The organism is Pseudooctadecabacter jejudonensis (assembly GCF_900172275.1).
Taxonomy (GTDB): domain Bacteria; phylum Pseudomonadota; class Alphaproteobacteria; order Rhodobacterales; family Rhodobacteraceae; genus Octadecabacter; species Octadecabacter jejudonensis.
In genome coordinates this window covers 114708-169047 of the sequence record NZ_FWFT01000004.1, presented here as the reverse complement: position 1 = coordinate 169047, position 54340 = coordinate 114708, and the positions used below count along the sequence as shown (strand labels likewise).

The 54340-nt window shown below is 60.4% G+C and carries 59 protein-coding genes (2 of these 59 only partly in view); 33 read left to right on the top strand and 26 right to left on the bottom strand.

Annotated features, from left to right (window positions below):
- Together PSJ8397_RS12960 and PSJ8397_RS12955 are read right to left on the bottom strand one after the other, a co-directional pair.
- Positions 1–344, bottom strand: the 5' portion of a protein-coding gene (locus PSJ8397_RS12960) for a MaoC family dehydratase (RefSeq protein ID WP_085865038.1). The gene continues 100 nt to the left of window position 1, outside the view; the window shows 344 of its 444 coding nt (coding positions 1–344); it begins with the start codon at positions 342–344; its stop codon lies beyond the left edge, outside the window.
- A 104-nt stretch (positions 345–448) separates the two neighbouring features.
- Complete coding sequence (locus PSJ8397_RS12955; RefSeq protein ID WP_085865037.1) at positions 449–1324, bottom strand: TIGR01459 family HAD-type hydrolase; 876 nt, start codon at positions 1322–1324, stop codon at positions 449–451.
- Positions 1325–1564: 240 nt separating this feature from the next.
- Between PSJ8397_RS12955 and PSJ8397_RS12950 the strand changes: the two genes are divergently transcribed.
- The gene (locus PSJ8397_RS12950) at positions 1565–2374 is read left to right on the top strand and encodes an aldo/keto reductase (protein ID WP_085865036.1); all 810 of its coding nucleotides are present in this window, start codon (positions 1565–1567) and stop codon (positions 2372–2374) included.
- 322 nt (positions 2375–2696) lie between these two features.
- On the opposite strand, the gene PSJ8397_RS12945 is transcribed toward PSJ8397_RS12950, so the two are convergent.
- Together PSJ8397_RS12945 and PSJ8397_RS12940 are read right to left on the bottom strand one after the other, a co-directional pair.
- Entirely contained in the window at positions 2697–3554 is an 858-nt protein-coding gene (locus tag PSJ8397_RS12945; protein WP_085865035.1) for a DUF4394 domain-containing protein, read from the bottom strand.
- Positions 3555–3713: 159 nt separating this feature from the next.
- Entirely contained in the window at positions 3714–4631 is a 918-nt protein-coding gene (locus PSJ8397_RS12940) for a manganese-dependent inorganic pyrophosphatase (RefSeq protein ID WP_085865034.1), read from the bottom strand.
- Positions 4632–4910: 279 nt separating this feature from the next.
- Between PSJ8397_RS12940 and PSJ8397_RS12935 the strand changes: the two genes are divergently transcribed.
- The gene (locus tag PSJ8397_RS12935; RefSeq protein WP_085865033.1) at positions 4911–5558 is read left to right on the top strand and encodes a DUF2161 domain-containing phosphodiesterase; all 648 of its coding nucleotides are present in this window, start codon (positions 4911–4913) and stop codon (positions 5556–5558) included.
- On the opposite strand, the gene PSJ8397_RS12930 is transcribed toward PSJ8397_RS12935, so the two are convergent.
- Together PSJ8397_RS12930 and PSJ8397_RS12925 are read right to left on the bottom strand one after the other, a co-directional pair.
- Positions 5555–6550, bottom strand: coding sequence for a TraB/GumN family protein (locus tag PSJ8397_RS12930; RefSeq protein ID WP_085865032.1), 996 nt, complete (start codon positions 6548–6550; stop codon positions 5555–5557). The two genes, PSJ8397_RS12935 and PSJ8397_RS12930, sit on opposite strands and share 4 nt — an antisense overlap.
- Positions 6551–6639: 89 nt before the next feature.
- Complete coding sequence (locus tag PSJ8397_RS12925) at positions 6640–6936, bottom strand: hypothetical protein (protein ID WP_085865031.1); 297 nt, start codon at positions 6934–6936, stop codon at positions 6640–6642.
- Between the two features lie 410 nt (positions 6937–7346).
- Between PSJ8397_RS12925 and PSJ8397_RS12920 the strand changes: the two genes are divergently transcribed.
- The 3 genes from PSJ8397_RS12920 to groL all read left to right on the top strand — a co-directional run bounded on the left by PSJ8397_RS12920 (position 7347) and on the right by groL (position 11537).
- A complete protein-coding gene (locus PSJ8397_RS12920; RefSeq protein WP_085865030.1) occupies positions 7347–9398 on the top strand; it encodes a putative bifunctional diguanylate cyclase/phosphodiesterase in 2052 nt (683 codons plus the stop codon).
- Between the two features lie 157 nt (positions 9399–9555).
- On the top strand, positions 9556–9843 hold the full coding sequence (gene groES / locus PSJ8397_RS12915; RefSeq protein WP_085865029.1) for a co-chaperone GroES: 288 nt from the start codon (positions 9556–9558) through the stop codon (positions 9841–9843).
- Positions 9844–9893: 50 nt separating this feature from the next.
- Entirely contained in the window at positions 9894–11537 is a 1644-nt protein-coding gene (groL, locus tag PSJ8397_RS12910; protein WP_085865028.1) for a chaperonin GroEL, read from the top strand.
- Positions 11538–11991: 454 nt separating this feature from the next.
- Here the strand turns inward: groL and PSJ8397_RS12905 are convergent, their stop codons facing one another.
- Positions 11992–12438 (bottom strand): NUDIX domain-containing protein, encoded by a 447-nt coding sequence (locus PSJ8397_RS12905; RefSeq protein WP_085865147.1) that lies wholly within the window; start codon positions 12436–12438, stop codon positions 11992–11994.
- Positions 12439–12517: 79 nt separating this feature from the next.
- On the opposite strand from PSJ8397_RS12905, the gene PSJ8397_RS12900 reads away from it, so the two are divergent.
- Complete coding sequence (locus PSJ8397_RS12900; protein WP_085865027.1) at positions 12518–13252, top strand: esterase/lipase family protein; 735 nt, start codon at positions 12518–12520, stop codon at positions 13250–13252.
- A gap of 218 nt (positions 13253–13470) precedes the next feature.
- Here the strand turns inward: PSJ8397_RS12900 and PSJ8397_RS12895 are convergent, their stop codons facing one another.
- The 3 genes from PSJ8397_RS12895 to PSJ8397_RS12885 form a co-directional block, all read right to left on the bottom strand.
- A complete protein-coding gene (locus PSJ8397_RS12895) occupies positions 13471–14559 on the bottom strand; it encodes a 5-(carboxyamino)imidazole ribonucleotide synthase (RefSeq protein ID WP_085865026.1) in 1089 nt (362 codons plus the stop codon).
- Positions 14552–15037, bottom strand: coding sequence for a 5-(carboxyamino)imidazole ribonucleotide mutase (purE, locus tag PSJ8397_RS12890; RefSeq protein WP_200811319.1), 486 nt, complete (start codon positions 15035–15037; stop codon positions 14552–14554). The genes PSJ8397_RS12895 and purE overlap by 8 nt, the downstream gene beginning before the upstream one ends.
- Before the next feature lie 117 nt (positions 15038–15154).
- Positions 15155–15355, bottom strand: a complete 201-nt coding sequence (locus tag PSJ8397_RS12885) for a YdcH family protein (protein ID WP_085865145.1) — start codon at positions 15353–15355, stop codon at positions 15155–15157.
- Between the two features lie 194 nt (positions 15356–15549).
- Between PSJ8397_RS12885 and PSJ8397_RS12880 the strand changes: the two genes are divergently transcribed.
- The 3 genes from PSJ8397_RS12880 to PSJ8397_RS12870 all read left to right on the top strand — a co-directional run bounded on the left by PSJ8397_RS12880 (position 15550) and on the right by PSJ8397_RS12870 (position 17311).
- Entirely contained in the window at positions 15550–15963 is a 414-nt protein-coding gene (locus tag PSJ8397_RS12880) for an Hsp20 family protein (protein ID WP_085865025.1), read from the top strand.
- 4 nt (positions 15964–15967) lie between these two features.
- On the top strand, positions 15968–16192 hold the full coding sequence (locus tag PSJ8397_RS12875; RefSeq protein ID WP_085865024.1) for a DUF1150 family protein: 225 nt from the start codon (positions 15968–15970) through the stop codon (positions 16190–16192).
- A 78-nt stretch (positions 16193–16270) separates the two neighbouring features.
- Positions 16271–17311: a succinylglutamate desuccinylase/aspartoacylase family protein gene (locus PSJ8397_RS12870; protein WP_085865023.1), complete on the top strand. Its 1041-nt coding sequence runs from the start codon at positions 16271–16273 to the stop codon at positions 17309–17311.
- A 64-nt stretch (positions 17312–17375) separates the two neighbouring features.
- On the opposite strand, the gene PSJ8397_RS12865 is transcribed toward PSJ8397_RS12870, so the two are convergent.
- Entirely contained in the window at positions 17376–19445 is a 2070-nt protein-coding gene (locus PSJ8397_RS12865; RefSeq protein ID WP_407691746.1) for a bifunctional sulfate adenylyltransferase/adenylylsulfate kinase, read from the bottom strand.
- A 245-nt stretch (positions 19446–19690) separates the two neighbouring features.
- On the opposite strand from PSJ8397_RS12865, the gene PSJ8397_RS12860 reads away from it, so the two are divergent.
- Entirely contained in the window at positions 19691–20212 is a 522-nt protein-coding gene (locus PSJ8397_RS12860; protein ID WP_085865021.1) for a hypothetical protein, read from the top strand.
- Positions 20213–20214: 2 nt separating this feature from the next.
- Here the strand turns inward: PSJ8397_RS12860 and PSJ8397_RS12855 are convergent, their stop codons facing one another.
- The 4 genes from PSJ8397_RS12855 to trxB form a co-directional block, all read right to left on the bottom strand.
- On the bottom strand, positions 20215–20760 hold the full coding sequence (locus PSJ8397_RS12855; protein WP_143515473.1) for a YdeI/OmpD-associated family protein: 546 nt from the start codon (positions 20758–20760) through the stop codon (positions 20215–20217).
- Positions 20761–20791: 31 nt separating this feature from the next.
- A complete protein-coding gene (locus PSJ8397_RS12850) occupies positions 20792–21091 on the bottom strand; it encodes a hypothetical protein (RefSeq protein ID WP_235000743.1) in 300 nt (99 codons plus the stop codon).
- Positions 21088–21366 (bottom strand): hypothetical protein, encoded by a 279-nt coding sequence (locus PSJ8397_RS12845; RefSeq protein WP_159453147.1) that lies wholly within the window; start codon positions 21364–21366, stop codon positions 21088–21090. The genes PSJ8397_RS12850 and PSJ8397_RS12845 overlap by 4 nt, the downstream gene beginning before the upstream one ends.
- 201 nt (positions 21367–21567) lie before the next feature.
- The gene (trxB, locus tag PSJ8397_RS12840) at positions 21568–22578 is read right to left on the bottom strand and encodes a thioredoxin-disulfide reductase (protein ID WP_085865019.1); all 1011 of its coding nucleotides are present in this window, start codon (positions 22576–22578) and stop codon (positions 21568–21570) included.
- A gap of 170 nt (positions 22579–22748) precedes the next feature.
- On the opposite strand from trxB, the gene PSJ8397_RS12835 reads away from it, so the two are divergent.
- The gene (locus PSJ8397_RS12835) at positions 22749–23249 is read left to right on the top strand and encodes an Lrp/AsnC family transcriptional regulator (protein ID WP_085865142.1); all 501 of its coding nucleotides are present in this window, start codon (positions 22749–22751) and stop codon (positions 23247–23249) included.
- Between the two features lie 116 nt (positions 23250–23365).
- On the opposite strand, the gene PSJ8397_RS12830 is transcribed toward PSJ8397_RS12835, so the two are convergent.
- The 5 genes from PSJ8397_RS12830 to lgt form a co-directional block, all read right to left on the bottom strand.
- Entirely contained in the window at positions 23366–24166 is an 801-nt protein-coding gene (locus tag PSJ8397_RS12830; protein ID WP_085865018.1) for a Hint domain-containing protein, read from the bottom strand.
- Between the two features lie 329 nt (positions 24167–24495).
- Positions 24496–24663, bottom strand: a complete 168-nt coding sequence (locus PSJ8397_RS17050) for a hypothetical protein (protein WP_159453146.1) — start codon at positions 24661–24663, stop codon at positions 24496–24498.
- Between the two features lie 258 nt (positions 24664–24921).
- On the bottom strand, positions 24922–25686 hold the full coding sequence (gene pgeF, locus PSJ8397_RS12820) for a peptidoglycan editing factor PgeF (RefSeq protein WP_085865016.1): 765 nt from the start codon (positions 25684–25686) through the stop codon (positions 24922–24924).
- Entirely contained in the window at positions 25683–26753 is a 1071-nt protein-coding gene (locus PSJ8397_RS12815) for a class I SAM-dependent methyltransferase (RefSeq protein WP_085865015.1), read from the bottom strand. The genes pgeF and PSJ8397_RS12815 overlap by 4 nt, the downstream gene beginning before the upstream one ends.
- The gene (gene lgt / locus PSJ8397_RS12810) at positions 26750–27664 is read right to left on the bottom strand and encodes a prolipoprotein diacylglyceryl transferase (protein ID WP_085865014.1); all 915 of its coding nucleotides are present in this window, start codon (positions 27662–27664) and stop codon (positions 26750–26752) included. Before lgt ends, PSJ8397_RS12815 begins: the two co-directional genes overlap by 4 nt.
- A gap of 111 nt (positions 27665–27775) precedes the next feature.
- Here lgt and PSJ8397_RS12805 point away from each other — a divergent pair, with 111 nt between their 5' ends.
- The 3 genes from PSJ8397_RS12805 to PSJ8397_RS12795 all read left to right on the top strand — a co-directional run bounded on the left by PSJ8397_RS12805 (position 27776) and on the right by PSJ8397_RS12795 (position 31851).
- Entirely contained in the window at positions 27776–28015 is a 240-nt protein-coding gene (locus PSJ8397_RS12805) for an accessory factor UbiK family protein (protein WP_085865013.1), read from the top strand.
- A gap of 350 nt (positions 28016–28365) precedes the next feature.
- A complete protein-coding gene (ileS, locus tag PSJ8397_RS12800; protein ID WP_085865012.1) occupies positions 28366–31323 on the top strand; it encodes an isoleucine--tRNA ligase in 2958 nt (985 codons plus the stop codon).
- 75 nt (positions 31324–31398) lie between these two features.
- Positions 31399–31851: a methylated-DNA--[protein]-cysteine S-methyltransferase gene (locus tag PSJ8397_RS12795; protein WP_085865011.1), complete on the top strand. Its 453-nt coding sequence runs from the start codon at positions 31399–31401 to the stop codon at positions 31849–31851.
- A gap of 53 nt (positions 31852–31904) precedes the next feature.
- On the opposite strand, the gene PSJ8397_RS12790 is transcribed toward PSJ8397_RS12795, so the two are convergent.
- The 4 genes from PSJ8397_RS12790 to fsa form a co-directional block, all read right to left on the bottom strand.
- Positions 31905–32600, bottom strand: coding sequence for a CDP-alcohol phosphatidyltransferase family protein (locus PSJ8397_RS12790; RefSeq protein ID WP_085865010.1), 696 nt, complete (start codon positions 32598–32600; stop codon positions 31905–31907).
- A 54-nt stretch (positions 32601–32654) separates the two neighbouring features.
- Positions 32655–33569, bottom strand: coding sequence for a tyrosine recombinase XerC (locus PSJ8397_RS12785; protein WP_085865009.1), 915 nt, complete (start codon positions 33567–33569; stop codon positions 32655–32657).
- A complete protein-coding gene (locus PSJ8397_RS12780; protein WP_085865008.1) occupies positions 33569–34276 on the bottom strand; it encodes a DUF484 family protein in 708 nt (235 codons plus the stop codon). Before PSJ8397_RS12780 ends, PSJ8397_RS12785 begins: the two co-directional genes overlap by 1 nt.
- Positions 34277–34478: 202 nt before the next feature.
- Positions 34479–35132 (bottom strand): fructose-6-phosphate aldolase, encoded by a 654-nt coding sequence (gene fsa, locus PSJ8397_RS12775; protein WP_085865007.1) that lies wholly within the window; start codon positions 35130–35132, stop codon positions 34479–34481.
- A 78-nt stretch (positions 35133–35210) separates the two neighbouring features.
- Between fsa and PSJ8397_RS12770 the strand changes: the two genes are divergently transcribed.
- Positions 35211–37403, top strand: a complete 2193-nt coding sequence (locus PSJ8397_RS12770; protein ID WP_085865006.1) for a primosomal protein N' — start codon at positions 35211–35213, stop codon at positions 37401–37403.
- A gap of 109 nt (positions 37404–37512) precedes the next feature.
- Here the strand turns inward: PSJ8397_RS12770 and PSJ8397_RS12765 are convergent, their stop codons facing one another.
- Positions 37513–37815, bottom strand: a complete 303-nt coding sequence (locus PSJ8397_RS12765; protein ID WP_085865005.1) for a DUF6958 family protein — start codon at positions 37813–37815, stop codon at positions 37513–37515.
- Positions 37816–37891: 76 nt separating this feature from the next.
- Here PSJ8397_RS12765 and PSJ8397_RS12760 point away from each other — a divergent pair, with 76 nt between their 5' ends.
- The 3 genes from PSJ8397_RS12760 to PSJ8397_RS12750 all read left to right on the top strand — a co-directional run bounded on the left by PSJ8397_RS12760 (position 37892) and on the right by PSJ8397_RS12750 (position 40475).
- Positions 37892–39127: an MFS transporter gene (locus tag PSJ8397_RS12760; RefSeq protein ID WP_085865004.1), complete on the top strand. Its 1236-nt coding sequence runs from the start codon at positions 37892–37894 to the stop codon at positions 39125–39127.
- A gap of 5 nt (positions 39128–39132) precedes the next feature.
- A complete protein-coding gene (locus PSJ8397_RS12755; RefSeq protein ID WP_085865003.1) occupies positions 39133–40008 on the top strand; it encodes a 50S ribosomal protein L11 methyltransferase in 876 nt (291 codons plus the stop codon).
- A gap of 116 nt (positions 40009–40124) precedes the next feature.
- Entirely contained in the window at positions 40125–40475 is a 351-nt protein-coding gene (locus tag PSJ8397_RS12750; protein ID WP_085865002.1) for a hypothetical protein, read from the top strand.
- Positions 40476–40569: 94 nt separating this feature from the next.
- Here PSJ8397_RS12750 and PSJ8397_RS12745 read toward each other — a convergent pair whose 3' ends face one another.
- Positions 40570–40767, bottom strand: a complete 198-nt coding sequence (locus PSJ8397_RS12745; protein ID WP_085865001.1) for a DUF1127 domain-containing protein — start codon at positions 40765–40767, stop codon at positions 40570–40572.
- 318 nt (positions 40768–41085) lie between these two features.
- Between PSJ8397_RS12745 and ruvC the strand changes: the two genes are divergently transcribed.
- The 15 genes from ruvC to PSJ8397_RS12670 all read left to right on the top strand — a co-directional run.
- On the top strand, positions 41086–41583 hold the full coding sequence (gene ruvC / locus PSJ8397_RS12740; RefSeq protein ID WP_085865000.1) for a crossover junction endodeoxyribonuclease RuvC: 498 nt from the start codon (positions 41086–41088) through the stop codon (positions 41581–41583).
- Positions 41580–42239, top strand: coding sequence for a Holliday junction branch migration protein RuvA (gene ruvA / locus PSJ8397_RS12735; RefSeq protein WP_085864999.1), 660 nt, complete (start codon positions 41580–41582; stop codon positions 42237–42239). Before ruvC ends, ruvA begins: the two co-directional genes overlap by 4 nt.
- Positions 42240–42243: 4 nt before the next feature.
- Entirely contained in the window at positions 42244–43257 is a 1014-nt protein-coding gene (gene ruvB, locus PSJ8397_RS12730) for a Holliday junction branch migration DNA helicase RuvB (RefSeq protein WP_085864998.1), read from the top strand.
- A gap of 232 nt (positions 43258–43489) precedes the next feature.
- Positions 43490–44128, top strand: coding sequence for a hypothetical protein (locus PSJ8397_RS12725; protein ID WP_085865141.1), 639 nt, complete (start codon positions 43490–43492; stop codon positions 44126–44128).
- A complete protein-coding gene (gene ybgC / locus PSJ8397_RS12720) occupies positions 44125–44514 on the top strand; it encodes a tol-pal system-associated acyl-CoA thioesterase (protein WP_085864997.1) in 390 nt (129 codons plus the stop codon). The genes PSJ8397_RS12725 and ybgC overlap by 4 nt, the downstream gene beginning before the upstream one ends.
- Before the next feature lie 113 nt (positions 44515–44627).
- Positions 44628–45302: a protein TolQ gene (gene tolQ, locus PSJ8397_RS12715; protein ID WP_200811318.1), complete on the top strand. Its 675-nt coding sequence runs from the start codon at positions 44628–44630 to the stop codon at positions 45300–45302.
- Between the two features lies 1 nt (position 45303).
- Positions 45304–45783, top strand: coding sequence for an ExbD/TolR family protein (locus PSJ8397_RS12710; RefSeq protein ID WP_085864995.1), 480 nt, complete (start codon positions 45304–45306; stop codon positions 45781–45783).
- Positions 45784–45787: 4 nt separating this feature from the next.
- Entirely contained in the window at positions 45788–46915 is a 1128-nt protein-coding gene (locus tag PSJ8397_RS12705) for a cell envelope biogenesis protein TolA (protein ID WP_085864994.1), read from the top strand.
- Between the two features lie 78 nt (positions 46916–46993).
- Positions 46994–48322 (top strand): Tol-Pal system beta propeller repeat protein TolB, encoded by a 1329-nt coding sequence (gene tolB / locus PSJ8397_RS12700; protein WP_085864993.1) that lies wholly within the window; start codon positions 46994–46996, stop codon positions 48320–48322.
- Between the two features lie 80 nt (positions 48323–48402).
- A complete protein-coding gene (pal, locus tag PSJ8397_RS12695; protein WP_085864992.1) occupies positions 48403–48933 on the top strand; it encodes a peptidoglycan-associated lipoprotein Pal in 531 nt (176 codons plus the stop codon).
- Between the two features lie 24 nt (positions 48934–48957).
- Positions 48958–49773, top strand: coding sequence for a tol-pal system protein YbgF (gene ybgF / locus PSJ8397_RS12690; protein ID WP_085864991.1), 816 nt, complete (start codon positions 48958–48960; stop codon positions 49771–49773).
- Entirely contained in the window at positions 49764–51047 is a 1284-nt protein-coding gene (gene tilS / locus PSJ8397_RS12685; RefSeq protein ID WP_085864990.1) for a tRNA lysidine(34) synthetase TilS, read from the top strand. The genes ybgF and tilS overlap by 10 nt, the downstream gene beginning before the upstream one ends.
- A gap of 86 nt (positions 51048–51133) precedes the next feature.
- Complete coding sequence (gene ftsH / locus PSJ8397_RS12680; protein ID WP_085864989.1) at positions 51134–53044, top strand: ATP-dependent zinc metalloprotease FtsH; 1911 nt, start codon at positions 51134–51136, stop codon at positions 53042–53044.
- A 122-nt stretch (positions 53045–53166) separates the two neighbouring features.
- Positions 53167–53751 carry an MOSC domain-containing protein gene (locus tag PSJ8397_RS12675; RefSeq protein WP_085864988.1) on the top strand — a complete coding sequence of 195 codons (585 nt, stop codon included), beginning with the start codon at positions 53167–53169 and terminating at the stop codon, positions 53749–53751.
- Between the two features lie 188 nt (positions 53752–53939).
- Positions 53940–54340, top strand: partial view of a formate--tetrahydrofolate ligase gene (locus PSJ8397_RS12670; RefSeq protein WP_085864987.1) — the 5' portion only. 1276 nt of this gene lie beyond the right edge of the window; only the first 401 of its 1677 coding nucleotides appear in the window; the start codon lies at positions 53940–53942; the stop codon falls past the right edge of the window.

Below are 54340 nucleotides of genomic sequence, written 5' to 3'. Positions count from 1 at the left end.
GAGATGTCCATATCGGTCACGGTCACGACAGCCTCAACCATGTCGCCGGGGCGCACAGGGGCCAGAAATTTAAGGCTTTGGCCAAGATACACAGTGCCATGCCCGGGGAGCTGTTCGCCGATCACGGCCGAGATCAGACCCGCCGTGAGCATACCGTGGGCGATGCGGCCTTCGAAGATGGTGTCCTGGGCATAAGCGTCATCTAGATGGACGGGGTTATGATCTGTCGACACCTCAGCGAACAGTTCGATGTCGCGGTCGCTGATGATTTTGCGCAAGGACCGCGACATGCCGATTTCGATGTCTTCGATGCAGATGGTGCCGCGGGGGTCGTTGTCCAACATGTCTGATCCTCTGGGTAACAAAAAATCACCTAAACGCCATAGGTTGAAATTTTATTACTTTGCGGATGCAGAAAGAGTCAACAAGAACTTAGCGCACCGCGCGGTCAGCGCAGAAAGCCGATCGCATAGGTTGGTGTCACTTTTTCCGTTTCGATATAGGCGTTTAGCTTGCCCTCATCCGGTTGAACATCCGTTGCGGTCTCTGTGGCGGCGAGGCCGCCGGTGATGAACAGGGTGTCGATGTCTTCCATCTGGCCGCCCAGAATGTCGGTGCGAATCCCGTCGCCGATGGCAATGATACGCGGATCATGCATGGAATTGTTTAAGGCAGCGTACCGGCGGCGGGCGAGGTCGTAAATGGGGGGATGGGGTTTGCCGAAATAGAGGCTTTCCCCGCCCATTTCCGTATAAAGGGCCGCCAGCGCCCCCGCACACCATTCGCGGGTTTCGCCCCGATCGACGATGATATCGGGGTTGGCGCACAGCAACTTTAGGCCCTTTTGTTTCGCGTACAAAAATTCGGGGCGGTTCACCGATGGATCGGCCTGTGTGTCGAAGGGGCCGCAGCAGACGATGCCTTCGGCGTCTTCCAGGGCGACCTTTTCGATCTGTACAGGATTTTCGATGATTTTCAGAGGTTTAAAGAAGTCGTCATCACGCGGGGTTTCGCCCATGAACCAGATTTTGCCCCCCACGATACCGCGATACATGGCCGCGCGCGCACTGTCGCCGGACGTCGCGATGGCGTCCCAGCTGTCAGGGTCTAGCCCCATATCAGTGATCTGTGTTGCCACGCTGTCCCAGGGGCGGGGGGAGTTGGTCACCAAGATCACGACCCCGCCGCGCCCGCGGTAGTGCTTCATGGCGGCCACGGCATCCGCAAAGGGTGTGATGCCGTTGTGCATACACCCCCACAGATCGACAAAAGCCACGTCATATTGGTCTGAAATCTCGGCAAAAGTAGAGACGATCTGGGACATGGGACAAGGGGCCTTTCGGGCTGGTCAGGGGACGGTTTGAGGACGGTTTGGGGCCGGCTGGGGGGCGTATGGTTTGCGTATGGCTGGCGTATGGCTAGCGTATGGCTATGATCAGGGCAACGTGATGCTGCGGGTGCGAGAGTGTTAAGGTGGCGTAAAATTGGCCAGATCACCAGTTTGTTCATGTCGCAAGCGCGCCGAATGCCGTAAGGCTTCGCATGGTCAAACAGGAGCGATGTGATGAAAAATATTCCGCAAATCGGATACGGGACATGGAACAGGCCCGAAAGTGCCGCCTATGATGGGGTGGTCGCCGCGTTGGAGGCCGGATACCGGCATCTTGATTGTGCGGAAGGCTACGACAATGAGGAATTCGTGGGCAGTGCGATTGCGGACGTCGGCCTGCCGCGGGACCAGCTGTGGGTGACGACCAAGGTGGCCCCTGAAAGTTTCGGGCCCGGCCAGGTGCGGCCCCATGTCGAAGCCTCGTTGGACAAGCTGGGTGTGGGACCGGTGGATTTGCTGTTGCTGCATTATCCGTCCATCGGTGACGAATATGATATCGAGGATTACATGGCCCAGTTCGCCGAGGTCTATGACGCGGGCCTGTGCCATGCCATTGGCGTGTCGAATTTCACCAAGCCCTATATCGCCCGCGCGGTGGAGTTGCTGGGCGATCGCAAGCTGTTGGTCAATCAGGTTGAGCTGCATGTGTATCTGCACAACCGCCCCATCGTCGATGATTGCACGGCCCGCGGCATCCGCATGACGGCGTATTCGCCACTGGCGCGTGGTAAGGTGTTGGAAGATCCGGTGCTGCGCGAGATTGGCGGGCAGGTCGGGGGCACGGCGTCGCAGGTGGCGTTGGCGTGGCTGTTGGCCAAAGGATATGTGGTCATCCCTTCGGCGGGTGCGCCAGCACGGATTGCCGAGAATTTTGCAGCGCAGGATCTTGATTTGTCGCCGGATCAGCTGGCGCGCATTGACAGTTTGAACGCCGAGTTGCGGTTGGTGGATGGGCCGTGGTGCCCTGCGTGGGATGTCGCGTAAGGGATGTTGGACGGGGGCGACGCTGTTTGCGTGCGCAAAGGCGCCCCGCCCCCCGTCCCATAGCGCGTCCCATAGCGCGTCCCACATGCCCTTCGGGCGGAAGGTATTTTTGACCCAATGCGTTCGAAACGGAAAAGAAAACCTCCGGTGGCGGTTTTCAGGTGAGAACGGGCGGAGCCCCCAGCCGCGTGGTCCGAGCGGAGCACAAGGGGGGCGGCGTGCAGTGATGTGTGCGCATAAAAAACCCCGCCCCCACCGCTGCACTGGAACGGTGAAGGCGGGGTCCGCGGCCCGAAGGCCTTTCCCCCGATGGGGCGGGGGATTACATGCCGCCTGCAGAGACAGCGAAGCCTGTGAAGCCGGTGGCACCCAGATCGGCCATCAAGGTTGCCGCACCTGTTTCAAGGTCGATGCCGTAGAGGCCGGAGGTGTCGGACCCGTCCAGTTGCAGGATGGCGAAGGCCAGATCGGTGCCCTCTTCGGGTGAGATGATGTCAAAGCCACCCGCGCTGACCAGATCGGCCGCCGCCCCGTCGATTGTGACGGCACCCACGGTTGTCAATTCACCTGCGTTGTTGGCCAGGCTCACCAATGCGTTGGTGCGGGCGTCGAGGGCATATTGGAATGTGCTGGAGGCCTTCGCACCGGAAATTGCGTTGGTGTAGGCGTTGGCGTAGATCAGCGGCTCGGTTCCGGCATTAGTGTCGCCGTCCACGTAGAATGTATCGGTGAAGCGGCGCACGGAGCCTGCGCGTTCATCGTTGTCGCCGAAGCCTTCGGGGAAGTAGACGAGGTTGGTGCCATCCGCGCCCACGGCGCGCACGGCGTCGATGGCGTTGTTGAAATCAAAGGCCACGGCACCTTCGCCAATCATGGCGTCGTCCATGAAGGTGGCGTTGAGGTCTGTCATCTCACCTGTCATGGGATCGATGGTGTAGACCGCACCGGATTTGGCAAAGCCCAGCAGGTCACCGGTGACAGGACGATAGGCGATGGCGTCGACCGTGTTGGCCAGATCAAAGGTCATCACGTCTTCTGGGGCCGCAAGGCTGGCCATGGTCACAAGTGTTTGTCCGTCGCCCGCAAGAGCGTAGCCCATCAGGGCCGCGTGGCCGTCGGCCATAGCGCTGGAGGAGGCGAGGATCGCGGATGTGGCGAGGGGGAGGGTGAATTTCAACATGAGGTCGTCCTTTCAAACATGTGCTGCAGTTTTAGGCAGCTTGCAGAAAGGAACGAAATGAACGTGTCGTGAGTTTCACGTGCGTTTGATTTTTTAACGGGCATGAAAAAAACCCGCGCCAGGTGGGGGCGCGGGTTTGGTGTTTGGATTTGGGTCGGATCAGACCTTCAGGGCAGGGATGATCTGCTTTTTGCGCGACATGATGCCGGGCAGCACGACCGCGTCGCCTGTGACAGTCGCGCCGAAGGATTTTTCGGCCACGCCTTTGGTCAGGTCGTTGGGGATCAGCATCGTGGCTTCTTCGTTGAGGATGTCGACCACGAACAGCAGCACCTGATCAACGCCGTCTTCTGAGGCCACCGATGTCATGGTTTCCATGATGGAGGCCTTGCGGTCCAGCACGATGGCGGGGGCCGTGGTTTCCAGAACGGAGACGCGGAATTTGGTGCCGTCGACTTCGTATTCCTTGCTGTCCATGCGCAAAAGCTCTGCGTCGGAAAAGGCCGAGACGTCGGATTTGGCGGCAAACATTTCGCCTGCGTAGTCGGGGATCGCGAGGCCCAGCTGACCGGCCAGGGCAACGGCCAGATCACGGTCGCGGTCGGTGGTGGTGGGGCTGCGGAATTCCAACGTGTCAGACAGGATGCAGGACAACATCAGGCCTTTGACGGCGTCAGGCATATGGGCCGCGTGATCGCCCATCAGGTCGTACATGATGGTTGCCGTGCAGGCCAAGGGACGCACGGTGATGTCGATGGGGCCTTTGGTTTCAAGGCCGCCGACCAGCTTGTGGTGGTCGATGATGGCGGTGACGTTGGCGTTGTTGATGTTTGCGGGCAGCTCTGCCGGGTTGTTGGTGTCGACGATGACGCAATCCTGATCGTCTTCGACGTCTGCGATGATCTGCGGTTCATCAAAGCCCCAGCGTTTGGCGACGAAGGCCGCTTCGGTGTTGGGGGTGCCAAGCAGGCGGGCGGCGGCATCTGTGCCGGTGTGGTTCAGGAACCACGCCCAGATGAGGGCGGAGCCGAGGCTGTCGGTGTCGGGGGCCTTGTGGCCGAAAACGAGCGTTGTCATGGGAGGAATGACCTTTTGCAATTGCGAATTTGCGCGCGTTATAGGGCTGGGTGTGCGGGCTGTCACCCCCATCCCTTCGCACAGGGGACCAAGGCTGCCTTGCGGCGGTGATTTGACGGTTCGGAGTTCTTTTGCTTGCATCGGACCATCCCATGTTGAGTGAACTGACAACGGACACGCACGCCTTAACCCCGCCCCTTCGGGTGGGGCCCCGCGCGTGACGGGCGATGTGGTTGGCAGCCCTTGAAGACGCGCTGTCCTTTGCGCAAGGTGCAGCCCATGAAAGAAGCCGATCTTTACGCGCCCGTGAAGGCCCATTTGCAACGTCAGGGCTATGACGTGAAGGGCGAGGTTGGGGCGGCCGATGTGGTCGGTGTGCGCGGCGACGCCGTTGTGATTGTCGAGTTGAAGCTGGGATTTTCGCTGGCGCTGTTCCATCAGGCGATGGACCGGCTGGTGGTGACGGAAGACGTTTATGTTGCGGTGCCTGCGGGCGGCAAGACCAAGGCGTTGCGCAACAACGTCAAACTGGCGCGGCGGTTGGGGCTGGGCGTGCTGACCGTCCGGACGCGCGACGGATTTGTCGAGGTTCTGGCCGATCCCGGCCCCTATGCGGCACGTCAGATCAAGAAGAAGAAAACCCAGCTGCTGCGCGCATTTGACCGGCTGGAGGGCGACCCAAATGCAGGCGGGGCCACGCGGCACGGGATCGTGACGGGATACCGTCAGGATGCGCTGAAATGCGCGCGGTTTTTGGCGGTTCACGGGGCGAGCAAAGGGTCAAAGGTCGCGGAATGGGCGGAGGTGCCGCAGGCCACGCGGATCATGCGCGACGATCATTACGGATGGTTCGAGAAGGTCGAAACGGGCGTTTACCGGCTGAGTGCTGCAGGCCGCAAGGGACTGGGCGATTGGGGTGATGTTTAGGGCGTCTGCCGTGTAATGTGCCAGCCGCGCTGGGCCAGCAGGGCCAACACGCCGCGGTCTGTGATCAGATGGGCTGCGCCAAAGGCTACGACGATCTTGTCGTGTTGTGTAGCCGCCGCCTCGATCACGGGGATCCAGTTGGCGTTGCGCGCGAACAGCAGGTCTTCTTCAAGCTGGGTCATTTGGGCCTCAAACGTCGCCGGATCAAGGCCGTCGATCAGATCCTGGGTAAAGCTGTTGATGTGCCAGCTGAGCGCCGTCTGCTCGCTGAAATAGAACTCTGTCAGGGCAACGATCAGCGCGTTTTGATCGGCGGGGTCGAACAGGGCCAATTGCAGGGCTTCAATCTGGTCCTCAAAGGTGCCGCCGGACAGCAGGGCGAACATGTCCTCCCATGGCTCAAGCGGGGCGGTGGGCAGGCCCAAGGATGCGGCATCCTGCATCAAAAGCGCATCCAAGCCGCCTTCGCCGCGCGCCATTTGCATCACGGCGCAGGGGGGCATGGCCAAGGTCATGGCCAGAAACCACGGCTGCATTTTGGCGGCCATAAAGCCGGGGATGGACCGCGCGGCGGCGGCTTCTACGATGGCGTCCCATGTGTCTGGGGGCAGGGCCTCGGGCAGGGTGGGACCGTCGGTGATGGCCATCAGATCGGGGTTTTCGGCCATATAAAGCTGCATGTTTGTCTGGTCTTGCAGCGTGGCTTCCACCAGCAGCAGGTCAGCCGCCTCAAGCGCGGGGCGCAGACGGTCGCGCAGGGTGGCGTGGCGCGGATCGGGCAGGTGCATGGTGCCTGCGATGATCAGGGTTGTGCCGTCCTTTTCGGCCTGCCAGATGAGGCCGGTGCCATAGGCGGTGTCCGCCGCACGTTGGTCCAAATCGGCCTGTTGGGCGGGCGAAAGGGTGTCGGCAAAGCTGGGGCCCGTGCATTGGGCCTGTGCCGCAGCGGGCAGGCACATCGCAATGAGGGCAAGTTTGAACAGACGGAGCATGGGGCAGACCTTATTCAGTTGCCCCTAATGTAGACGCCTGCGGGCGGGGCGCAATGCAGATGACGCCCCCCTTAGGCCAACCCGTCCGGTCAGACGGGTTGGCCTAAGGGGGGCGCGGTTTCACCCGCGATCTTTTCACCAAACCGCACGATCCAGCGGCCAAGTTTTGTCCGCAGACCCGTGCGGGATGGGACGGTATAGACGGGGGCCAAGACAGGCTCGGGCGCGATATCGCCGTGCGTCACCAACCCCATGTCGAGGGCCGTATGCGGAGCGGCCAGATCGAGCCGCGTCGGGCTGTTGCGTTTGACCACAGACCGCACGCCAAGGGGGCGTGGGTGACTGTCCTGCGGGTGATGGGGCGGGATATAGAACAGATTTTGCATGTGTGTTTTCCTGAAGAAAGAGGTCCAAAAACGGGTGAAGTTTGAGGGAAAGACAAGGCGCAAAGCGCGCCGCGCGACCGACGGGGCTGCATCAGCAGGCTCGGGCAAATACTCCTATCATCATATCGCGTCTCCTTCTTAGGTGGCGGTGGTGTGCGGGCGACTCCACACCCGATCAAGCCTTATTTTATGACACTTTGAAGAAAGGCGGAAAGTTACTGAGTGATATGTTTTTAGGACTGAACAGATCATTTCGGGCGCCTCATGCGCAACACTCTGAGCTGGTGTCGGGCTGTTTGAGGATCCATCCAGAAATGCTTCGAATGCAGCCTATTTGGGCCGCCGCCGCTAAGGCCTCATTAAGGATGAGCGTCTAAAGAGACGTAAGACGGGAACAGAACGGATCAAGCATGTATCGGATCTATGCCTGCATCACGCAGGACCATCATTTCGGCCTTTTGGCATTTGCAGTGGCCAGTTGTTTGACCGGATCCATCATTTTCGTCCTGTTGCTGCGGCGCATGGTACGATCCGAAGGGCGTCATCAGGTCCTGTATCTGGCCTTGGCCAGCATTATTGGTGGGGCAACGATCTGGTCGACACATTTCCTGTCGATGCTGGCCTATGACCCAGGGGTGCAGCATGTCTATGATCCTGTTTTGACCATCAAATCGCTGCTGATTGCGGCCGTGGGACTGCTGATCAGTTGTGTCGCATTGGCGTATTGCCGCGGCTGGATGAGGGTGGTGCTGCCTGGCGCGCTTTTTGGGCTGACAGTTGCCACGATGCACTACACTGGGATGAATGCCGTGATTTTGCCGGGCCACATCTTGTGGGAGGCCGATCGTGTGCTTTGGTCTGTCGTCGCGGGCACGGTGCTGGGTGTTATGGGGTACCACCGCATCCTTTATCCCTACACCCGCTATTGCCGTTCGGGCGCCATCGCGCTGATTATCCTTGCGATTTGTGCGATGCACTTTACGGGGATGACCGCGTTTACCATCGCGCTCGACTCTGGTGTGCCCGTTCCAGAGCAACTGGTGTCAGATCAGGTCTTTGCGATCTTTGTGGTTTCGGTCGCAACGGTTCTTTATCTTGTGGGGTATTTTTCATTTGGCATCGATACGGAAAATATCGGCCGCATGCGGGAGGCCGTTTTGAAGGATCCGCTGACGGGTTTGCCAAACCGGATACAGTTAAAATCGGTGATGGCAAAACTTGGTCGCCAGCTTGCAGAGGACACCACCATGCGTGTGGCAGTTCTGACCTTTGACCTCGACAACTTCAAACACATCAACGACTCGCAAGGTCATGCAGTTGGCGACGAAATTCTGTGCTCCATCGCCGCCCGTCTGGCGGAGACATTGGGCCCTGCGGAATTTGTAGCCCGTTACGGAGGGGATGAATTCGTCATCATCAAATGGAATTTCCAACGTGTCGATCAGGTTGTCGCGATGGCTGATCGATTGAATGGCGTTCTGATGGAACCCATCGAAGTGTCGGCGGGCGTGTTCAGTGTGGGGATATCGATTGGCGCGGCAACCTCTATTGAGGACGGGCGCGACATCGAAGATCTGATGAAAAAGTCCGACATGGCCATGTATCACGCCAAATCCCAGCCGGATATCTACTTGGCGATGTTCGACGAGGCGATGGCGAAGGCGAGCCATGCCCGCATTGCAATGATCGCTGATTTGCGCACTGCGCTTGAAGTTGGGCACTTTGAATTGAATTACCAAATCCAGAACGCCATGTCTACGTTGGAGCCGGAGGGGTTTGAAGCCCTTATTCGATGGCGACATCCCGAAAAGGGTCTGATCGCGCCGGATGACTTCATTCCATTGGCTGAAGAGACCGGTTTGATCCGCGGCATCGGTCTTTGGGTGCTCAATACCGCCTGCGAAGAGGCCGCCAAATGGACGAAACCCTATAGTATCGCTGTGAACGTGGCCCCGCAACAGCTGGTCCAGCCATCTTTTGTTGATCAAGTGGCGATGACTTTGGACAAAACCGGTCTTGATCCAGCGCGGTTGGAACTTGAGATCACCGAGGCGGGAATGATCAATGATCCTGAAAATACCCTGCGCGTGATGACGGAACTGAAGGCGATGGGCATTCGGATCGCTATGGATGACTTCGGCACCGGGTATTCGTCCTTGGCGTCGCTTCAGGCGTTTCCCTTTGACAAAATCAAGATCGACCGCAGTTTCGTGAATGCCGCCCATTCCGACGAACAACGGGCCGCGATTGTGCGCTCGACGCTTTTGTTGGGGCACGCATTGAAAATTCCAGTTCTGGCCGAAGGCGTTGAAGACGAAAGCGATTTGGAGTTCTTGCGGGCTGAGAATTGCGCGTCCGTTCAAGGATTTTATTTCGGCCTTCCGCTGTCACACGAGCAGTTGCAGCAGGTCGTGTCGGGAGAGGTGTTGCACTCCACGGATGTCGCGTCGAAGGCGTCCTGACCGACCTGCGCATCTTATTCAGATTCTTGACGTTAGGTTGTTGACAGGCCCACGTCACTTTCCTAACTATCCGCCGTTAGCACTCGCCATGAGTGAGTGATAACGGCTCGCCGGGAGGGTGGGTCAACCTGAAATTATAAGCTAAGGAGCTACTGACATGGCTTTTACACCGCTTCATGACCGCGTGCTGGTTCGCCGCGTAGAGAGCGAAGAAAAGACCGCTGGCGGCCTGATCATCCCTGACACCGCAAAAGAAAAGCCGTCTGAAGGCGAAGTTGTTGCAGTGGGCGAAGGCGCGCGCAAAGACAACGGCGAATTGATCGCAATGGCTGTGGCCGCTGGCGACCGCATCTTGTTTGGCAAGTGGTCCGGCACCGAAGTGACCGTGGACGGCGAAGAGCTGTTGATCATGAAAGAAAGCGACATTCTGGGCAAGCTGTCCTAAGCGGACGCCCCCGAAACACGCATAACATCTAATTTTACTGGAGAGAGAATATGGCTGCTAAAGACGTCAAATTCGATACCGATGCCCGCAATCGGATGCTGAAGGGTGTCAACACCCTCGCAGATGCGGTGAAAGTTACGCTGGGCCCCAAAGGCCGCAACGTGGTTCTGGAAAAGTCTTTCGGCGCACCGCGCATCACGAAAGATGGTGTGTCTGTCGCCAAAGAGATCGAGCTGGAAGACAAGTTCGAGAACATGGGCGCGCAGATGGTCAAGGAAGTGGCCAGCCGCACAAACGACGAAGCCGGTGACGGCACCACGACCGCAACCGTTCTGGCACAGGCCATCGTCAAAGAAGGCATGAAAGCTGTTGCCGCGGGCATGAACCCGATGGATCTCAAGCGCGGCATCGACCTTGCGACATCCAAAGTGGTTGAGGCCATCGTGGCGGCTGCACGTCCGGTCAAGGACAGCGAAGAAGTCGCCAAAGTCGGCACGATTTCCGCCAACGGCGAAGCCGAAATCGGCGGTCAGATTGCGGATGCCATGCAGCGCGTCGGCAACGACGGTGTGATCACCGTTGAAGAAAACAAAGGTCTGGAAACAGAAACCGACGTCGTCGAAGGCATGCAGTTCGACCGCGGCTACCTGTCCCCTTACTTTGTCACGAACCCCGACAAGATGACGACCGAGCTGGACGATGCCATCATCCTGCTGCACGAGAAGAAACTGTCTTCCCTGCAGCCAATGGTGCCGCTGCTTGAGTCTGTGATCCAGTCCGGCAAACCCCTGCTGATCATCGCGGAAGACGTGGACGGCGAAGCGCTGGCGACCCTCGTGGTCAACAAGCTGCGCGGCGGTTTGAAAATCGCTGCGGTGAAGGCGCCTGGTTTCGGTGACCGTCGTAAGGCCATGCTGCAGGACATCGCGATCCTGACTGGCGGTCAGGTGATTTCCGACGACCTCGGCATGAAGCTGGAAAACGTCACGATGGATATGCTGGGCTCCGCCAAGCGCGTGTCCATCACCAAGGACGAAACCACGATTGTGGACGGGTCCGGTGACAAGGCTGAGATCGATGCACGTGTTGCACAGATCCGTGGCCAGATCGAAGAGACGACCTCCGACTACGACCGTGAGAAGCTGCAAGAACGCGTGGCCAAACTGGCTGGCGGTGTTGCCGTGATCCGCGTGGGCGGCATGTCCGAAATCGAAGTGAAAGAGCGTAAAGACCGCGTTGATGACGCGCTGAACGCGACCCGTGCGGCTGTCCAAGAAGGCATCGTTGTGGGTGGCGGTGTTGCGCTGGTTCAGGCTGGCAAGGCTCTTGATGGTCTTGAAGGCGCGAATGGCGACCAGAACATCGGCATCAACATCGTGCGTAAGGCGCTTGAAGCGCCACTGCGTCAGATCGCTGAAAACTCTGGTGTGGACGGCTCCGTCGTGGCTGGCAAAATCCGCGAGAGCGATAATGCAGCCTTCGGGTTCAACGCGCAGACCGAAGAATATGGCGACATGTTCTCCTTTGGTGTGATTGACCCTGCCAAGGTGACACGCACCGCGCTGCAGGATGCAGCATCGGTTGCTGGTCTGCTGATCACCACGGAAGCCATGGTTGCGGACAAGCCGTCCAAAGACGGTGGCGCAGCTGGTGGCGGCATGCCCGACATGGGCGGCATGGGCGGCATGATGTAAGTCGAAACGCGATCGCGTTTCGACGTCCGCAGCAAGGCGGCAGTCGTTCCGCAGGAACGATGAGAGCCTTGACCGGACTTGCGAAGCAAAACGGGGGCGGTCTTTTAAGGCCGCCCTTTGTTTTTTAGGGCGGCAGTCGTTCCGCAGGAACGATGAGAGCCTTGACCGGACTTGCGAAGCAAAACGGGGGCGGTCTTTTGAGGCCGCCCTTTGTTTTTTAGGGCGGCAGTCGTTCCGCAGGAACGATGAGAGCCTTGACCGGACTTGCGAAGCAAAACGGGGGCGGTCTTTTGAGGCCGCCCTTTGTTTGTTGGGGCGGCAGTCGTTCCGTAGGAACGATGAGAGCCTTGAATTCTATCTGTGACGAGACCCGGCACGGGCGGCCCATCGGGTCGTCCTTTTTGCTGCGTCGCCAAAATTCCGGAATTTTGGCGGGTCCTAAAATTCCGGAATTTTAGGGCAGGATGCGTTCGAGTGGATCATAGGTGGGCGCGTCTGCGTCGCGCCAAGCGACGGCGGCCAGGGATTTGGGGCGCACGGTCATCGTTCCCATTTCGGCCCGCGACACCCAGCGTCTGTGTTTGACAATCTGTTCGGGATCCTGCCATGCCGGATCCAAGGTGCCTGAGATGAGCGTGCATCGAAAGAACACTTCAACCTGATGATAGTCGTGGTCAGGATCGTGAAATTCATTGACCAGACACGGCGCGCCGACGGTAACCGTGAGGCCGGTTTCTTCGTGAATTTCGCGGGCGAGGTTTTCGGGCAAGCTGGCGTGCGCCTCGGCCCCGCCGCCCGGCGCGCACCACAGATCCGTGCGATTGCCGTAAGCGTTTACCAAAAGCAAACGCGTGTCGTGTAGCACGATGCCACGTGCGGCGAGGCGGATGGGACGAGACATGCCCGCAGTTTGCAGCTTTTCCGCCAGGTCAGGCAAGCCTGACCTTACGCTTTGGTCAAGCGGGTACTATCTACGCCATATGAGACGATTTTTTCTGGCCTTTTGGCTGATCTTCACCCCTGTGGCGGCTTTGGCCGAGGACTGTGTTGTGTTGCTGCATGGCTTGGCGCGCACGGAGACTTCGTTTGTGCCCTTGGAGGAGTTGCTGGAGCTGGAGGGGTATCTGGTGGTCAACGAGGGCTATCCGTCGACGTCGGCTGATATTGAGACATTGGTGCAGCAAAATGTGCCCCAGGCCGTCGCAGCCTGTGGGGCACGACGGGTGCATTTCATCACGCATTCCATGGGCGGCATTTTGGTGCGGGTCTATCTGGCGCAAGAGGTGCCCGAAAACTTGGGGCGCGTGGTGATGTTGGGGCCGCCCAACGGGGGGTCTGAGCTGGTCGACATTTTCGGGGATTTGGACCCGTTTGTCTGGGTCAATGGCCCTGCGGGGATGGAGCTTGGAGTTGAGGAGGCGGACGATCGCGGCGCGCCACTGAGCCTGCCTTGGCCCGGGTCCGAATTGGGCATCATTGCGGGCGATCGGACCTTGAACGCCTATTATTCAAGTCTGATCGAGGGGCCGGATGATGGCAAAGTGTCGGTGGAGAGCACACGGTTGGACGGCATGACGGATCATTTGGTTCTGCCGGTGACGCATACATTTATGATGAACAATCCGCTGGTGATGCGTCAGGCCATGACCTTTATCGAGACCGGAGCGTTTGACCCTGATTTGACCTTGGGTGGGGTCATGTTCGGGTTGCAATAGGCTGCGATGTGGGAGGGGGCGCTGCCCCCGGCGCGGAGCGCCTCCCCCGAGGTATTTTCGACCCAAAGAATTCGAGCCGATAGGCGAGACTGGTTGGAGACCCGTGCCGTCTTGGAATTGATCCGGGGGATTGATGACGCGCGTGTGGTTGGAGGCCCGAGCTGCCTAGCTGCGGGCTCAGAACAAACGAATTTGGCCGTGTCGAAGGTGCGCGCGTTTTATGTGGCGGGGCCGGTGACGGTGTTGATGTGGCCCATTTTGCGGCCCTTTTTGGCCTCGGCCTTCCCATACAAATGGATCGCTGTGTTTGTCTTGGCGATGTCGGGGATGCGGTCGACGTCATCGCCGATCAGGTTTTCCATCACCACGTTCGAATGGCGCGATCCGTCGCCCAAGGGCCAGCCTGCGATGGCGCGAATGTGTTGTTCGAACTGGTCGATGGCGCAGCCGCTTTGCGTCCAGTGACCGGAATTGTGGACGCGGGGGGCGATTTCGTTGACGATCAAACCTTGCGGTGTCACGAAAAGCTCAACCCCCATTGTGCCGACATAATTCAGCGCGCCCATGATGTTTGCGGTCAGCAGCACAGCGTCGGTGCGCTGGGAGGGCGTGAGTTTGGCGGGCACGGTCGTTGTGTGCAGGATGCCGTTCCGATGGACGTTTTCGCCGGGGTCAAAACAGCTGACGGCGCCGTCCAGACTGCGGGTGCCGATGACGGAGACCTCATGTGAGAAGTCGATGAAGCCTTCTAGGATCGCAGGTGCGCCGGCCATGTCGGCCAAAGCCTGATCCGCATCGTCGGGCGACATCAGCCGCGCCTGACCTTTGCCGTCATACCCCAGCCGACGGGTTTTCAGGATCGCGGGAGTGCCGATCTGGTCGATGGCCAGTTGCAGGCCCTCGGCATCGTCCACGGCGGCATAGGGTGCGGTTTGCAGGCCGATCCGTGTCAGGAAATTCTTTTCCAGAAAACGGTCCTGGGATGTGGTGAGGGCGTCGCGGTTGGGGTGGATGGGGGCGTGGGCCTCTATCGTGTCCAGAGCCTCTGCGGGGATGTTTTCGAACTCATAGGTGACGACATCACAGCTTTGGGCGAATTGGGTCAGGGCGTCGGTGTCGGCGTAGTCCTTTTGGAAGTGGTAATTGGCCACGTGGGAGGCCGGACAATCGCCGCCGGGTTCATAGATGCAGGTCTTGAACCCGAGCCGTGCGGCGGCCACGGACAACATGCGGCCCAGCTGGCCGCCGCCTAGGATGCCGATGGTGGCACCGGTTTTCAACGGAGCGGTGTTTGAGGCTTCACTCATCTGTCGGGCTTTCTGGGATGGAGGCGGAGAGCGCATCGCGCCAGGCGTCAAGCCGCGCGGCCAGGGCGTCGTCTTGCAGGGCAAGAATGCCTGCCGCCATGAGGGCTGCGTTGGCGGCCCCGGCAGCACCGATGGCCATGGTGGCCACGGGGAAGCCTTTGGGCATCTGCACGATGGAATAAAGGCTGTCGACGCCAGAGAGCGCCTTGGTCTGCACGGGGACGCCAATGACGGGCAGCCTGGTTTTGGAGGCCATCATGCCGGGCAAGTGTGCGGCCCCCCCGGCGCCTGCGATGATGACCTGCAAGCCACGGCCCGCGGCTTCCTTGCCGTAGGACCACAAGCGGTCGGGCGTGCGGTGGGCGGATACGATGCGGGATTCGTAGGCGATGCCAAGCTCATCCAGCAGGGTGGCCGCCTCTCTCATGGTGGACCAATCGGACTGGCTGCCCATGATGATGCCGACGGGTGGTGTCATATCGTTCGCCTTTCAAGCGGTGCCTTTAGGGCGGCTTTATAGCGGGGTGGGGGACGGGTGCAACGCTGGGGCGTTCGGGTGGGGGGCTTTTGGGCGGGGGCCGAACGCGGCTGACGGTCAGGCGATGATATCCGGCGTTGTGCGATCCTCAAGCACGCTGATGCGGTCTTTGAGGGCCAGTTTTTGCTTTTTGAGACGTTTGACCGTCAGCATGTCGGCGGTGCCAGTGTCCTCAAGCGCGCGGATGGCGTCGTCAAGGTCGCGGTGCTCCTGACGCAGAACGCCCAGTTCGATGCGCAAAACCTCAAGCTGTTCCATGCGGGCGGTGCTGTTCACGGCGAATCCCATGCGTTGCTGCGGTGAACCTTGAATGTAGGGGCTTGGTCGCGTTTCACAAAGCAAAACCGGTGAATGGGACTTGCAAGAGACCGAAGTGGACCCCATATTTTTTACGTGATCGCCGCGCATTGGGGTCACGGATTGAGATGTCGCTTACGATAAGGACGTGTCGCATGACGAAATTGACTTTGGGAACGCATCCGTTCCTTCTTGGCTTTGAGGAGCTGGAGCGGCTGGTGGAACGCACCGCCAAATCCGGCAACGAAGGCTATCCCCCTTACAATATCGAACAGACGTCACAGACGTCGTATCGGATCACCTTGGCCGTGGCGGGTTTTTCGGAACAAGATCTGTCCATCACCGTTGAGGATAACCAGTTGGTCATCCGTGGGCGCCAGTCTGACGACAGCGAGGGCCGTGTGTTCTTGCATCGCGGAATAGCCGCGCGGCAGTTCCAACGGTCTTTTGTGTTGGCCGAAGGGGTCGATGTGGGTGACGCGACGATGGAAAATGGTCTGTTGCACGTGGATCTGAGCCGGTCCGTGCCGGAGACCGTGGTGCAAACGATCAATATTCGGAAAGGGTGATATCATGGACACGAAATTTGATTTCTCAGAAATGGGTGACCGCGTGGTTTACGTAAAATCCGTGGCCGTCGCAGATTTGCCCAGCGATGTGCAAGAGGCCGCAGGCGACCGTGAGGAATTGTTTGCCGTGCATGACAGCGCGGGCCAACAGCTGGCGTTGGTGGCCGAACGGGAGATGGCATTTGTTCTGGCGCGACAGAATGACATGATGCCGGTGACGGTGCATTAGGCCGGATCTAAAATTCCGGAATTTTAGAGTTGCGCGGCCTCTCAGATTCGCGAATGTGGCGGGCAGAAGGATACGATCATGCCCCCACGCAGACCATTTGAAATTTCCGGTCAATCCGTCGAGGGTGGCGCGCGCCGCACGGTTGATGTCCCTGTGTCTTTGTTGTCGGATCACACTCCGGTCAGTCTTAGGGTGCATGTCATCCATGGGCGCAAACCGGGGCCGACGGTGTTTGTCAGCGCCGCCGTTCATGGCGATGAGGTGATGGGCGTTGAGGTTGCGCGGCGGCTGTTGCAATCGGGCCTTTTGGAGAACCTGCGGGGCACGTTGATGGTGGTGCCCATTGTGAATGCTTTCGGGTTTCACAACCGCAGCCGATATTTGCCGGACCGGCGGGATTTGAACCGGTCGTTTCCGGGGTCGGCGTCCGGGTCTTTGGCGTCAAGGCTCGCCGGAATTTTTCTGGATCAGGTGGTGCGGCGGTGTGATCTGGGGATTGACCTGCATTCCGCGGCGATCCACCGGACCAACCTGCCGCAGTTGCGGATTTCGCCTGACAATGAGCGGACGCGTGAGTTGGCGGCTGTGTTTGGCGCCCCTGTGATCCTGACGTCCCCGTTGCGCGACGGATCTCTGCGTGCGGAGGCCAAAGAGGCCGGCGTCGATGTGTTGCTGTATGAGGCGGGCGAGGGGTTGCGGTTTGATGAAATGGCGGCACGCGCGGGCGTAGCGGGCATTCTGCGTGTTTTGAGACATCTGGGGATGTTGCCCGCAAAGGGCATCGCCAAGGCGCGGGTTGCGCCGTTGGTGTGCCAATCCAGCCGCTGGTTGCGCGCCCCGGCAGGCGGGCTGTTGCGCACCTATCGCGGCGATGGCGACGTGGTTGAAGCGGGCGAGGTGATCGCCGCCGTCTCAGACCCTTTTGGCGCACAAGATGTTGAAATGGTCGCCCCAGATGGGGGCATTATCATTGGACGGGCTGTTATGCCCGTCGTCAACGAAGGGGATGCCGTGTTCCATCTGGCGCAGGTGCGCCACGATGATCCTGCACGCGCGGTGGAGGGGTTGGCTGCGCAGTTGGAAACCTCCCCCCTGTTTGACGAGGACGAGATCATCTAGCGCGACAAGAAAAACGCCCCACGTTTGACGCGGGGCGTTTTTTGGTCAGCCGAGGGGTGGTGCTTTATTCCGCGGCGATCAGGCCCATGGATTCCAGTTTCAGCAGAACCTGATGGGCGCAGTTGTCGACGTCCACATTTTCGGTTTCGACCCGCAATTCAGGATCGACGGGCACATCGTAGGGGTCTGAAATACCCGTGAACTCCTTGATCTTGCCTTCGCGTGCCAACTTATAGAGGCCTTTGCGGTCGCGGCGTTCGCATTCTTCGATCGATGTTGCGACGTGCACTTCGACAAAGGCACCGAAGCCTTCGATGTCTTCACGCACCGCGCGGCGGGTGGTGGCGTAGGGCGCGATGGGCGCACAAATGGCGATGCCGCCGTTCTTGGTGATCTCGGATGCGACGTAGCCGATGCGGCGGATGTTCAAGTCGCGGTGTTCCTTGCTGAACCCCAATTCCGACGACAGATTTTTGCGCACGATGTCCCCATCGAGCAATGTCACGGGACGGCCGCCCATCTCCATCAGCTTGACCATCAGAGCGTTGGCGATGGTGGATTTGCCGGAGCCGGAGAAACCGGTGAAGAAGACGGTGAAGCCCTGTTTGGACCGTGGCGGTTTGGTGCGGCGCAGTTCCTTGACGACTTCGGGGAAGGAGAACCATTCGGGGATCTCCAGACCTTCCTGCAAACGACGACGCAGTTCGGTGCCGGAGATGTTGAGGATCGTGACCTCGTCCTTGTCCTCAATCTCGTCAATTGCTTCGTATTGCGCGCGTTCGTCGACCCAGACCATGTGTTTGAAATCGACCATTTCGATGCCCATTTCCTCCTGATTTTCGCGGAACAGGTCCTGCGCATCATAGGGGCCATAAAAATCGTCACCGGCAGAGTTTTTGCCGGGGCCCGCGTGGTCGCGGCCCACGATGAAGTGGGTGCAGCCGTGGTTTTTGCGGATCAATCCGTGCCAGACAGCCTCACGCGGGCCAGCCATGCGCATGGCGAGGTTCAGCAGCGACATGGAGGTGGTGGACTGGGGGTATTTGTCCAGCACGGCCTCGTAGCAGCGCACACGGGTGAAATGATCCACGTCGCCTGGTTTCGTGAGGCCCACGACGGGGTGGATCAGCAGGTTGGCCTGCGCTTCACGGGCGGCGCGGAACGTCAGTTCCTGATGCGCGCGGTGCAGGGGGTTGCGTGTTTGAAAAGCGACCACTTTGCGCCAGCCCATTTTGCGGAAATAGCTGCGCAATTCGTTGGGCGTGTCGCGGCGGGCGCGGAAATCGTAGTGGACGGGCTGTTGGATGCCAGTCACGGGACCGCCCAGATAGATTTTGCCAGCCTGATTGTGCAGGTAGTTCACGGCAGGATGTGCGTCGTCGTCGGCACCAAACACCTGTTCGGCCTCGTGCGCTTTGTTGGGCGTCCACCGGTCGGTGACGGTCATGGTGGCAAGGATCACGCCTTCCTGGTCGCGCAGGGCGATATCCTGGCCGATCTCAAGCGAGGCGGCGAAGTCTTCGGACACATCTAGGGTGATGGGCATGGGCCACAACTCACCCGTGGTCAGACGCATGGTATCGACGACGCTGTTGTAGTCAGCCTCGGACAGGAAGCCCTTGAGCGGATTGAAGCCGCCGTTCATCAGCAGTTCCAGATCGCAGATCTGGCGCGGGCTGAGGTCATGGGAGGTGAGATCAGCCGCCTCAACCTTGAGTTTCTGGGCGCTGTCATAAGAGACATAAAGTTCAGGGATCGGTGCGAGGTTGTTTTGCATCAAAGTGGTCCTGTTGTTGGGCGGAACATAGCCGCTTGAGCTGCCGGTGAGTTCCGCATGAAGCGCGTCGTATTCGGCAAATTTACGGGCGAGGAAGCGATCGGTCAGGCGGGCCTGTTCTGTCGCGCCCCGGTGGGTGAGAACGTAGGCGACCCGTTTGCGGCGGTCCGTACTGGCTGGATCGGTGCCGTCGAGGTCGCTGGTTTGAATGAGACCGTCGGTCATGGCGGATTTGAGTTGTGCGTTGAACCGCCCCAAAGACACGCCCACGGCCTTCGCCAAGTCGCGCTGGGAGGCGCGTGGCGTCAGATTGACCTGACGCAGCAGGCGAAAGAGGGCCTGTTCTTCGTCGGTCATTTGAAGGGGCGAGGGGGATGTCATGTCATGCGAGTCGGTTTGTTCATTCGTGAACGTAGTTAGCCAAGAAAGTTTGTTCAGGAAAGAACAAACTTTGCGGGGCTGGTTTGCGTGGGTTTCAAGTCACAGTCGGGCGGGGACATCGGACGTTAAGATTTGGGAAACCATAGGGACAGTTTAGGGGGCGTAATGTCTTCATAACTTCCTAATTTGTATTGCGGGGGTGTTAATGAAAGGACGTTGAAATGTTAGGTTCTCCACTCGGCGGACTGATTACGCCGACAGGCGCTTTGGGCGACGCGCGCCAGTCTAATCCGCCATCTGAACCCTCTGGGGCGGCAGGGTCAGCGCCGGCCCAGCAGGCCGGTGGCCCCAAGGATGCGGATGCCGCACCCCCCACGCAAAGCCCGTCGCAGGCGGCGCCGACAACAGCGGCGCCCAAAGCCGAGCAAACCAAGCCCGCTGAGAACGACCGCGCCGCCGGTGTCGCGGTTGAGGCGGCTTTGGCGGACCAGATTGCCCGTTCTGATGCACCAGCCCCGTCAGCCAAGGATGAGATTGCCTTGGCCCGTGCCGCGGCTGAACGCTATCAGGAAACGGCGCGGACGCAGTCCGTGATTGATGCCTTGTCCGCACCCGTTGAGGTGATGGATCTGGCCGGTCCCGCCCCATCCACAGCGGAGGCCGTCCAGCCGCAGTCGGGCCCTGTCGTGACGGATCCATCGGGGTTGAGTGATGCGCGCGGTGGTCTGGTCACAGACCGTTAGGCCTACATCTGAGGGATGCGACGCCCTTGGGCGGTGGCCTCTGCGGCCTCCGCCACCCGCTTGGCGCGGGTCTTGTCGGTCTTGGCCAGCTTGATCCACCGCAGCACATTGCGTCGGTACGAAGGGGGCAGGATGTCCCATTTGGCCTGATCCAACGTCACCGCCAGATCATCGGGCACGATGAGCGCATCCACATCGGCAAAGAAATCCCACAGTCCTGAGGCTTTGCCTGCGGCGACGACGGCGGCCCCCTGCGGGTGCATGCGGCCTTCGGCCTCCAGCCGCGCGATGCGGTCTTTGTAGGATTGGGACCAAGCCTGTTGTTTGCGCGGGCTGATCAGTTGTGCGGTGCGGTCATCGTCGACCACGAAGCGTCGCCCGTCGATCCAGCCATGGGCCAAAAGCGCATCCAGCACGTCTTCGCGGCCCACGTATTTGTCGGGGTGGTGTTTCTTCCATGTGATCAGTCGGAGGCTGTCGGGCTGGGCCGCGTTTTTGTCAAGCCAGTCCCAAAGCGCGTCGGGGGTTGTGATTTCAAGGTCATCCATGGGGCGCAAGATAGGGCACCAACCCGCGACGTCACTGGCGGAGTTTGCCACGCCATTTCAACGACTGGCGGTTCATGGCGTGCAGATACGCGCGCCCGTGCAAGATATCCTCGGCCAGCTTAATGGCCTGTGCCAGTTGCGCGTCGGTCATGTTTTTATAGGCTGGGCGGTTGATATGGTCATACCAAACGCCGCCTGAAATATGGTCAAGGATGATCCGTTGAAAACAGTGATCATTCACGACAGGCCAGTCCCGGCTGCGCGCACTGTCAGGCAGGGTCTGGCGGGTCAGGGTCAGGTAGCGATCAACACGAGAGGCCTTGTCGGTCATTGCGGCTTGCGGCTTTGCGCGAAGGCCTCTGCGATGCGGTCGTTCGCCGCCTGTGGGCCGATGGCGGCCCATGTGGTGGTGATTTTGGACTCCTCGCCGTCCCCATGAAACAGGCGGGTGACCTCATGCACGGTTTGTCGGGTTGCGCCGCTTTGGGACGGGGCGTTTGTGATCTCCTGTCCGGCCTCAACCGCCGTGACCTGCGTCCATTTGAGGGTGCGCCCATTGGGCCAATCAACGCCATCGGGGGTCAAGGTGACGATTGGTCGGGACACGAAAACGCCGCCCCAAATCAGGGCGGCGAGGGCAAGCAAAAAAGACATCGCCACCATAGGTGCGTCAAAAGCAGCCCGGACAGAGTCTGCGTCCGGCAGGCTGATCGCGACAGAAATGCCCACAATCGCCACAGCGGGCACGGCAAAAAGCAGAAAAGAAAGGCGCGATTTTCGAAGCGGTCCGTGGGTTGCAGCCATCGGTTATTCCGCCGGTTCGTTTTGCGCGCCGTAGCCCAAGGGTTCGGAATGATCCGCCGCAGGGCCCGCGTCTTGCCCGTGTTCGGCCAAAAACCGTTCGGCCTCCAACGCCGCCATGCAGCCCATGCCAGCAGACGTCACGGCCTGACGGTATTTGTGGTCCGTCAAATCGCCTGCGGCAAAGACGCCTGGGATCGAGGTTTCGGTGCTGTCGGGTTTGGTGACCACATAGCCGCCCATATGGGTTTCCAGCACGTCTTTGACCAATTCATTGGCGGGCGCGTGGCCGATGGCGATGAAGACACCTTTGGCGGGGATGTCTGTCATCGCGCCGGTTTTGACGTGCTTGACCTTGATGCCTTCGACGCCCTTGGGGTTGTCGTCGCCATAGACCTCAACCAGTTCGTGATCCCACAATGGTTCGATCTTGGGGTTCTTCATCAGCCGGTCAATCAGGATTTTTTCGGCCCGCAATTCATCGCGGCGATGCACCAGCGTGACTTTGGAGGCGAAATTGGTCAGGAACAGCGCCTCTTCCACGGCCGTGTTGCCGCCCCCCACCACGACAATTTCCTGGCCGCGGTAGAAGAACCCGTCGCAGGTCGCACAGGCGGAGACGCCGAAGCCCTTGAACGCCTCTTCCGAGGGCAGGCCCAACCATTTGGCGCGCGCGCCGGTGGCCAGGATGATCGCGTCGGCCTCATACACCGTGCCTGAATCGGACTGCGCAACGAAGGGGCGTTTGGAAAAATCGACAGACGAGATGATGTCGCCAATGATTTCACAGCCCATGGCGCGGGCGTGGGCCTCCATGCGGACCATTAGGTCGGGGCCTTGGACCTCGGTATCGCCGGGCCAGTTTTCAACCTCGGTGGTGGTGGTCAGCTGGCCGCCTGGCTCAATCCCTTGCACAAGGATCGGATCCAGCATGGCGCGGCTGGCGTAGACACCGGCGGTGTAGCCTGCAGGGCCGGAGCCGATGATCAGAACTTTGGTTTTGCGCGTTTCGGCCATGTCAGAATCCCCTTTGTTGAGGTGAAGATATACGCGTGCCGGGCGGTCTGGAAAAGGGGCATCGCGGGGCTGTGATGGGGCGAAATCATCTTGCGGAGTGTTGAAACAATATTGCGCTGCTTTGCGTTCAGGCGTATGTTTTGCAACAGCCAAAGGGGACGATGCGCAATATGCCAGGACAAAAGCTTGATGAAATTGACCGGATGATCCTGGCCGAATTGCAGGCGGATGGTCGGATGACCAACGTTGAGCTGGCCAAACGCGTGGGCATTTCCGCGCCGCCTTGCCTGCGCCGCGTGCGCACATTGGAAGAACAGGGGTTCATCCGGGGCTACCATGCAGACGTGAATGCGCGAGAGTTGGGGTTTGAGGTTCAGGTGTTCGCGATGGTCGGGCTGGTCAGTCAGGCCGAGGCCGATTTGAGCGCCTTTGAAAACCGCTGCAAACGTTGGCCGCTGGTCCGTGAATGCCACATGCTGAACGGTGAGGTGGATTTCATTCTGAAATGCGTGGCACCGGATTTGCGGACGTTTCAGAATTTTTTGACCGAAGATTTGTTGAAGGCGGACAATGTGGCATCGGTAAAGACGTCGCTGGTGATCCGCGGGGCCAAGGATGACCCGGGCGTGCCGTTCGATGTTTTGGAAGAGCGGTTGAAGCTGGACGACTGAGGGGCACTGCGGCCCCGATCGACGATGCCACGAACCGCGCTTATGCGCGACCCGCGGCAGACATGGCGCGACGCCGGATTTGCGTGCGGGTTGACAGCAAGGTCAGGTCGCAGGCGTCAGGCAACCACGCCGAAATCCAGATCATTGAGGGACAGGCGCGGGTGCATCAGGCGTCCGAAGGCCTCAATCCGGTCCACGTGTGGGAACAGGCTGAGGTAAAGGGCCAAAGCCTCGCCCCGAAGGCCCAGTTCGTGGCGTGCGCCCGGGTTCTGGCTGTCGAGTTCGACACCATTCACCACAATGCGTTCATGTGCGGCAAAGCCAAGCTGGAACACCTGCACCGCGGCGGGGGGCTGTACCTCAACCACGTTGAGGCCATCGATAAAATCAGCCGCAGGAACAAAGGCGGCCTCTTGTCCTGTGACGCGTTGCAAGGTGGGGGATCGTTGATACAGACGCGCTGAGGGGCCGAGCAGCAGATCAGGCATGGGGCGGCCGATCCCCAAAGCGTCCGCAGACATGCGGATCAGCTTGCCCATGCGGGCGGGCTGATCGCCTGCATTCGGGACAACGGACATGGCACCGCGCCACAGCACTTTTTGGAACCCGTTGGTGACGGTTTTCACCTCATCCCCGGGCAGGATGTCTTCGATGGCGACCACGCCACGGTTCGTTTTCAAAAGACCGCCGCGCGCGATGGCGCCAAAGCTGTCTTCAAACGCAGGGGTTGCGGGGGCGATGCGGGTGAAATCGTCGATATCGCCGTTGGGAAGCAGATGGACGACCTCATATCTGCGCATAAGAGGCTGGGTGCGCTGAGGCCGTCCGTCTGGTTGAGAGAACCGGGCTGAGGAGGCCACCGGTTCTTGAGACTGTGTCACCTCTGAGGCGGAGGTGAGGGGGGTCTTCGGTATCATGCGATCATCCCATCAAGGTTGGTCACATCATCTGTCGGCCCCCACCGACAACATCTGAGGAGCGTTGCGATTTCCTGAAATGTGGCTGAAAGGGGCGCGAAGCGTCAACGAAAACCGTTCAAACGCGAAAAACCGCGATCAATCGCGGTCTGGTTCATCGGATTGTTCGAAATTTGAAAACGTGTCTGCCACATTTGGGCAGATTGCGGACTTTGCGAAAAAGAATCGCCGCCCCCGGCAGGTGCGAGGACGGCGATGAAATTCGGGGAGGCGTGCGGCCTGATTTGAGCCGCAGTGTTTTAGGCGGCCGTGTTTTAGGCGGCCGTGTTTTAGGCTGCCGGGCGCGCCGTGCGGTTCGGCATCGCGGCCAATTGCGCCACAGCGCGGCGGCTGGCGATGAACGCTTGGCGGCGCAGGCCACGTTCCCACGGCATTTTTGCGGTGCAGGCCTCGGCCTCTTTCAGAGTGGATTGGATCCAACGGGGTGATTTGGTCATTGGGTTCGTCCCTTTGCTCATTTGCTGCTCGATGACGGTACTGTCGTGGATCAAAGGGGCGTGAGTTGGGCCGGATCGAAGAATTTTACTAAAATTCTGCGGGTCGGACGACCGAATTGTGGCGGCGTCTTTTTTGCGTAGGCGGGACAGAAACGGTTTGTTTCTAAGCTGATCGGCGACAATTGTTCTGCGTGGACGGGATTGTTTCTAAGACAATCGGGCAAAAGCGCGGCGGCCTTTGCCCTGTTGCTGTCCAGATCAGGCCTGCGGCAGGGCGATGGCTGCGATCAGGCGGCCATAGTCGGCCTCTTTTTGATGGGTCGCGCGGCGGTAGCTGAAGAATCTGTCCGGGTCGGAATAGGTGCAGTGGCGGGTCCATTCCGCGTGACCCACGCCCGCCTCGCGCAGCCGGTAGAGGCCCAAGGCGGGCAGATCGAACATCATGCGATCACCGGTCCCTTGGGCAAAGAAACGGGCGAAGGCAGGGTCTTGGGTGATGAAGTCTTCGAAGAACTCCGGCCCGACCTCATAGGCGCGTTGGCTGATGGACGGGCCGATGATGGCGGTGGTGTTGGCGCGATTGGCACCCAAGCTTTCCATTGCGGTCAGGGTGTTTTCCAACACACCAGCCAGCGCGCCTTTCCAGCCTGCATGGGCCGCGCCGATCACGCCTGCATTTGGGTCCGCAAACAGGACGGGTTGGCAATCGGCCGTCAAAATGGACAGCGCCAGCCCGGGTTGGTTTGTGACAAGCGCGTCTGCTTTGGGGCGGTCGGGCGTGGGGCTGGTGATTGTCACGACATCCGGTGAATGAACTTGATGCACCCCCATCAGCGCATGCAGTGGGACGCCCATGGCGTCCGCGACCCGGCTGCGGTTGATCGTCACCGCCTGATGCTGGTCTGTGCTGCCCATGCCGCAATTGAGGCCTTCGAACACGCCCGAGGAGGCACCGCCCTTGCGGGTGAAGAACCCGTGCTGGAACGGGGTCAAAGCGTCGGCGGTGATGATGTCTAGTGTCATGGGTCGAGCCCCGGTGGAGGTGTTTGGCCTGCGGGATAGATCCCCAGCACCTTGAACAGGGAACCCATTTCTGACGGGTGGGTCAAGCGGCGGTGGGCGGCGACATGCGCATCAAGCGCCGGACCGCTGAGGCTTTGTGCCAAGGATTGCGCGCGCTGGGTGATGCCAAGGCGTTCCAGAAACACGCCCTGTGGTGTCAGGCGGCTGTATGCGGCGGGGGCTGTGTTTTGGGCGATCGCCTCAAAATCCACATGGGCTGTGAGGTCGGCTGATCCGGGGTCAGCCAAGAGGTTGACGGGTGTATGGTTCTGCACGGCCTGCAATGTGTCGCCCAGCGACCGCCAGTCGCCGTAGTCGATGATGAGCGCCGCGCCGCCGTGATCCGCGATCCGCGCTGAGATGGTTTGTGTGATGGCGGGCAGGGCGGGGCACTGTTCGACGATATCGCCTGGCTGGGTGTCGTCCAGCCGGTGGTCCAGCAGGGCGAGGGGCGCGGGCGCGGACAGGCCAAGGATGAGGTCAGGACCGGCGCCTGCGGCCCCACCCCCGACCTGAATTTCGCGCCAGCCGCCGTCGTCGCGTTGAAACTGGCGGATGGGCAGCGCGTCAAAGAATTCGTTGGCGACCAGAAACAGCGGGGCTTCTGGCAGGGTGGTGATGTCGTCGTCCCAGGTGGCCTGGGCCAGGCGTTTGGCCTGTTCGGCGCGCAAGGTGGGGGAGGCTTCGACGAGATGGACCTGAGCCGCGGCCACAAAGCCGGGGACCCCAGCCGTTGCCCGCAGGATATCGGCCATCAGGGTGCCACGGCCGGGGCCCAATTCGGCCAGTGTGAAGGGAGCAGGCGCGCCCTGATTCAGCCAGCTTTGCGCCAGCGTGAGGCCGATCAGTTCGCCGAACATCTGGCTGATCTCGGGCGCGGTGGTGAAATCGCCATCACGGCCCAGCGGATCACGGGTGGTGTAGTAGCCGTGGGTGGGATGCAGCAAGGCCTCGGCCATGTAGTCGGCGATGGTCAGCGGGCCCTGGGCTGCGATGCGGGCCGCGATGTGGTCGCGCAGGGCGGTCATGTGCGGCGGCGGGTCAGCACGATCAGCACCAGACCGGCAAGGATCATCGGGATCGACAGCGCCTGACCTTGGGTGAGGCCCCATGTGCCAAAATCATAGGCCCAGCCGATGGGATTGTCGGGCGATTGGAACTGTTGATCCGGCTGGCGGACAAATTCCACGGCAAAACGGGCCGCCCCGTAGCCCACAAGGAAGACAGCCACCAATGACCAGCGACGTTTGAGCCAACCGCGGGTAAAGGCGAGGGTGAGGATAATGGCACCGAGGATCAGGCCCTCCAGCAGGGCCTCATAGAGTTGGCTGGGGTGGCGGGGCACTTCGGCGCCGGTGTAGAACCACTCCCCCGCCGTTTGGCACAGCTGGCGGGCCGGATCGACGCACATTTGCGGGAAGGTGACGGCCCAGGGGACGTCGGTGGCGCGGCCGAAGAGCTCTGCGTTGATGAAATTGGCAATGCGGACCAGAAAAATGGCCGGTGTCGCAGTCAGTGCCAGAATGTTGGCCACATCGCCCAGGGCCGCGCCGTAGCGATAGGAACAGGCGATGACAGCGACGCAAACACCGATGAACCCGCCATGAAACGACATGCCCCCGTCCCAGATGCGAAACACGCCCATGGGATCGTCGGCAAACTGCCCGTCGCCGTAAAACAGCACGTAGCCGAACCGCCCGCCCGCGATGACGCCGACGATGACCCAAGTGAGCAGGTCTTCGATCTGGTCGCGGGTGAGGGGAGGCGTGTCGTTTGCCCAAAGGGTGGGGCGGTTGATGGCACGGGTGGCGATCCACCAGCCGATCAGGATGCCCACGATATAGCCCATGGCGTACCAGCGCAGGGCAAAGGTCATGCCGAACAGGGTGATCTGGAAAATCACCGGCGAGATTTCGGGGAAGGGAACAGCGGCCAACATGCAGCCCTTAGTGCCAATGGGTGCGGCGATGTCAACCGCCCTCAGCCGGGCGCGCGGGGTTGTCCCGACGCGCAACGCGTCCCATATAGGGGGCTAGCGAAGGAGAGTGCCATGCAGACGCGCAACAAGGTTTTTGATGATTTGTCCCAGTTGATGACGAACGCCATGGGCGTCGCACAGGGCGCCAAGGATGAGGCGCAGACAGCGATGTCGTCCATGGTGGATCGCTGGTTGGCCGACCGTGATCTGGTCACGCGGGAAGAATTTGAGGCCGTGCGCACCATGGCGCAAAAGGCCCGCGAAGAGAACGCGGCCCTTTTGGCGCGGATCGAGGCGCTTGAGGGGAAGTAAGCGGAGCGGCTGCGCCGCGCGTTTTTATTGATTTGGGAAGGGCTGCCGGTGGGTGGCCCTTTTTCTTGGGCTTGGGGTTTCGTGGATGCTGTTTGCGTTTAGGTATTTTTGACCCAAAGAAGCAGGGCGTTGTTCGTGATTGGAGGGTGGTCCGCTGGGCGACGCTTTGTGTTTTGGGGACGGGTTGTCGTGGCGGACTTTGTTGGTATAACGCGCCCATGATGATGCGTCTGATCAAGATTATTCGAATTACATCCCCGGCGCTGTAAGAACAGCCGCCGGGCAAAGGTGTATGAGCGATCCGCACTGCCGTTATTTCCTGACATGACCGATGATAAAGGACGCATTCGATGTGTGCTGAGAAGACCGAGACAAACGAATATAAAGACACGCTGAACCTGCCGCGCACAGACTTTCCGATGCGCGCGGGCCTGCCCAAACGAGAGCCCGAATGGCTGGCCCGTTGGGGGGAGATGGATGTGTATGGCAAGCTGCGCGAGAAGGCGAAGGCAGAGACGCGCCCGCCGTTCACGCTGCACGACGGGCCGCCCTATGCCAACGGGCATTTGCACATCGGGCACGCGCTGAACAAGATCCTCAAGGATATGGTGGTGCGGTCTCAGCAGATGATGGGGCGCGATGCGCGGTATATCCCCGGTTGGGATTGTCACGGGCTGCCGATTGAGTGGAAGATCGAGGAAAAGTACCGCGAGAAGGGCCAGGACAAGGACGCCGTGGATGTGGTGGAGTTCCGTCAGGAGTGCCGCGATTTTGCCAGCGGCTGGGTGGACATCCAACGTGAGGAATTCAAGCGGTTGGGGATCACCGGCAACTGGGCGGATCCGTATCTGACGATGAATTTCCATGCCGAGCGGGTGATCGCTGAGGAGTTTCAGAAGTTCCTGATGACGGGGACGCTCTATCAGGGGTCCAAGCCCGTGATGTGGTCGCCGGTGGAGCAGACCGCGCTGGCTGAGGCGGAGGTGGAGTACCACGACAAGGAGAGTTTCACGATCTGGGTGAAGTTCGCCGTCGCGACAGTGGGCGATCTGGAGGGCGCGAAGGTCGTGATCTGGACGACGACGCCTTGGACGATCCCGTCCAACAAGGCGGTCGTGTTCGGGGCCGACTATTCCTATGGCCTGTATGAGATCACGGGCACGCCGGCGGAAAGCTGGGTCACCGTCGGGGAACGGTTCCTTGTGGCGGACAAGCTGGCGTCTGACGTGTTCACCAAGGCGCGTCTGGACGAGGGCATGTGGACGCGGGTGCGTGATGTCACTGCGGATGAATTGTCGGGCCTGTCGTTGAAACACCCGCTGGCCGGTGCCGACGGGGCGGATGGCGAATGGGACGATCTGCGTGATTTCCGTGCGGCGGATTTTGTCACGGATGAGGAGGGCACGGGCTTTGTCCATTGTGCGCCGTCCCACGGGATGGAGGAGTTTGAGCTTTACCGTGATCTGGGCGCGCATCCCGATGGCGGCAGCTGGCTGGAAAAGGTCATCACATATAACGTCATGGACGATGGCACCTTCCGCGAGGACCTGCCGTTCTTTGGCGGCAAACGCATCCTGCGGGAGAAGGCCAAGAAGGGGAATTGGGAGGGCGATGCCAACGCCGCGATCATGTCCAAGCTTGCCGAGGTGGGCGGGCTGTTGGCGCGCGGGAAGATCAAACACTCCTACCCGCACAGCTGGCGGTCCAAGGCACCCGTGATCTATCGCAACACGCCACAGTGGTTTGCCGCTGTCGACAAGGCCGTGGGCGATGGGCAAGACACCTATGGCACGACGATCCGGGAGCGAGCGCTGCGCTCGATTGATGAGTTGGTCGCATGGACCCCGCAGAAGGGACGCAACCGGTTGTATTCCATGATCGAAGCGCGGCCCGACTGGGTGTTGTCACGTCAACGGGCGTGGGGTGTGCCGCTGACCTGTTTTGTGAAGGCGGGGGCGAAGCCTACTGATGAAGATTATCTGTTGCGCGATGAGGCCGTGAACGCGCGCATCTTGCAGGCGTTTGAAGAGGAAGGCGCGGATGCCTGGTATAAGCCAGGGGCAAAGGCGCGGTTCCTTGGGAATGAATACGATCCGGAGGACTGGATCCAGGTCATGGACATTCTGGATGTGTGGTTTGACAGCGGTTCGACCCATGCGTTCACTCTGCGGGACCGTGAGGATGGGTCCGAGGATGGGTTGGCCGATTTGTACCTTGAGGGCACGGACCAGCACCGTGGGTGGTTCCATTCGTCCATGCTGCAGGGCTGCGGCACCATCGGGCGGGCTCCGTATCGTGGGGTGCTGACCCACGGGTTCACGCTGGATGAGAAGGGCATGAAGATGTCCAAATCCATCGGCAACACGGTGGCGCCCGAGAAGGTCGTGCAGCAGTACGGCGCAGATATTCTGCGGCTGTGGGTGGCGCAATCGGACTATACGGTTGATCTGCGGATCGGGGATGAAATCCTGAAAGGTGTGGCCGACAGCTATCGCCGGTTGCGCAACACGGTTCGGTTTATGTTGGGGTCGCTGGCGGATTACGATCCGGCCAAGGCCGTCGCGGCAGAGGATATGCCGGAGCTGGAGCGGTTGATCCTGCATAAGTTGGCCGTCTTGGATGGCGTCGTGCGCGACGGTTATGCCAAGTACGACTTCCAGGGCGTGTTCCGCGCAGTGTTTGAGTTTGCGACGCTGGATTTGTCGTCGTTCTATTTCGATATCCGCAAGGATGCTTTGTACTGCGACGGGGACAGCCCGCGCCGGTTGGCGGCGCTGACGGTGCTGGATGCGCTTTATGCGCGGCTGACAACCTGGCTGGCCCCGATCCTGACGTTCACGATGGAAGAGGTCTGGTTGGAGCGCAATGGGGCGGACACGTCTGTGCATCTGGAGGACTTCCCAGACACCCCCGCCGCCTGGCGCGACGATGCGCTGGCAGCACGGGCAGAGACCGTGCGCAGCGTGCGCCGCGTGGTGACAGGCGCGTTGGAGGCGGAGCGCACGGCGAAGGTCATCGGCTCATCGCTGGAGGCCGCACCGACGGTCTATCTGTCGGCTGAGCTGGCGGCGGTCATCACCAACCCAGAAACCTTTGCCGACCTGTGCATCACCAGCCAGATCACTTTGGTCGAAGGGGCAGCCCCAGAGGGTGCTTTTGCCCTGGACGATGTGGCGGGCGTGGGCGTGGTTTTCGCGAAGTCCGAAGGCCAAAAGTGCCAGCGTTGCTGGAAAATCTTGCCCGATGTGGGGACGCACAGTCATGCCGGCGTTTGTGGGCGCTGCGATGCCGCCTTGTCGGGCGGCTGACTAAAATTCGCAGAATTTTAGGGATGGCTCAGGTTTCGGATTGAGACCTGAGCCATTTTTGTTTCAGGATGCGGCATGCCCAAGCTGACAGTAGACACGCAATTCGGACCATTGACCCTGATTGAAGCGGACGGGGCTATCGTTGGTTTGGATTGGGACGGGGCATGTGCGGACGACACCCCTTTGTTGCAGAAGGCGGCCGCCCAATTGCGGGCTTACGATCAAGGGACACTCAGCCAGTTTGATTTGCCATTGGCTGTGCGCGGATCGGATTTTCAAAAATCCGTTTGTGCGCAGATGCTTGCAATCCCGTTCGGGCAGACCGTGACATATGGCGCTATTGCATCGACTTTGGGCGTGCCCGCCCAAGCTGTTGGCGTGGCCTGTGGCGGCAATCCGATTCCGGTCATTATCCCGTGCCATCGCGTCATGGGGGCCAAGGGGTTGACCGGATTTTCGGGCAAGGGCGGGGTGGAGACGAAGGTGGCGCTGTTGCGTCATGAAGGGGCGGGCGGTTTTTTGATCTGACGCAGGGATTTGAGTTTTTTTGGTCAGATGAAGGGGGGGGCGCGCGTGATCTGTTAGCCGTCGGGGCCGAACATGGCTTGCTGCAGGGCCCCTGCAAACAGCAGGTAGACCGACGTCGCCATCAGCCCCCAGAACACCAACGGATCGGGGGAGAAGGATTCCCACGCGGCAAGGCCCGCAAAAGCTGTCCATGCCAGTGCCATGGGCAGAGAAATCAGGCGCCAGCGTTTTGTGCGTGTGGGGTGAATGAATTTCACCGGCACAAACATCGCTGCCGACAAAACGGCGACCAAGGCAAGGCAGGCCCACCACGGCGGGCTGAGGGCGAAGAGCACAAGGATCAGCATGTTCCAGCACCCCGGAAAGCCGGAAAACGAATTGTCGTTTGTTTTCATCCGTGTGTCGGCAAAATAAAGCGCTGAGGTGAACGTGATCACAATGATCGCGACCCAGCCCGACCAGCCGTCCATCAGACCAGACGCGTAGAGCGCATAGGCGGGGATGAAGACGTAGGTCAGATAGTCAATGATCAGGTCCAGCAGCACCCCGTCAAATTGTGGTGCATGGGTTTTCACGTCGTATTTGCGGGCCAGCGGCCCATCGATCCCGTCGACGGCGAAAGCCACGATCAGCCAGACGAACATCGCCGACCAATCCCGGTTGATCGCTTCGAGCATGGCGAGCATGGCAAACACGGCACCTGTGGCGGTGAACCAATGGACGGAAAGGGCTTTGAGGGATGCGGTCATGGGCGCCTACATGACAGGAATGGGGGCTTGGGGCAATGCAGATGGGATGGGGCGTCACGCGCGCGGGTGGGCTTGGTCGTAGACCTCCATCAAGCGGGCGGTGTCGACGGCGGTGTAGGCCTGCGTTGTGCTGAGAGACGCGTGGCCCAACAGCTCCTGTATCGCGCGCAGATCGCCGCCTGCGTTCAGCAGATGCGTCGCAAAGCTGTGGCGCATGGCGTGGGGCGTGGCCGTGGCGGGCAGGCCCAGCTGCATGCGGGCCTGTGCCATGACCGACTGGATCGCACGTGGGTAAAGGGGGCCACCGCGGGTGCCCTTGAAAATCGGCGCGTCAGCGGCAGGGGGATAGGGGCAGGCGCGCAGATAGGCGTCAACAGCGGCGCGGGCCGCGGGCAGCACCGGCACCAGCCGTTCCTTCCCGCCTTTGCCGCGAATGCGCAGGCTGGCGGGCAGCGGGACATCGCGCCCTGTCAGTGACAGCGCCTCAGAGATCCGCAGCCCGCAGCCGTACAAAAGGGTGACAACCGCCGTGTCACGGGCGGCGATCCAAGGCTCACGCGCTTGTACTTCGACAGTGTCGATCATGGCACGTGCGGCGTCGGGGGCCAGCGGGCGGGGCAGTTTCTTTTGAAACTTGGGCGCGCGGGCGGACAAAACGGCGGACGGGTCAAACCCTTCGCGGTCTGCCAGCCATCCGTAGAAGGTTTTGACCGCAGACAGACTGCGCGCCAGTGACCGCGCCGCAACACCGCGCCCGCGTTCATGGGCCATCCAGGCGCGCATATCGCTGACCGTCAATGTGCGGATCGGGCCGAGGCCCTGGGCCTCACCGTGATGGCCCGACATGAAGGCCAAAAACCCCAACACATCCGTTTGATAGGCCTTCAGCGTGTTTTCAGCCGCGCCCTTCAAGGCCTTTTGATGGTCGAGCCAACCTGCCAGGGCAGCCGACAGGGCCGCGCTGATCATCAGCTGAGCCACCGGCGCAAGGACCGTTCAAGAACACCGGCAAAGAACGTCAGCAAATCCGTCCCCTGTTGTGGCGTGAACTGATGGGGGTCTTCGGCGCCAAGGATCAACATGCCTGGCAAGCGCCCCACACCAAGGTCCAGACGCAGGCAGGCCTCGGACCGGATATAGGGGGCCTTTTCGCCGAAAATCTCTTCGTCCTCGGCGGTGACCTGCCGCAAGGTGACCTGCCGCGCGGGCGCGGACCGACCCATCGAGATATAGTCTTGAACAAAGCCGGGTTCGGCCACGGACAAAATATCGCTGAGCTGGGCAACGGTGGGGTCCGGATCGGAGGAGGACGATTCAAGAATCAACCGCACGACATCGACCCGCAGAATATCGGCCACTTCGCCGCGCAAATCCCGCAAAAACGGCTCAAACCGGGTGGCGTCCATCATGCGCAGAATGGCGCGGTGGATCTGGTTTGTGCCGGCCAGGTTTTCATAGGCGGCGGCGATGACGTTTCGGTGGGTGTCCTCCAGCCGGTCCAGCCGGGCCTCAAGCCGGTCCATCGCGATCCCGCGCAGATCGACAATATTGCCGCCGCGGGTGTCGTCGTTGGCGGTCACAAGGGCACGCATAATGTCCTGATCTTCCAGCAAGGCTTGCGGATCGGACATGATTTTGGACCGAACGTCGTCCGTCAAAAGGGGATCACTGCTCATCACTCAACTCATTTTCTTGATCTTGGGGACGAGTGTATCAGGCGGTGGCCTCACCTTGCCAGTCTAAATTCTGATGCTGAAAAAGTGTTGCAGCGCCGCACGGGGGGCCGTGGGCGCTGCCTGTCTTTGTTTCAAAAATATCCCGGGGGAGGCGCTTTGCGCCGGGGGCAGCGCCCCGATTGCGCCCGACCGCGCCCCAAACTCAGACGATCTTGATGTCCGCTTTCTTGGCGTCTTCCAAAAATGCGGCCAACCCTTTGTCGGTCAAAACGTGGTTCGCCATCGCCTTGATCACGGCAGGTGGGGCCGTGGCCACATCCGCACCGATTTTGGCGCATTCGGACATATGGTTGGCCGATCGGATGGAGGCCGCGAGGATCTGGGTCTCAAACCCGTAGTTGTCGTAGACCGTGCGGATATCCTCGATCAGCTCAAGCCCGTCGAGGTTAATGTCATCCAAGCGACCAATGAACGGAGAGATGAATGTTGCACCGGCCTTGGCGGCCAGCAACGCCTGATTGGCGGAGAAACAGAGCGTGACGTTCACCATGTTGCCTTCGCCCGACAGCACTTTGCAGGCCTTCAGGCCGTCCCAGGTCAGGGGCACTTTGACAGCGATGTTTTCGGCGATCTTCGCCAGCTTGCGACCTTCGGCGATCATGGCATCAGCTTCGGTGGCCACGACCTCAGCGGAGACGGGCCCCTCGACCATGTCGCAAATCTCTTTGGTCACCTCAAGGATATTGCGGCCGGATTTCGCGATGATGGAGGGGTTCGTTGTGACCCCGTCCACCATGCCAAGATCGTTCAGTTCTGCGATGGCATCTACATCTGCGGTGTCGACAAAGAATTTCATGGGGGTGCACTCCGGTCTGGGTTGGATATGGTTGGCCGAGCGTTTACCTGATGCGGGCACAAGACGAAAGGGCTGTAGGTGCGGGGCGATTTTTTCCATGAAGGCGAATTGGTGGGGGTCTTGACCACTCAGCCGATTGACCGCGTGCTGGATTACAAAGCGCCCGAAGGCGGCTGCAGCCTTGGGGCCTTCGTCGAGGTCCCGTTGGGCCCACGCAAAGTGCTGGGCGTGGTTTGGTCAGCGGGCAAGGGTGATTGGGACTATGCCAAGGTGCGGTCGGTCATCCGCGTGCTGGATGTGGCGCCCATGGCCGATGAGATGCAGCAGTTCCTGACCCGTGCTGCGGACTATACGCTGACCCCGCTGAGCGCGATGTTGCGGCTGGCCACCCGCGCGCCGGGCTTGGGCGATGCGCCGTCCATGCGCAAGGTCTACCGATTGGGATCGGTGACGCCGGACCGCATGACCGAGGCCCGCACCAAGGTGCTGGATGTGCTGCGGGACTACGGCGGGCTGTCTTTTACGCTTAAGGAAGTGGCGGACATGGCTGGCGTCACATCGTCCGTCGTCAAAGGATTGGTGAAATTGGGGGCGGTTGCCGAAGAAGACAGCCCCCGCGATCTGCCCTATCCTCGGCTTGATCCGGAATATGGCCGTAAGGATTTGACCGACGACCAGGAGGGCGGTGCTCGGGTGCTCCGCGACGCGGTGCGGTCGGGCACCTATGGCACGACGTTGCTGAAGGGTGTGACCGGATCGGGCAAGACCGAAGTCTATCTTGAGGCCGTGGCGGAATGCCTGCGCCAAGGACGGCAGGCGCTGGTTCTATTGCCGGAAATTGCACTGACGTCCGAGTTCATCACACGGGTCGAGGCGCGGTTCGGGATGAAGCCCGCCGAATGGCATTCCGGTGTGACGATGACCGAACGGCGGCGCTGCTGGAAAATGGTCGGGCAGGGGGAGGCACAATTGGTCGTGGGCGCGCGCTCTGCTTTGTTTTTGCCGTACCGGGATCTGGGGTTGATCGTCGTCGATGAGGAACATGACACGTCCTACAAACAAGAGGACGGGGTGCTGTACAACGCCCGCGATATGACCGTTTTGCGGGCGTCGCTGAATGGGGCACAGGTGGTGCTGGCCTCGGCCACGCCGTCGCTTGAGAGCTGGGCGAATGTGGAGGCGGGCAAATATGCGCGTGTGACGCTGACGTCGCGCTATGGGGCCGCTGTGTTGCCGGATATGTCCGCGATTGATATGCGCGCGGAGGATTTGCCGGGGAGCCGCTGGGTGTCGCCCACGCTGGCGGGCAAAGTGCGCCAGAGGTTGGAACGGGGCGAGCAGTCGTTGCTGTTTCTCAACCGTCGCGGCTATGCGCCGGTGACGATCTGCAGGGCCTGCGGGCATCAGATTGGCTGCGATGATTGCGATGCGACGATGGTGGAACATCGGTTTCTGAAACGGCTGATGTGCCATCAATGCGGGGAGACGAAACCGATGCCCACGGTCTGCCCGTCTTGCGAGGCAGAAGACCGATTGGCCCCTGTCGGGCCAGGTGTCGAGCGGATGGCCGAAGAGGCGCAGGCGCTGTTTCCAGACGCGCGGGTGGCGGTGCTGTCGTCGGATTTGTATGGGTCCGCGCGGGCCTTGAAAGAGCATATCGAGAGCATCGCGCGAGGGGACGCGGATGTGATTGTGGGAACTCAGCTGGTGGCCAAGGGGCACAATTTCCCGAAGCTGACCCTTGTTGGTGTCATTGACGCCGACCTTGGGTTGCAGGGGTCGGATTTGCGCGCGGCGGAGCGGACATTTCAGCTGATGCGGCAAGTCGCGGGCCGTGCAGGGCGCGCAGAGGCCCCCGGGGAGGCGGTGTTGCAGACATTTCAGCCCGAACATCCCGTGATCCGCGCCATCCTGGGGGGCGACGAGGAGGCGTTCTGGGCCGCCGAAGCGGGTGAGCGCAAGGCCGCGGGCGTGCCGCCATATGGGCGGATGGCGGGCATCGTTTTATCGTCTACGGATGTGCAGGAGGTGTTCGATTTGGGCACGCAAATGGCGCGCAACGATGCGCCGTTGCGCCGGATCGGGGCGCAGGTGTTTGGCCCCGCGCCCGCCCCCATCGCACGGATCCGTGGGCGGCATCGGGTTCGATTGTTGGTGAAGGCGGAGAAGGGCGCGCCGTTGCAGGCCGCTTTGGCGGCTTGGGCGGGCCAGTTCAAATTGCGCGGTGAGCTGCGCATGGCCATCGATATTGATCCGCAGAGTTTTTATTGAGCCAGCGAGGCGCGTGGTGGCTGGACTGTTTTTTGCATATTTTTGAAACAGCGAAACAGGGGCGCGGTTTTCCACACCAGAGGTGCGGCCTTTGGAGGGGCGTTGCGGGTCAGGTGAGGTAAAACCGCAAAGGTTTGGTGGGGCTGCGGGTGATGATGCCCTTGGCCTCAAGATCCAGTTGGACCGTTTTTTGCCACCAGCCGGAGGTTGCGCCTTCGGGAAAAAGAGCCTGCGGCAGGTGCGGCTTTGTCGCGTCTTTGATATCCTTGGCGGTGTCGCCGGGGGCGGTTTTGGTCATCACCTGCATCATCGCGTCCAGCATGGCGCGGTATTTCGCGGCGTCCACGCGGGTGGTTTTGCCCGGTGTGTTGATGTTTTGAACGTCAATTTTGTCGTGTGAGGTCTTTGGCATCTGTGCATCCTTTGGTGGCAGGATATGCGCAAATGCGGGTTCGACAATAGGGGGTATGGGGCGTAGGACGGGGCCTATGAAAACTGTGACCTTGTCTGATGCCCGGGCACTGCCTCTTTGGCGGCGACCTGTGACTTTGTTGTTCCTGATGGCGGCGGCCATGCCGATTGCGTTTTCGACGTGGTCGGCCTTGCTGAACAACTTTGTCATTGAGGCCGCGGATTTTGACGGGTCCGACATTGGTTGGCTGCATACCGTGCGCGAAATTCCAGGGTTTTTTGCCGTGGGCGTGATTGTCCTGTTGATGCTGTTTCGCGAACAGGTTTTGGGGTTGGTGTCGCTGGTGCTGTTGGGGGTGGCCACGGCGATGACGGCGCAATTCCCCAGCATGGGCGGGATACTGGTGATCACCATGCTCAGCTCCATCGGGTTTCATTATTACGAGACGGTCAATCAGTCGCTACAGCTGCAATGGATCGACAAGGCGCGTGCGCCGCAAACGTTGGGGTGGTTGATTGCGGCCGGATCAGGGGCCACGTTTCTGGCCTATGTCTTGATTGTGCTGACGTGGGAGGCGCTGGGCCTCTCCTATTCCATTGTTTACTGGGTATCTGGCGGGATTACGGCCATCGTGGGTGTGTTCTGCCTGCTGGCCTATCCGCAATTTGAGTCCCCCAACCCCCAACGCAAACAGTTTGTGCTGCGCAAGCGGTATTGGCTGTATTATGCGCTGCAGTTCATGTCCGGCGCACGGCGGCAGATCTTCGTGGTGTTTGCCGGTTTTATGATGGTCGAGAAATTCGGCTTTGCCGTGCATGAGGTCACATCGCTGTTCCTGATCACGCTGATGGCCAACATCATCACCGCCCCGTTGGTGGGTCGCGCGGTGGCCGTGTTCGGGGAGCGCAATGCGCTGGTGTTTGAATACATCGGTCTGGCTGCGATCTTTTTCCTTTACGGTGGTCTGTATTATTTCGGCTGGGGCGTGATGCTGGCCGCGGCCTTGTATGTGTTCAACCACATCTTCTTCAGCCTCGCGCTGGCGTTGAAGACATATTTTCAGAAGATTGCGGATCCGGGTGACATTGCGCCCACGGCAGCGGTGGCCTTTACGATCAACCATATCGCCGCGGTCTTTTTGCCTGCGGCGCTTGGGTATTTGTGGCTGACGTCGCCCGGCTTGGTGTTTATGGCGGCAGCGGGGATGGCGATTGTGTCGTTGATCTTGTCGCTGATGATCCCCCGCCACCCCGAGGCGGGACGAGAAACGATATTTGCGCGCGGGGTGATGACGCCTGCGCCAGCGGAGTGAGAGACATGGCGACTTGGACAGCATTGACCACATTGGCAGGCAAACCGGCGGCGGACGCCCTGGGCGCCGCGATGGAGAGGATGACACCTGAGCCAACAGGGATCGGCGTATTCGAGGTCGAAGACGACAGCGGATTGTGGGAAGTCGGCGGCTATTTTGAGGGCCAGCCCGATGAGGCCGCATTGGCGCTGTTGGCGGCGACGTTCGGGGCAAAGCCCTTTGCCGTGTCGCAAGTTCCGGACACAGATTGGGTCGCCCATGTGCGCCGCGAACTGGCACCGGTGGAGGCGGGGCGGTTTTACGTTTATGGCAGCCATGACGCGGACACCCTGCCGGAGGGCCGCGTGGGGCTGTTGATTGATGCGGCCATGGCCTTTGGGACCGGCCACCATGGCACAACGCTGGGCTGCCTGCGGGCCTTTGATGCGATGTTGGCGGCGGGAGAGACCTTTGCCGATGTGGCCGACATCGGCTGTGGGACCGCCGTTCTGGCGATGGCGGCGGCCAAGACGACGGACGCGGCCGTGATTGCCAGTGACATTGATCCCGTGGCGGTCGATGTGGCAGAGGCCAATCTGGCGGCCAATAACATGGCAGGCGCTGTAAAATGCGTGGTGGCGGCGGGCTTTGACGCGCCAGATCTGGCGAGAGCCGCACCGTTTGATTTGATCTTTGCCAACATCCTCAAGGGGCCGCTGATTATGCTGGCGGAGGACATGGCAGAGGCGTGCAAGCCCGGCGGGGCCGCGATTCTTTCGGGGATTTTGAATGAACAGGCCGACGAGGTGATTGAGGTTTATGCACGCGCAGGGTTCAATCTGCAGACGCGTGACCAGATTGTTGACTGGACGACCCTGACGTTGCGCCGCCAACAGGGTTAATTGCACGTTTACAACAGGTTTTGGCCAAATTTTCAGGGTTTGCCCCATTTTTGCCTTATTTGGAGGTGACTCTGCATCGCGTAGGTGGGGGCCTATGTGTGAGTTAGGCTGCTGTTATGACTATTGATGCGTCGTTGAATGAACGTCTCCGCCGAGTGGTGCGTAAACACGACAAGATGAAGCGGAACGGTGTGGTACACCGCGTGGGGCGCGATGGGCTGATCCGGTCCCGACCGCGTTTGATCCGTCCGCAATTTCCTTGGCGCGGGTTGGCTGTTCTGGTCGGGCTGTTGATCCTGTTCAAATCGGTTTTGTTCGCTCAGATCGGGCCCAACAATTACGATCTGCGCGTGGAGGCCCTGCGACAGGGAACACTGCTGGAACAGGCCGGTGCGGTTGTGATGCAGCCAGAGCCGGTGACGGTCGCCGTGGGCGGGTATCTGAAACAGTTCTTTTTTCAGCGCTGAACGTGCGGCGGTTTGATCCGCCCGCCATGCCCCAAAACGCAAAACGCCGCCCCTGATGTCAGGGGCGGCGTTTGTCGTTGAACTGAAGGCGCGCTTAGCGGATCAGGTTGCCATAAGCGACTGCGTCGATGTCGCCGCGTGTCAGTCCGATGTCGTCCAGCTCACGTGCGGTGAGGCGGTTGAGAGAGGCGCGGGTCATGCGGCGGTCGTTCCATGCGACAAGGGTGCCGACGATGGATTGCAGGGAAAAGCCGGTTTTTGGTGCGGCAGAGCGGTAGTCGATGGCGGCCATGGGTCATACTCCGATAAAAAAGGGCAGGCGCCGTTACAGGGAAATCTTTCTGGGGGGCAGGTAGGGGCTAATTTTCCGTTTCACCACTGCCGCTTTAGCATGGGTGATATGCGATTTTTGCATGACCATGGGTGATACGTAAGGTATTCATAAATATAGGTTAATTTGCGTTAAACTGTGTCGAAAACAGGCTGGAAAATGACGTTTTTAGGCCGCTTTGTTCACATTGGGCGGGACCGCCCCGACACAATCGGGGCTAGGCGGGTGTTCGCCTTTTGTGCTAACCCCAGTCTTAACAAGAGATAAACGGGGCAAAGAATGCGAGTATTGGGCATTGATCCAGGGTTGCGGAACATGGGCTGGGGCGTGATTGAGGTCTCTGGCTCTCGCCTGCGTCATATTGCCAACGGCACGGCCAAGTCCGGCACCGGTGAATTGGCGGATCGTTTGGTGTCTTTGCACGACCAGCTTGAAGATGTGATCGCAGAATTCGCGCCGACCGCCGCCGCAGTGGAGCAGACGTTTGTGAACAAGGACGGGTCAGGCACCCTGAAGCTGGGTCAGGCGCGAGGAATTGCGCTGTTGGTGCCAGCCCGCGCGGGATTGGCCATCGGGGAATACGCGCCCAACAAGGTCAAGAAGGCCGTTGTGGGTGTGGGCCACGCGGACAAGGCGCAGGTTCAGCATATGGTGAAGTTGCAATTGCCGGGGGTGGAATTGGCAGGGGCCGATGCGGCAGACGCGCTGGCCATCGCCATTTGTCATGCGCACCATTTGCAATCTGCACAGGCCACAGCGCGCCGGGTGTCGGCATGATCGGGCGGGTGGCCGGACGGTTGGAATACAAGGCCAGTGATCACGTGCTGATTGATGTGCGCGGCGTGGGCTATGTTGTCTATGTCTCTGACCGCGTGATGGCTTCACTGCCCGCACCGGGGGACGCTGTGGCGCTTTATACGGATCTGCTGGTGCGCGAAGATCTGTTGCAGTTGTTCGGGTTTACCACCTTGGTGGAAAAGGAATGGCACCGGTTGCTGATGTCCGTGCAGGGCATCGGGGCGAAGGCGTCTTTGGCGATCCTTGGCGCGCTGGGCGCGGATGGCGTTGGACGCGCCATTGCGCTGGGCGATTGGGCCGCCGTGGCCACGGCCAAGGGTGTGGGGCCAAAGACGGCCAAGAAGGCAATTTTGGAATTGAAGGACAAGGCCCATACGGTGATGGCCATGGCTGGCCAAAGCAGTGCCGCATCGACCCCCGCTGACGCGGGATCCGATGCGGTCATCGAAGCCGTCGAGGTTGTCGCCCCAAGCGACGGCTTGGCGCAGGCGGACGCACTGTCGGCCTTGGGCAATCTGGGCTATGGCCCGTCAGAGGCAACGCAGGCCATTGCACAGGCCGCGGGCGAAGACCCAAGCGCGGATGCGGCCACGTTGATCCGCGCCGCGTTGAAGCTGTTGGCGCCGAAGGGGTGAGGTGATGTCAGAGACTGTGGTGCAGCCGGACCGTCAGGCCGGGGACAACGACAGGGCCCTGCGCCCGCAGGTGCTGGACGACTTCATCGGGCAGGCGGAGGCGCGCGCGAACCTCAAGGTGTTCATCGAAAGCGCCAAGCGGCGCGGCGAGGCAATGGATCATACGTTGTTTCATGGGCCACCCGGTCTTGGCAAAACCACGCTGGCGCAGATCATGGCGCGTGAGCTTGGCGTGGGGTTTCGCATGACATCTGGTCCTGTGTTGGCCAAGGCGGGCGATCTGGCCGCGATCCTGACCAACCTTGAGGCGCGTGATGTGCTGTTTATCGACGAAATCCACAGGTTGAACCCTGCCGTCGAAGAGGTGCTGTATCCCGCGTTGGAGGATTTCGAGCTTGATCTGGTGATCGGCGAAGGACCCGCGGCGCGCACAGTGCGCATTGAGCTGCAGCCGTTCACCCTGATTGGGGCAACGACGCGGATGGGGCTTTTGACCACGCCACTGCGCGACCGGTTCGGCATCCCGACGCGGCTGCAATTCTACACGGTGGCGGAGTTGCATGAGATCGTGACGCGAGGCGCCCGTCTGATGGGGGCGCCGGCCACCGAGGGCGGGGCCGAGGAAATCGCACGGCGTGCGCGGGGCACGCCGCGCATCGCGGGCCGTCTGCTGCGTCGGGTGGTGGATTTTGCGGTCGTCGAGGGCGACGGCACCGTCAGTCAAGAGATCGCGGACCGCGCCTTGACGCGGTTGGGTGTGGATCATTTGGGCCTTGATGGGGCAGACCGCCGGTATTTGCGACTGATTGCCGAGAATTATCAGGGCGGACCTGTGGGGATTGAGACATTGTCAGCGGCGCTGAGTGAAAGCCGCGATGCCCTCGAAGAGGTGATTGAGCCTTATTTGCTGCAGCAAGGCCTGATCCAGCGCACACCGCGCGGGCGGATGCTGGCGCAAAAGGCGTGGACACATTTGGGCATGGCGGCACCCAAGGGGCAGACGGATTTGTTTGGCTGAGACGCCGGGTTTGAGTTTTTCTGGTCAGATGAAGAGGGGTGCTGCACGTTGATTGGTGGGCGCGCGCCTGGGTTTACGGTGTGCAGCGAAGCTGGGCGGAACTGCGCGTCATGTAGGATGATTTCGTGCAGACGTGTTGGTTTGGGGCGCTTGAAAAACCGCCCGAGGCGGTTTTATGGGTTTTGGGGCGCTGACCCTTTTCAGGGCCGCCGATTTCGCGCATCAAGGCGACATGATGGATCACGACACAATAGCTGCGTTGTTCACGCGGTCAGACGACACCTATCTTTGTGCGCGCTGGGGCCGGCCCCTTGTGCCTGTCATTTTTGGAGTGGAAGACGAGACCATCTCTTTGATGAAGGGCGCGTTTGAGGCCGTGTGCCTTTTGGCCAATCATCAGATGGCGGAGACGGACCCTGAGTTGGGCGTCAACGTGATGATGTTTTTCTGTCGGGATTGGGATGAACTGACAGCGGTGCGGGACCTTGACCGATTGGTGCCCGAATTGGGCCCGCTGGTGACGCGGCTGATCAAAGCGGATGCGAACCAGTACCGGATTTTCCGGTTTGATGATGCGGGGGCCATTCGTGCCTGTTTCATCTTCCTGCGCATGGATGACCAATTGGCGCAGGTTCCCGCGGAGACTTTGGCGCTGAGCCAGGCGGTGCAATCGATCGTGCTGTGGTCTGATGTGGCGTTCAACGACAGCTCGCCCCTGGCATTGGTGGACGGCAAGGCGGTGTTGCGGCCGGATATCGCGGCGGTGATCCGTGGGCTCTATGACCCTGTAATGCCCGCTGTGGCCCATGATGCAAGCCACGCCCTCAGGCTTGCGGCTCGGATGGGGCCCGCTGGGGAGGTGATCCAGTGAGCCACCGGTTTCCGATCCGCGTCTATTATGAAGACACCGATCTGGCGGGCATTGTCTATTACGCCAATTATTTGAAGTTCATCGAACGTGGGCGGTCGGAATGGGTGCGCGGTTTGGGTCTCGATCAGGCGGCGATGAAGCGCGACGACGGCGTGGTTTTTGCCGTGCGTCGAGTTGAGGCCGATTACCACAAGCCCGCCCATTATGATGATCAGCTGGTTGTCACCACGGATGTTGAGGCCGTGACGGGCGCGCGGTTGGTCGTGCGACAGGCTGTCGAACGGGGCGGCGAGGTCTTGTTTTCGGCCCTCGTGACCATTGTGGCCCTGAACGAGGGCGGCGCGCCGGCGCGTCTTCCGGCGGCATTTCGCTTAAAACTGCACTGATTGGAGCCCTTTGCGGCCTGCGATTTGACGTTTTGTTGGCTTTGCGGACAAACCTGCGTTACATCTGATCGCAATCAGAGGCCAAAAGTGGCCCGCAAAGCAGAGCAGGCGTTATGGAAGTAGCACACGAATTCACGATGTGGGCATTGTTTGCCCGCGCGACCATTACCGTAAAAATCGTTATGATCATGCTGATTGTCGCCTCTATCTGGTGTTGGGCGGTGATTGTGGACAAGTTCATCCAGTACCGCAAAGCACGCACCGAGGCGCGGATCTTTGATGAGGCGTTCTGGTCGGGCAACCCGTTGGATGAGCTGTTTGACCGGATCGGGGCGAACCCAAGCGGCCCGTCGGAGAAGATTTTTGCCGCCGGTATGTTGGAGTGGCGACGGTCGCACCGCCAGGACGGTGGGCTGATTGCCGGGGCCACGGCACGGATTGACCGCAACATGGATGTGGCGATTGCCAAGGAGACCGAACGGTTGCAGCGCGGATTGACAGTGCTGGCCACGGTCGGGTCGGCGGCGCCGTTTATCGGGCTGTTTGGGACCGTCATCGGGATCATGAACAGCTTTATCGAGATTGCAGAGCAGCAAAACACCAATCTGGCCGTTGTGGCCCCGGGGATCGCGGAGGCGTTGCTGGCCACGGGGTTGGGGCTGTTGGCGGCTATTCCGGCGGTGATTTATTACAACAAGCTCAGCGCGGATGCGGACCGGATCACATCCGGGTACGAGGCTTTTGCGGACGAGTTTGCCACTATCCTCAGCCGTCAATTGGACAGCTGATATGGGTGGGGCGACGATACAAAAAGAGGATGCAGGCGGACGGCGGGCGCGGCGGCGCAAGCGCCGGTCGCGGCCGATGTCGGAAATTAACGTCACGCCCTTTGTGGACGTGATGTTGGTGTTGTTGATCATCTTTATGGTGGCAGCACCCTTGTCTGTCGTTGGTGTTCCGGTGCAACTGCCCGAAACAGCAGCCAATGCGTTGCCGTCCGATGAGGAAGAGCCGCTGACGGTGACCGTTACGGCAGACGGTGAGATCATGATCCAGGAGACGCCTGTTGCTCCTACTGATCTGATCCCACGTTTGCAGGGCATCGCGGCAGAACGCGACAGTGACCGCATTTTCCTGCGCGCCGATGGGGTAAACGAATGGAACACGGTCGCTCAGGTCATGGGGGCGCTGAATGCCGCAGGGTTCAACAACATCGGCCTGGTGACTGACATTGGCGGGCCGTCCTTGGGCGGCGAAAGCGACGGGTAACGCCATGAGCGTGGGCACCTACTTTTCGGTCACAGGACACGCGGCTTTGGTCGTGTGGATGGTTGTTGGCTGGGGTATGAGTGCTGAGCCGTTGCCGTTTGAGGTGACGGAGGTGTCTGTCGTCACAGGCGAGGAGTTTGCAGCCCTGACCCAAGGCGTGCAGCCCGACGCGCCTGCCGGGGCCGTGCCGGAACTCGAAACGCCGCAGATCGAAGACCCCGCGCCGGTGGTTCCTACGCCCGAGGTGGAGGCACCACCCACGCCGGCCCAACAGCCCGACGTGATCGCACCGCCCGCCGCGGAAACCCCGCCAGAGGCGCCGGATCTGACGGTGCCGGACACGGTTGTCACAGATACTCCGCCCGATGTGCCCGATACGCCCACGATCATCGCCCCGCCCCCGTCGGCAGAGGTGGGCACGTCAGTGCGTCCGGTTCCGCGCCCCGCACCGCGCGTGGCCCCCGAAATTGTCGCCCCGCCTAACCCTGATGCAACCGTCGCGCCTGAGGTCACGGAGGCTGCGACCGATCAGGTCGAGGCGCCGGATCCTGAGCCGGTGGAGCCTGCGGATGAAACAACCGCGCCAGAGGCGGCAGCAGATCAGATCGTGACCGAAGCGGAAGAGCCTGCCTTTGCGCCAGAGATTTCCAGCCGACCCCAAACACGGCCCTCACGGCCCGCGCCTGCGGTCGACGCCCCCGCCGATGACGTGGATCCTGTGGCCGCTGCTGTAGCAGAGGCTGCGTCGCAGGCAACGGAGCCTACGCCTCCGACACCTGCGACGGAGCCGACGCCCGGTTTGGGCGGCGGCGAGCTGTCGGAGGGGGACAAAGCGGGCTTTTTGCGCCAGATCGGGAACTGCTGGAACACCGGCACGTTGTCCACGGGGGCACAAAACACGATCATCGTGATGGCCTTTGCAATGACGCCAGAGGGGCGGCCTGTGACGGATAGCATATCATTGGACAGTTTCACCGGCGGATCCGCCGCCGATGCGGAGGCCGCGTTCCAGACCGCGCGCCGTGCGCTGATCCGCTGCACCGACGAAGGCTACGACCTGCCGCGGGATCAATATTCCCTGTGGCAAAGGGTGGAACTGACCGTTGATCCCACCGCGATGCGGCAAAGATAGGGGCGAAATGGTGCTTATGATCGGATGTTGTGAAAACTCCCCGTTGAAACCTGCGAAAAATGAAAGAGAGTGCCGGATATGATGACACGTCTTCTTAGCCTTGTGGCGGCCTTGTTTGTGATGGTCGCCGCTGTCCCGCCGGCACAGGCACAAGAGCCGTTGCAGCTGACCCTGCGCGACGGTGTGATTGAGGCGCTGCCCTTTGCCTTGCCCACCTTTCAAGCGGAGGTCGCAGGATCAGAGCAGATGGCCGCTGATATCAGCCGTGTGGTGGCCGAAGACCTGACGGGCACGGGCCTTTTTCGACAGATCCCGTCATCGGCCTTTATTTCGACCCCTGCGGGCTTTGGCGCGCCGGTGGCGTTCGCCGATTGGCGCGCGATCAATGCGCAGGCATTGGTGACGGGGGCAGTGGCGGTCAATGGCGATCAGGTGACGGTCAAGTTCCGTCTTTATGATGTGTTCAGTGGGGCTGAGATGGGCGAGGGTCTGCAATTTGCGGGCACCACCCAAGGCTGGCGGCGCATGGCCCACAAGGTGGCGGATGTCGTCTACAGCCGCATCACCGGTGAGGCAGGCTATTTCGACAGCCGTGTCGTGTTCATCGCCGAAACCGGCCCCAAGGATGACCGCGCCAAACGTGTCGCGATCATGGATTACGACGGGGCCAATGTGCAGTTTTTGACCGACACCAGCGCCATTGTGCTGGCGCCGCGGTTCTCACCGGATGGGCAACGGATCCTCTATACCAGCTTTGGCAGCGGATTTCCGCGCATTAATGTGTTGAATGTGGACAACCCTTCGGGCCAGCAGCAATTACAGACAGCGCCCGGAGAAATGGCATTCAGCCCACGGTTCAGCCGCGACGGGCGGCAGGTGATCTACAGCCTTGCCAATGGCGGCAACACCGACATTTACCGCAGCGATTTGACGACCGGCCAGTTCACGCGCCTGACCAACACGCCCGCCATTGAAACCGCCCCCAGCTTTAGCCCCGATGGCAGCCGCATCGTGTTCGAAAGCGACCGCAGTGGGACCCAACAGCTTTATATTATGGACGCAAACGGGGGCGAGCCGCAGCGGATTTCCTTTGGCAGCGGGCGTTACGGCACGCCTGTCTGGTCACCGCGTGGGGATCTGATCGCCTTTACCAAGCAAGAGGCGGGGCGGTTCCACATTGGCGTGATGCGCACGGATGGGTCTGAAGAACGACTTCTGACCTCGTCCTTTCTGGACGAAGGCCCCACATGGGCGCCCAATGGCCGCGTCATCATGTTTGCCCGCGAAACCCAAGGGGCGGATGGCACGTCGTCCCTGTTCTCTGTGGATATCACGGGCCGTAATCTGCGCCGTGTGACGACACCGCAGGGCGGATCGGACCCGTCTTGGGGGCCGCTACAGCCCTAATAACGCAAATGCGATTCTCAACCGTCCTTTGACGTGTTACACTGAACAAAACGAGCATATAAAAACAACGGGACAGACCCATGACACATCTATTCAAAGCAGCAAGCCTGATCGCGCTTTTGGGGGTTACAGCCTGCACCAATGCCGACCGGTTTGATGATCAGAACGCGGCCCTTGGTGATGGCAACCCTGCCGTGGGCAACGGGATTGATCAGACGTCCCTTGGGGGCGCCAATGATCCCACTAGCCCCGCGTTCTTCAGCCAGACCATTGGCGACCGCGTGTTGTTTGAGGTGGATCAATCCACGCTGACGGCCGCCGGACAGGACACGCTGCGCGGGCAGGCCGGTTGGTTGCAGACCAATTCCGACTATCTGGCCGTGATCGAGGGCCATGCGGATGAACAGGGCACACGCGAGTATAACCTTGCGCTGGGCGCACGCCGCGCCAATGCCGTGCGTGAATTTCTGATCGCCAATGGCGTGTCCGCCAATCGCATTCGCACCGTGTCTTATGGCAAGGAACGGCCCCTTGCGGTTTGTTCTGACGAAAGCTGCTATGCCCAGAACCGCCGTGCGGTCACGATCATTTCGATCGGTGCATCCAGCTAAACCAACCATCTTTCGGGGGATAAGATGTTTCGAGTGATTGCAACCTGTCTGGCCTTGGCCGTTCCTGCGGGGGCGGCTTTGGCGCAGGATCAGACCTTGGCGGATATCCGGTCTGAACTGACAACGCTTTACGATGATATCACAGCATTGCGGGCCGAGTTGCTGGCCTCTGGCACGGCGGGTCAGGGGGCGGTTGGCACGACGCCGCTTGATCGGCTGAATTCCATCGAGGCGGAGCTGACGCGTCTGACATCCCAGACCGAGCAGCTTGAATTTCGCATCACCCGCATCACGCGCGACGGGACCAACCGCATTGGCGATCTGGAGTTTCGTCTGTGTGAGCTGGAAGCGGGCTGCGATATCGCCAGCCTAGGGGACACCCCATCGTTGGGCGGCGTTGATGTGGAACCGGTCGCCCCGGTCAACAGCACTCCCGTCACCACTGGCCCGAATTTGGCGGTGGGTGAGCAGGAAGATTTTACGCGGGCGCAGGAGGCGCTCGCCTCCGGTGACTTTCGCAGCGCCGCAGACCTCCTTGAGACCTTCAATGAGACCTATCCGGGCAGCCCAGTAGCCGCCCAGGCGCATATATTGCGCGGCCAGGCGTTTGAGGGGTTAGGGGAGCTGACGAGCGCCGCGCGTGCTTATCTGGCGGCGTTTTCCGGCAATCCCGACGGGGGCGAAGCGCCTCAGGCGTTGTTTTTGCTCGGTCAGTCGCTGGGCGCGTTGGGGCAAACGCAGGACGCTTGTGTGACTTTGGGGGAGGTCGCCGTGCGCTTTCCCGGCGCACCTCAGGTTGCGCAAGCCCGCGATGCGATGACGGGGCTGGGGTGCGGCTGACGCCGGACCAGCTGGCCGCATTTGGGCCGGATGGCGGCCTTGTTCATTTCATCGACACAGCCTTTTCCGTGCCTCTGCCGGACAAGGTGGGCGTTGCGGTCTCCGGTGGGGGCGACAGCATGGCGGTGTTGCATGTGGCCAAGGCGTGGTCCGATCTAGCGGGCATTCCGGTTGAGGCCGTCACCGTTCATCACGGCTTGCGGATCGACGCCATGCAGGAGGCTGAGGCGGTGGCCGCGTTTTGCGCGCAGGCTGGCATTTACCATGAGACATTGAAGTGGGCTGGCACGGAGGCCTCCGGCAACATCCCCGCCGCCGCGCGAGAGGCCCGATACCGCATGATGGCCGAATGGGCCCAAGCGCGCGGCATCGGCGGGATGTTGGTGGGTCACACGGCCGATGATGTGGCCGAGACGTTCTTGATGCGTCTGGGGCGCAAAGCAGGCGTTGATGGTCTGTCCTTGATGGATGTGCGGTTTGACCGTCACGGGATGCGCTGGGCGCGCCCGTTCTGGCAGCAAAATCGCGCTGATTTGCGTGATTACCTGCGCCGTCATGACGTGACCTGGGCCGACGACCCCACCAATGAGGATGAAACCTACGACCGCCCGAAAGCGCGCCGCGCCTTGGGGGTATTGGCCCCCTTGGGGATCACGGTCGACGGCCTGAAAGACGTTGCCCTGAACATCCTGTCGGCGCGCACCGCGCTTGAATATTACGCGATGCAAGAGGCTGAACGCGCTGTGACCTTTTCCGGTGGGGATGTCATCATCGCCCGAACGACCTTTCCCGATGAGATCAAACGCAGACTGTGGCTTGCGGCCCTGCGTCACATCAACGGCGCGGGCTACGCGCCCCGCCAAAGCGCCTTGGGCGAAATGGAACAGGGTCTTGGGTCCACAGGAAAACACACCCTTGCGGGCTGTCTTGTCACGCAATCGGACACCGAAACGCGGTTTTCGCGTGAATTCGCGGCCTGCGCGGGGGATATGACGTGGCCTCATGGCGCACCGTCTGTCCTTTGGGACGGCAGGTGGGAGGTCACGGTGGAGGACAGCAGCAGAATCGTGGGCAACCTGACTGTTCGCGCCCTGGGCAACGCCGTGTCACAGGTCGCGGATTGGCGCGAAACGGGGCTGTCCCGCGCATCTTTGATGGCTTCCCCCGCAGTGTTTGAAGGCGACAGACTGCAATCTGCACCTGTTGCAGGCCACAACAACGGCTTCCGCGCGCGCATTGTCGCGGCGTTTGGGTCTTTCCTGCTTTCCCGTTGAACTTACCCCTCAAGCCTCTATCTTAGTGGGGTGGCAACGCGATCTTAATCTTTCGCTGCCAATCCAGTATTTAAAGGAGCCTCGTTTTGGGCAACGCACGCAATCTGGCCTTCTGGGTCGTCCTGTTTGTTCTGGTGATCTCGCTGTTTAACCTGTTTGGGAACGGCGCGGGCACACAGCAGAGCAATGAAAAAAGCTATTCCGAATTCGTGCAGGCCGTGGATGCCGGCGCTGTGGCCGAGGCCCGTTTGGATGGGGAACAGCTGTTTTATCGCGGGTCCGACAACCGCACGTATGTGACGATTGTTCCGGCGGATGCGGAAGTGACCAATATGCTGGTCGACAAGGGCGTTCCTTTGACCGCTGAGGCGCAAGAGCAATCTGGCCTTGCGACGTTCCTTGTGGGTCTGTTGCCCTTCTTGCTGCTTATCGGTGTGTGGATTTACTTTATGAACCGCATGCAGGGCGGTGGCAAAGGCGGCGCCATGGGGTTCGGGAAATCCCGCGCCAAGCTGCTGACCGAAAAGCAGGGCCGTGTGACGTTTGATGATGTGGCCGGCATTGACGAGGCCAAAGAAGAACTCGAAGAAATTGTTGAGTTTTTGCGCAACCCGCAGAAGTTCTCTCGGTTGGGGGGCAAAATTCCGAAAGGGGCCTTGCTTGTTGGGCCTCCGGGGACGGGTAAAACGCTTCTCGCCCGCGCCATTGCAGGTGAGGCTGGCGTGCCATTTTTCACCATCTCCGGCTCTGACTTTGTTGAAATGTTCGTGGGTGTTGGCGCGTCGCGTGTGCGCGATATGTTCGAACAGGCCAAGAAGAACGCGCCGTGTATTTTGTTCATTGACGAGATCGACGCCGTGGGCCGTGCCCGTGGGGCCGGTTATGGCGGTGGCAACGACGAACGCGAACAGACGTTGAACCAATTGCTGGTTGAGATGGACGGGTTTGAGGCCAATGAAGGCATCATCATCGTGGCCGCCACCAACCGCCGCGACGTTCTGGACCCAGCCTTGCTGCGTCCGGGCCGGTTTGACCGTCAGGTCACCGTGCCAAATCCGGACATCAAAGGCCGTGAAAAGATCCTCGGTGTGCATGCGCGCAAAGTACCGCTTGGCCCTGATGTTGACCTGCGCATCATTGCGCGCGGCACACCTGGGTTCTCTGGTGCGGATTTGGCCAACCTTGTGAATGAGGCTGCCTTGATGGCCGCACGCGTTGGCCGCCGTTTTGTTGCCATGCTCGACTTCGAACAGGCGAAAGACAAGGTGATGATGGGCGCTGAACGTCGGTCCATGGTCATGACGGACGCCCAGAAAGAAATGACCGCGTATCACGAAGCCGGTCATGCTGTTGTCGGTATCACACTGCCGAAATGTGACCCCGTGTATAAGGCGACGATCATCCCACGCGGTGGAGCGCTGGGCATGGTGATGTCACTGCCTGAGATGGACCGTCTGAATATGTTCCGCGATGAATGTCATCAGCGGTTGGCGATGACCATGGCAGGCAAAGCGGCTGAGGTTCTGAAATATGGCGAAGATGCTGTGTCGAACGGACCTTCCGGTGACATTCAGCAGGCCAGCCAGTTGTCGCGCGCGATGATTATGCGTTGGGGCATGTCCGATAAGGTCGGCAACATCGATTACGCTGAAGCCCACGAAGGCTATTCCGGCAACACCGCCGGGTTCTCGGTGTCGACCCAGACAAAGGAGCTGATCGAAGAAGAGGTGAAGGCCTTTATCGAACAGGGGTATGAGGAAGCCAAACGCATCCTGACGGAGAAAAAGGATGAGTGGGAACGTCTTGCCCAAGGCCTTTTGGAATATGAGACGCTGACGGGCGCCGAGATCAAAAAGGTCATGGCGGGTGAGCCTTTGGGTCGCGATGATGACGGCGATGCAGATGTGCCGCCGGCCTCTGGCAATTCGGTCACCGCAATTCCGAAAACCAAGCCGCGCAAACCTAAAGCGCCGGACATGGAACCGGAAGCCACTTAAACAGAACCCCCCCCCGCACGTCACCGTGCGGGGGGTTTATTTTGTTAGGTGACATCTGATCTCACACTTTTTGGGTTGAGCCGTTCCCAAGGCTGCGGCACGAATGACCAAAGGAGATCGCAATGCCAGCCCTAAAGCCCACAGAATATACCGCAGACGTTGTCTGGATCGGCGCACTTGAGACCGAGGACCGGACGGCATTGAAGTCAGTGGTGCGTGATCATCTGGATTTGACGTTTGAGGGCATCGCAGCGGAATGCCACAATGGTCTGACGCGCCCGTCGTGCAGCCGGGTGTCGTCGCAATACGCCAAAGGCACTGCGATCAAGAATGAGAGACAGCTGTGTATCATCAGCGAAGAGGAACTAACACAGATTGCTGCAAAGATGGGGCTGGATGCCATTGATCCGGCCCGACTAGGGGCCACGATCATGGTGCGAGGCTTGCCCGATCTGACATTCGTGCCGCCGTCGTCACGATTGCAGGCGCCCAGCGGGGCGACGGTGACGGTGGATATGGAAAATCGCCCCTGCCATCTGGTGACACGCTCTTTGCAAAGCGAACATGGCGATCTTGATGTGACCTTCAAAACAGCCGCCAAGAATCTGCGCGGTGTGACCGCATGGGTGGCGGCAGAAGGCCGGATCAATCTGGGCGATAGGCTGACTTTGCACATTCCGGATCAGCGGGCTTGGCAGCCGTCTTAAGTCGCGGGCGAAGCCATCCGGCGCGTCCCCATCCGCCGCACAGGTTTCGTATCAGAAACGGATGATGTCCGATCTGACGTTTCCGCCCGTGAAAATGTCGCAAAGTTTTTCACTTGGGTTTGCGGGCTGTGGTTCCCTCATGCCACATCATATGCAGACAAGGCTGTTCTGCCACGGGGAGACCAACAATGGGTTACAAGACAGACATCGAAATCGCGCGCGAAGCGAACAAGAAACCGATTCAAGAGATCGGCGCAAAGCTGGGCATCGGCAGCGATGACCTGCTGCCCTATGGTCACGACAAGGCGAAAGTCAGCCAATCTTTCATCAACTCCGTTCAGGGCAACGGCAACGGCAAGCTGGTCCTTGTGACCGCGATCAACCCGACCCCCGCGGGTGAGGGTAAGACGACAACCACAGTCGGTCTGGGCGATGGCCTGAACCGGATCGGCAAAAAGGCCGCGATCTGTATTCGTGAGGCGTCCCTTGGGCCAAACTTCGGGATGAAGGGCGGGGCCGCTGGCGGCGGGTATGCGCAGGTTGTGCCGATGGAAGACATGAACCTGCACTTTACCGGAGATTTCCACGC

Bases quoted from the DNA above. Each gene is read 5' to 3' on its own strand.
- PSJ8397_RS12955 (WP_085865037.1), bottom strand. From the start codon at position 1,324: ATGTCCCAGATCGTCTCTACTTTTGCCGAGATTTCAGACCAATATGAC.
- PSJ8397_RS12950 (WP_085865036.1), top strand. From the start codon at position 1,565: ATGAAAAATATTCCGCAAATCGGATACGGGACATGGAACAGGCCCGAA.
- PSJ8397_RS12945 (WP_085865035.1), bottom strand. From the start codon at position 3,554: ATGTTGAAATTCACCCTCCCCCTCGCCACATCCGCGATCCTCGCCTCC.
- PSJ8397_RS12940 (WP_085865034.1), bottom strand. From the start codon at position 4,631: ATGACAACGCTCGTTTTCGGCCACAAGGCCCCCGACACCGACAGCCTC.
- PSJ8397_RS12935 (WP_085865033.1), top strand. From the start codon at position 4,911: ATGAAAGAAGCCGATCTTTACGCGCCCGTGAAGGCCCATTTGCAACGT.
- PSJ8397_RS12930 (WP_085865032.1), bottom strand. From the start codon at position 6,550: ATGCTCCGTCTGTTCAAACTTGCCCTCATTGCGATGTGCCTGCCCGCT.
- PSJ8397_RS12925 (WP_085865031.1), bottom strand. From the start codon at position 6,936: ATGCAAAATCTGTTCTATATCCCGCCCCATCACCCGCAGGACAGTCAC.
- PSJ8397_RS12920 (WP_085865030.1), top strand. From the start codon at position 7,347: ATGTATCGGATCTATGCCTGCATCACGCAGGACCATCATTTCGGCCTT.
- groES (WP_085865029.1), top strand. From the start codon at position 9,556: ATGGCTTTTACACCGCTTCATGACCGCGTGCTGGTTCGCCGCGTAGAG.
- groL (WP_085865028.1), top strand. From the start codon at position 9,894: ATGGCTGCTAAAGACGTCAAATTCGATACCGATGCCCGCAATCGGATG.
- PSJ8397_RS12905 (WP_085865147.1), bottom strand. From the start codon at position 12,438: ATGTCTCGTCCCATCCGCCTCGCCGCACGTGGCATCGTGCTACACGAC.
- PSJ8397_RS12900 (WP_085865027.1), top strand. From the start codon at position 12,518: ATGAGACGATTTTTTCTGGCCTTTTGGCTGATCTTCACCCCTGTGGCG.
- PSJ8397_RS12895 (WP_085865026.1), bottom strand. From the start codon at position 14,559: ATGAGTGAAGCCTCAAACACCGCTCCGTTGAAAACCGGTGCCACCATC.
- purE (WP_200811319.1), bottom strand. From the start codon at position 15,037: ATGACACCACCCGTCGGCATCATCATGGGCAGCCAGTCCGATTGGTCC.
- PSJ8397_RS12885 (WP_085865145.1), bottom strand. From the start codon at position 15,355: ATGGAACAGCTTGAGGTTTTGCGCATCGAACTGGGCGTTCTGCGTCAG.
- PSJ8397_RS12880 (WP_085865025.1), top strand. From the start codon at position 15,550: ATGACGAAATTGACTTTGGGAACGCATCCGTTCCTTCTTGGCTTTGAG.
- PSJ8397_RS12875 (WP_085865024.1), top strand. From the start codon at position 15,968: ATGGACACGAAATTTGATTTCTCAGAAATGGGTGACCGCGTGGTTTAC.
- PSJ8397_RS12870 (WP_085865023.1), top strand. From the start codon at position 16,271: ATGCCCCCACGCAGACCATTTGAAATTTCCGGTCAATCCGTCGAGGGT.
- PSJ8397_RS12865 (WP_407691746.1), bottom strand. From the start codon at position 19,445: ATGACCGACGAAGAACAGGCCCTCTTTCGCCTGCTGCGTCAGGTCAAT.
- PSJ8397_RS12860 (WP_085865021.1), top strand. From the start codon at position 19,691: ATGTTAGGTTCTCCACTCGGCGGACTGATTACGCCGACAGGCGCTTTG.
- PSJ8397_RS12855 (WP_143515473.1), bottom strand. From the start codon at position 20,760: ATGGATGACCTTGAAATCACAACCCCCGACGCGCTTTGGGACTGGCTT.
- PSJ8397_RS12850 (WP_235000743.1), bottom strand. From the start codon at position 21,091: ATGACCGACAAGGCCTCTCGTGTTGATCGCTACCTGACCCTGACCCGC.
- trxB (WP_085865019.1), bottom strand. From the start codon at position 22,578: ATGGCCGAAACGCGCAAAACCAAAGTTCTGATCATCGGCTCCGGCCCT.
- PSJ8397_RS12835 (WP_085865142.1), top strand. From the start codon at position 22,749: ATGCCAGGACAAAAGCTTGATGAAATTGACCGGATGATCCTGGCCGAA.
- PSJ8397_RS12830 (WP_085865018.1), bottom strand. From the start codon at position 24,166: ATGATACCGAAGACCCCCCTCACCTCCGCCTCAGAGGTGACACAGTCT.
- PSJ8397_RS17050 (WP_159453146.1), bottom strand. From the start codon at position 24,663: ATGACCAAATCACCCCGTTGGATCCAATCCACTCTGAAAGAGGCCGAG.
- pgeF (WP_085865016.1), bottom strand. From the start codon at position 25,686: ATGACACTAGACATCATCACCGCCGACGCTTTGACCCCGTTCCAGCAC.
- PSJ8397_RS12815 (WP_085865015.1), bottom strand. From the start codon at position 26,753: ATGACCGCCCTGCGCGACCACATCGCGGCCCGCATCGCAGCCCAGGGC.
- lgt (WP_085865014.1), bottom strand. From the start codon at position 27,664: ATGTTGGCCGCTGTTCCCTTCCCCGAAATCTCGCCGGTGATTTTCCAG.
- PSJ8397_RS12805 (WP_085865013.1), top strand. From the start codon at position 27,776: ATGCAGACGCGCAACAAGGTTTTTGATGATTTGTCCCAGTTGATGACG.
- ileS (WP_085865012.1), top strand. From the start codon at position 28,366: ATGTGTGCTGAGAAGACCGAGACAAACGAATATAAAGACACGCTGAAC.
- PSJ8397_RS12795 (WP_085865011.1), top strand. From the start codon at position 31,399: ATGCCCAAGCTGACAGTAGACACGCAATTCGGACCATTGACCCTGATT.
- PSJ8397_RS12790 (WP_085865010.1), bottom strand. From the start codon at position 32,600: ATGACCGCATCCCTCAAAGCCCTTTCCGTCCATTGGTTCACCGCCACA.
- PSJ8397_RS12785 (WP_085865009.1), bottom strand. From the start codon at position 33,569: ATGATCAGCGCGGCCCTGTCGGCTGCCCTGGCAGGTTGGCTCGACCAT.
- PSJ8397_RS12780 (WP_085865008.1), bottom strand. From the start codon at position 34,276: ATGAGCAGTGATCCCCTTTTGACGGACGACGTTCGGTCCAAAATCATG.
- fsa (WP_085865007.1), bottom strand. From the start codon at position 35,132: ATGAAATTCTTTGTCGACACCGCAGATGTAGATGCCATCGCAGAACTG.
- PSJ8397_RS12765 (WP_085865005.1), bottom strand. From the start codon at position 37,815: ATGCCAAAGACCTCACACGACAAAATTGACGTTCAAAACATCAACACA.
- PSJ8397_RS12760 (WP_085865004.1), top strand. From the start codon at position 37,892: ATGAAAACTGTGACCTTGTCTGATGCCCGGGCACTGCCTCTTTGGCGG.
- PSJ8397_RS12755 (WP_085865003.1), top strand. From the start codon at position 39,133: ATGGCGACTTGGACAGCATTGACCACATTGGCAGGCAAACCGGCGGCG.
- PSJ8397_RS12750 (WP_085865002.1), top strand. From the start codon at position 40,125: ATGACTATTGATGCGTCGTTGAATGAACGTCTCCGCCGAGTGGTGCGT.
- PSJ8397_RS12745 (WP_085865001.1), bottom strand. From the start codon at position 40,767: ATGGCCGCCATCGACTACCGCTCTGCCGCACCAAAAACCGGCTTTTCC.
- ruvC (WP_085865000.1), top strand. From the start codon at position 41,086: ATGCGAGTATTGGGCATTGATCCAGGGTTGCGGAACATGGGCTGGGGC.
- ruvA (WP_085864999.1), top strand. From the start codon at position 41,580: ATGATCGGGCGGGTGGCCGGACGGTTGGAATACAAGGCCAGTGATCAC.
- ruvB (WP_085864998.1), top strand. From the start codon at position 42,244: ATGTCAGAGACTGTGGTGCAGCCGGACCGTCAGGCCGGGGACAACGAC.
- PSJ8397_RS12725 (WP_085865141.1), top strand. From the start codon at position 43,490: ATGATGGATCACGACACAATAGCTGCGTTGTTCACGCGGTCAGACGAC.
- tolQ (WP_200811318.1), top strand. From the start codon at position 44,628: ATGGAAGTAGCACACGAATTCACGATGTGGGCATTGTTTGCCCGCGCG.
- PSJ8397_RS12710 (WP_085864995.1), top strand. From the start codon at position 45,304: ATGGGTGGGGCGACGATACAAAAAGAGGATGCAGGCGGACGGCGGGCG.
- PSJ8397_RS12705 (WP_085864994.1), top strand. From the start codon at position 45,788: ATGAGCGTGGGCACCTACTTTTCGGTCACAGGACACGCGGCTTTGGTC.
- tolB (WP_085864993.1), top strand. From the start codon at position 46,994: ATGATGACACGTCTTCTTAGCCTTGTGGCGGCCTTGTTTGTGATGGTC.
- pal (WP_085864992.1), top strand. From the start codon at position 48,403: ATGACACATCTATTCAAAGCAGCAAGCCTGATCGCGCTTTTGGGGGTT.
- ybgF (WP_085864991.1), top strand. From the start codon at position 48,958: ATGTTTCGAGTGATTGCAACCTGTCTGGCCTTGGCCGTTCCTGCGGGG.
- PSJ8397_RS12675 (WP_085864988.1), top strand. From the start codon at position 53,167: ATGCCAGCCCTAAAGCCCACAGAATATACCGCAGACGTTGTCTGGATC.